This is a genomic window from Humiphilus diazotrophicus (genome assembly GCF_059726315.1).
On sequence record NZ_AP040870.1, the window covers coordinates 6,902,370 to 6,960,040 of the forward strand.

The 57,671-nt window shown below is 53.2% G+C and carries 47 protein-coding genes (1 of these 47 only partly in view); 31 read left to right on the forward strand and 16 right to left on the reverse strand.

Going from position 1 to position 57,671, the window contains the following annotated elements; genetic code table 11:
- The 3 genes from AC6I7T_RS27650 to AC6I7T_RS27660 all read left to right on the forward strand — a co-directional run.
- Positions 1-387, forward strand: the final stretch of a protein-coding gene (locus AC6I7T_RS27650) for a hypothetical protein (RefSeq protein WP_497791048.1). The gene continues 618 nt to the left of window position 1, outside the view; the window shows 387 of its 1,005 coding nt (coding positions 619-1,005); the start codon falls outside the window, past its left edge; the stop codon is at positions 385-387.
- A gap of 10 nt (positions 388-397) precedes the next feature.
- Positions 398-919 carry a hypothetical protein gene (locus AC6I7T_RS27655; RefSeq protein ID WP_497791049.1) on the forward strand — a complete coding sequence of 174 codons (522 nt, stop codon included), beginning with the start codon at positions 398-400 and terminating at the stop codon, positions 917-919.
- A gap of 319 nt (positions 920-1,238) precedes the next feature.
- Positions 1,239-1,802: a hypothetical protein gene (locus tag AC6I7T_RS27660; protein WP_497791050.1), complete on the forward strand. Its 564-nt coding sequence runs from the start codon at positions 1,239-1,241 to the stop codon at positions 1,800-1,802.
- An 851-nt stretch (positions 1,803-2,653) separates the two neighbouring features.
- Here the strand turns inward: AC6I7T_RS27660 and AC6I7T_RS27665 are convergent.
- Positions 2,654-5,089: an ABC transporter permease gene (locus tag AC6I7T_RS27665; protein WP_497791051.1), complete on the reverse strand. Its 2,436-nt coding sequence runs from the start codon at positions 5,087-5,089 to the stop codon at positions 2,654-2,656.
- A gap of 655 nt (positions 5,090-5,744) precedes the next feature.
- Positions 5,745-6,794 (reverse strand): YncE family protein, encoded by a 1,050-nt coding sequence (locus tag AC6I7T_RS27670; protein WP_497791052.1) that lies wholly within the window; start codon positions 6,792-6,794, stop codon positions 5,745-5,747.
- A gap of 623 nt (positions 6,795-7,417) precedes the next feature.
- Here AC6I7T_RS27670 and AC6I7T_RS27675 point away from each other — a divergent pair.
- Positions 7,418-8,602 (forward strand): acyltransferase family protein, encoded by a 1,185-nt coding sequence (locus AC6I7T_RS27675; protein ID WP_497791053.1) that lies wholly within the window; start codon positions 7,418-7,420, stop codon positions 8,600-8,602.
- 69 nt (positions 8,603-8,671) lie between these two features.
- Here AC6I7T_RS27675 and bla read toward each other — a convergent pair whose 3' ends face one another.
- From bla to AC6I7T_RS27690, 3 genes are all read right to left on the reverse strand, one after another.
- Positions 8,672-9,496 carry a class A beta-lactamase gene (gene bla / locus AC6I7T_RS27680; protein ID WP_497791054.1) on the reverse strand — a complete coding sequence of 275 codons (825 nt, stop codon included), beginning with the start codon at positions 9,494-9,496 and terminating at the stop codon, positions 8,672-8,674.
- Positions 9,497-9,944: 448 nt separating this feature from the next.
- Positions 9,945-11,213 (reverse strand): aspartate aminotransferase type Ic, encoded by a 1,269-nt coding sequence (locus AC6I7T_RS27685; protein ID WP_497791055.1) that lies wholly within the window; start codon positions 11,211-11,213, stop codon positions 9,945-9,947.
- A 1,451-nt stretch (positions 11,214-12,664) separates the two neighbouring features.
- The gene (locus AC6I7T_RS27690; protein WP_497791056.1) at positions 12,665-13,441 is read right to left on the reverse strand and encodes a hypothetical protein; all 777 of its coding nucleotides are present in this window, start codon (positions 13,439-13,441) and stop codon (positions 12,665-12,667) included.
- Between the two features lie 1,188 nt (positions 13,442-14,629).
- On the opposite strand from AC6I7T_RS27690, the gene AC6I7T_RS27695 reads away from it, so the two are divergent.
- Together AC6I7T_RS27695 and pulA are read left to right on the forward strand one after the other, a co-directional pair.
- Positions 14,630-15,622 carry an RDD family protein gene (locus AC6I7T_RS27695; protein ID WP_497791057.1) on the forward strand — a complete coding sequence of 331 codons (993 nt, stop codon included), beginning with the start codon at positions 14,630-14,632 and terminating at the stop codon, positions 15,620-15,622.
- A 787-nt stretch (positions 15,623-16,409) separates the two neighbouring features.
- On the forward strand, positions 16,410-20,195 hold the full coding sequence (gene pulA / locus AC6I7T_RS27700; RefSeq protein WP_497791058.1) for a pullulanase-type alpha-1,6-glucosidase: 3,786 nt from the start codon (positions 16,410-16,412) through the stop codon (positions 20,193-20,195).
- A 118-nt stretch (positions 20,196-20,313) separates the two neighbouring features.
- On the opposite strand, the gene AC6I7T_RS27705 is transcribed toward pulA, so the two are convergent.
- Positions 20,314-20,601: a YciI family protein gene (locus AC6I7T_RS27705; RefSeq protein ID WP_497791059.1), complete on the reverse strand. Its 288-nt coding sequence runs from the start codon at positions 20,599-20,601 to the stop codon at positions 20,314-20,316.
- A gap of 25 nt (positions 20,602-20,626) precedes the next feature.
- Here AC6I7T_RS27705 and AC6I7T_RS27710 point away from each other — a divergent pair, with 25 nt between their 5' ends.
- Positions 20,627-21,001, forward strand: coding sequence for a hypothetical protein (locus AC6I7T_RS27710; RefSeq protein ID WP_497791060.1), 375 nt, complete (start codon positions 20,627-20,629; stop codon positions 20,999-21,001).
- A gap of 20 nt (positions 21,002-21,021) precedes the next feature.
- Positions 21,022-21,225, forward strand: a complete 204-nt coding sequence (locus AC6I7T_RS27715) for a cold-shock protein (protein ID WP_497791061.1) — start codon at positions 21,022-21,024, stop codon at positions 21,223-21,225.
- A gap of 440 nt (positions 21,226-21,665) precedes the next feature.
- Here AC6I7T_RS27715 and AC6I7T_RS27720 read toward each other — a convergent pair whose 3' ends face one another.
- Positions 21,666-21,854: a hypothetical protein gene (locus AC6I7T_RS27720; RefSeq protein ID WP_497791062.1), complete on the reverse strand. Its 189-nt coding sequence runs from the start codon at positions 21,852-21,854 to the stop codon at positions 21,666-21,668.
- 477 nt (positions 21,855-22,331) lie between these two features.
- Between AC6I7T_RS27720 and AC6I7T_RS27725 the strand changes: the two genes are divergently transcribed.
- The gene (locus AC6I7T_RS27725) at positions 22,332-22,736 is read left to right on the forward strand and encodes a nuclear transport factor 2 family protein (RefSeq protein WP_497791063.1); all 405 of its coding nucleotides are present in this window, start codon (positions 22,332-22,334) and stop codon (positions 22,734-22,736) included.
- A 144-nt stretch (positions 22,737-22,880) separates the two neighbouring features.
- Here AC6I7T_RS27725 and AC6I7T_RS27730 read toward each other — a convergent pair whose 3' ends face one another.
- On the reverse strand, positions 22,881-24,014 hold the full coding sequence (locus AC6I7T_RS27730; RefSeq protein WP_497791064.1) for an acyltransferase family protein: 1,134 nt from the start codon (positions 24,012-24,014) through the stop codon (positions 22,881-22,883).
- A 360-nt stretch (positions 24,015-24,374) separates the two neighbouring features.
- On the opposite strand from AC6I7T_RS27730, the gene AC6I7T_RS27735 reads away from it, so the two are divergent.
- Positions 24,375-24,611 carry a hypothetical protein gene (locus AC6I7T_RS27735; protein WP_497791065.1) on the forward strand — a complete coding sequence of 79 codons (237 nt, stop codon included), beginning with the start codon at positions 24,375-24,377 and terminating at the stop codon, positions 24,609-24,611.
- Positions 24,612-25,429: 818 nt separating this feature from the next.
- Here AC6I7T_RS27735 and AC6I7T_RS27740 read toward each other — a convergent pair.
- From AC6I7T_RS27740 to AC6I7T_RS27755, 4 genes are all read right to left on the reverse strand, one after another.
- On the reverse strand, positions 25,430-25,675 hold the full coding sequence (locus AC6I7T_RS27740; RefSeq protein WP_497791066.1) for a hypothetical protein: 246 nt from the start codon (positions 25,673-25,675) through the stop codon (positions 25,430-25,432).
- Positions 25,676-26,598: 923 nt separating this feature from the next.
- On the reverse strand, positions 26,599-27,249 hold the full coding sequence (gene alkB, locus AC6I7T_RS27745; RefSeq protein WP_497791067.1) for a DNA oxidative demethylase AlkB: 651 nt from the start codon (positions 27,247-27,249) through the stop codon (positions 26,599-26,601).
- A gap of 53 nt (positions 27,250-27,302) precedes the next feature.
- The gene (locus AC6I7T_RS27750; protein ID WP_497791068.1) at positions 27,303-28,052 is read right to left on the reverse strand and encodes a 2OG-Fe(II) oxygenase; all 750 of its coding nucleotides are present in this window, start codon (positions 28,050-28,052) and stop codon (positions 27,303-27,305) included.
- Entirely contained in the window at positions 28,045-28,599 is a 555-nt protein-coding gene (locus AC6I7T_RS27755; RefSeq protein ID WP_497791069.1) for a methylated-DNA--[protein]-cysteine S-methyltransferase, read from the reverse strand. The genes AC6I7T_RS27750 and AC6I7T_RS27755 overlap by 8 nt, the downstream gene beginning before the upstream one ends.
- A 508-nt stretch (positions 28,600-29,107) precedes the next feature.
- Between AC6I7T_RS27755 and AC6I7T_RS27760 the strand changes: the two genes are divergently transcribed.
- Positions 29,108-30,406, forward strand: a complete 1,299-nt coding sequence (locus AC6I7T_RS27760; RefSeq protein ID WP_497791070.1) for an MFS transporter — start codon at positions 29,108-29,110, stop codon at positions 30,404-30,406.
- Between the two features lie 217 nt (positions 30,407-30,623).
- Here AC6I7T_RS27760 and AC6I7T_RS27765 read toward each other — a convergent pair whose 3' ends face one another.
- Together AC6I7T_RS27765 and AC6I7T_RS27770 are read right to left on the reverse strand one after the other, a co-directional pair.
- The gene (locus tag AC6I7T_RS27765; RefSeq protein WP_497791071.1) at positions 30,624-31,397 is read right to left on the reverse strand and encodes a DUF3307 domain-containing protein; all 774 of its coding nucleotides are present in this window, start codon (positions 31,395-31,397) and stop codon (positions 30,624-30,626) included.
- A 41-nt stretch (positions 31,398-31,438) separates the two neighbouring features.
- Positions 31,439-32,083 carry a SatD family protein gene (locus AC6I7T_RS27770; RefSeq protein ID WP_497791072.1) on the reverse strand — a complete coding sequence of 215 codons (645 nt, stop codon included), beginning with the start codon at positions 32,081-32,083 and terminating at the stop codon, positions 31,439-31,441.
- 361 nt (positions 32,084-32,444) lie between these two features.
- Between AC6I7T_RS27770 and AC6I7T_RS27775 the strand changes: the two genes are divergently transcribed.
- The 15 genes from AC6I7T_RS27775 to AC6I7T_RS27845 all read left to right on the forward strand — a co-directional run bounded on the left by AC6I7T_RS27775 (position 32,445) and on the right by AC6I7T_RS27845 (position 48,013).
- Positions 32,445-33,524 carry an oxidoreductase gene (locus AC6I7T_RS27775; RefSeq protein ID WP_497791073.1) on the forward strand — a complete coding sequence of 360 codons (1,080 nt, stop codon included), beginning with the start codon at positions 32,445-32,447 and terminating at the stop codon, positions 33,522-33,524.
- A complete protein-coding gene (locus tag AC6I7T_RS27780; RefSeq protein ID WP_497791074.1) occupies positions 33,511-34,014 on the forward strand; it encodes a heme-degrading domain-containing protein in 504 nt (167 codons plus the stop codon). The genes AC6I7T_RS27775 and AC6I7T_RS27780 overlap by 14 nt, the downstream gene beginning before the upstream one ends.
- A 29-nt stretch (positions 34,015-34,043) precedes the next feature.
- Positions 34,044-34,598 (forward strand): thioredoxin family protein, encoded by a 555-nt coding sequence (locus tag AC6I7T_RS27785; RefSeq protein WP_497791075.1) that lies wholly within the window; start codon positions 34,044-34,046, stop codon positions 34,596-34,598.
- A 395-nt stretch (positions 34,599-34,993) separates the two neighbouring features.
- The gene (locus AC6I7T_RS27790) at positions 34,994-35,440 is read left to right on the forward strand and encodes a MerR family transcriptional regulator (RefSeq protein WP_497794651.1); all 447 of its coding nucleotides are present in this window, start codon (positions 34,994-34,996) and stop codon (positions 35,438-35,440) included.
- Positions 35,415-36,404: an aldo/keto reductase gene (locus AC6I7T_RS27795; RefSeq protein ID WP_497791076.1), complete on the forward strand. Its 990-nt coding sequence runs from the start codon at positions 35,415-35,417 to the stop codon at positions 36,402-36,404. The genes AC6I7T_RS27790 and AC6I7T_RS27795 overlap by 26 nt, the downstream gene beginning before the upstream one ends.
- A 172-nt stretch (positions 36,405-36,576) precedes the next feature.
- On the forward strand, positions 36,577-37,434 hold the full coding sequence (locus AC6I7T_RS27800) for a hypothetical protein (protein WP_497791077.1): 858 nt from the start codon (positions 36,577-36,579) through the stop codon (positions 37,432-37,434).
- A gap of 1,240 nt (positions 37,435-38,674) precedes the next feature.
- A complete protein-coding gene (locus AC6I7T_RS27805; RefSeq protein ID WP_497791078.1) occupies positions 38,675-39,220 on the forward strand; it encodes an RNA polymerase sigma factor in 546 nt (181 codons plus the stop codon).
- Complete coding sequence (locus tag AC6I7T_RS27810) at positions 39,217-41,769, forward strand: FecR domain-containing protein (protein ID WP_497791079.1); 2,553 nt, start codon at positions 39,217-39,219, stop codon at positions 41,767-41,769. Before AC6I7T_RS27805 ends, AC6I7T_RS27810 begins: the two co-directional genes overlap by 4 nt.
- Before the next feature lie 129 nt (positions 41,770-41,898).
- The gene (locus AC6I7T_RS27815; RefSeq protein ID WP_497791080.1) at positions 41,899-42,840 is read left to right on the forward strand and encodes an ABC transporter ATP-binding protein; all 942 of its coding nucleotides are present in this window, start codon (positions 41,899-41,901) and stop codon (positions 42,838-42,840) included.
- Positions 42,827-43,705: a hypothetical protein gene (locus AC6I7T_RS27820; RefSeq protein WP_497791081.1), complete on the forward strand. Its 879-nt coding sequence runs from the start codon at positions 42,827-42,829 to the stop codon at positions 43,703-43,705. Before AC6I7T_RS27815 ends, AC6I7T_RS27820 begins: the two co-directional genes overlap by 14 nt.
- The gene (locus AC6I7T_RS27825; RefSeq protein WP_497791082.1) at positions 43,702-44,649 is read left to right on the forward strand and encodes an ABC transporter ATP-binding protein; all 948 of its coding nucleotides are present in this window, start codon (positions 43,702-43,704) and stop codon (positions 44,647-44,649) included. The genes AC6I7T_RS27820 and AC6I7T_RS27825 overlap by 4 nt, the downstream gene beginning before the upstream one ends.
- Positions 44,649-45,500 carry an ABC transporter permease gene (locus AC6I7T_RS27830; protein WP_497791083.1) on the forward strand — a complete coding sequence of 284 codons (852 nt, stop codon included), beginning with the start codon at positions 44,649-44,651 and terminating at the stop codon, positions 45,498-45,500. The genes AC6I7T_RS27825 and AC6I7T_RS27830 overlap by 1 nt, the downstream gene beginning before the upstream one ends.
- Before the next feature lie 784 nt (positions 45,501-46,284).
- Positions 46,285-47,124: a nuclear transport factor 2 family protein gene (locus AC6I7T_RS27835; protein ID WP_497791084.1), complete on the forward strand. Its 840-nt coding sequence runs from the start codon at positions 46,285-46,287 to the stop codon at positions 47,122-47,124.
- A complete protein-coding gene (locus AC6I7T_RS27840) occupies positions 47,121-47,573 on the forward strand; it encodes a pyridoxamine 5'-phosphate oxidase family protein (protein ID WP_497791086.1) in 453 nt (150 codons plus the stop codon). Before AC6I7T_RS27835 ends, AC6I7T_RS27840 begins: the two co-directional genes overlap by 4 nt.
- Positions 47,570-48,013: a MarR family winged helix-turn-helix transcriptional regulator gene (locus AC6I7T_RS27845; protein ID WP_497791087.1), complete on the forward strand. Its 444-nt coding sequence runs from the start codon at positions 47,570-47,572 to the stop codon at positions 48,011-48,013. Before AC6I7T_RS27840 ends, AC6I7T_RS27845 begins: the two co-directional genes overlap by 4 nt.
- A gap of 934 nt (positions 48,014-48,947) precedes the next feature.
- On the opposite strand, the gene AC6I7T_RS27850 is transcribed toward AC6I7T_RS27845, so the two are convergent.
- Together AC6I7T_RS27850 and AC6I7T_RS27855 are read right to left on the reverse strand one after the other, a co-directional pair.
- A complete protein-coding gene (locus tag AC6I7T_RS27850) occupies positions 48,948-50,693 on the reverse strand; it encodes a hypothetical protein (protein ID WP_497791088.1) in 1,746 nt (581 codons plus the stop codon).
- 31 nt (positions 50,694-50,724) lie between these two features.
- Positions 50,725-52,413, reverse strand: a complete 1,689-nt coding sequence (locus tag AC6I7T_RS27855; RefSeq protein ID WP_497791089.1) for a methyl-accepting chemotaxis protein — start codon at positions 52,411-52,413, stop codon at positions 50,725-50,727.
- A 576-nt stretch (positions 52,414-52,989) separates the two neighbouring features.
- Here AC6I7T_RS27855 and AC6I7T_RS27860 point away from each other — a divergent pair.
- From AC6I7T_RS27860 to AC6I7T_RS27880, 5 genes are all read left to right on the forward strand, one after another.
- Entirely contained in the window at positions 52,990-53,595 is a 606-nt protein-coding gene (locus AC6I7T_RS27860) for an RNA polymerase sigma factor (protein ID WP_497791090.1), read from the forward strand.
- The gene (locus tag AC6I7T_RS27865) at positions 53,595-54,191 is read left to right on the forward strand and encodes a hypothetical protein (protein ID WP_497791091.1); all 597 of its coding nucleotides are present in this window, start codon (positions 53,595-53,597) and stop codon (positions 54,189-54,191) included. The genes AC6I7T_RS27860 and AC6I7T_RS27865 overlap by 1 nt, the downstream gene beginning before the upstream one ends.
- 17 nt (positions 54,192-54,208) lie before the next feature.
- Positions 54,209-55,198 (forward strand): hypothetical protein, encoded by a 990-nt coding sequence (locus AC6I7T_RS27870; RefSeq protein WP_497791092.1) that lies wholly within the window; start codon positions 54,209-54,211, stop codon positions 55,196-55,198.
- Positions 55,199-55,696: 498 nt separating this feature from the next.
- Positions 55,697-56,848 carry an alkaline phosphatase gene (locus AC6I7T_RS27875; protein ID WP_497791093.1) on the forward strand — a complete coding sequence of 384 codons (1,152 nt, stop codon included), beginning with the start codon at positions 55,697-55,699 and terminating at the stop codon, positions 56,846-56,848.
- Between the two features lie 98 nt (positions 56,849-56,946).
- On the forward strand, positions 56,947-57,117 hold the full coding sequence (locus AC6I7T_RS27880; RefSeq protein ID WP_497791094.1) for a hypothetical protein: 171 nt from the start codon (positions 56,947-56,949) through the stop codon (positions 57,115-57,117).
- The last annotated feature ends 554 nt before the right edge of the window (positions 57,118-57,671 follow it).

Sequence of the window (57,671 nt, forward strand, 5' to 3'; positions counted from 1 at the left end):
GCGCATCCCAGGAGTCGTCTGCGAAAGCTGCGCCGGAATGAGGTGCGGCCGGTGCAGCGATCGGCTGTGCTGAATGCAATGCGCGATGAGATGCAGGCTGCTTCCTGCTCAGAGCTTCAGGCTTTGCAGCGGATTCTGGAAGCAGTGCGGGCGCTGGCCGAGAAGGTTCCGAAAGCGGAGTGGCGTTTCATGAAGGATGTTCCGGAGTTCTTTGGCAATCACGATTATCGAATGGCTCCGGAAGCGTTTGTGAGGAGAACGGAGAGGGAAGCAGGCAATGGAGGAATCAAGAGCAATCGAGCAGATGCGGCGGTCGACAGCATCTTTGCAGGCACTCGCGCCGCGCTCGCCAGAATATCAGGCTTGGATCGTAACTCGCCTGGGTGAACTGGCAGCGATGATGGGTGAGCCCATGGATAGCCGCGGAGTAAGGCAATCGCTGATGGCTCGCGAGCTTTCGGACTTGCCGTCGGAGAGCCTGGATTTTGCGCTTGACGCATGGCTTCGTGGAGATAAAAGCCATCTCTCCAGCTACGAGCAGGACCGCACGCGAGTCGGCGTCTTCTTCCCGAAGCCTGCCGAGTTGCGGGAGATCGCCGAGCTGCATGCCCGCGAGCAACGCAAGGCCCGGCGCGAGCAGGAGCGCCAGAAAAAGGAAGCGAGCGAACGTCGCGATCGCGAGGAACATCCGGAGAACTACGTCTACTGGAATCCGGCAGAGGCTCTGCAGCAGTTGATAGAGAAGCGCGATATGTCCGCCGAGCCGGAGATTCTGTCTCCGAAGACGTCGCCTATCTGCTGTCCGCATTGCAGACGTCCGCTGCCGTTTACCGCCGAAGGGCTTTCGATGTTGAGCCCGAAGGATTTGCGCGATATGGCGGATGCTCTGGAACGCCAGGAAGAATCGGGAAAGCGATGAGTGCAGGAGAGGAGAAAGCGGGGATCTTCCCCAATGGTGCATATTCGAGATTACCGAAGACGGAGAAAGAAATAGCTCCCAGGAGTGGCGGGTAATACATTCCTGTGTTACTTCCAACTCATTGGTAATGATGACTTTAAAATTCTTGATCGGTTACAACGGGGATGATATTGCTTCCTATGCACACATAGACCCTTGCCACTGCTGATTGAAAGAATGCCGAGGCGATTCCGGTTTCGACGCAAGTATTTCCAGCGTTGAAATGGCTCAAAAGGGCTTGTTTGTAGATAGACGGTTCGAGCCGTTTTACGAGCTGCGCATGTTTCGTTTGTATTCTCTGCAGTCTGCTTTGGTTGGGGTTCTAGGAAAGGTTCGGCAGTCGCTTGGGTATGCTGCTCATAGCCGTACTTTGCCGGACGATCATGTTATTAGCTGTGCCGCGTTGATTGGACGTTTGAAGCCCCTCAGCCGGACCGGAATTACAAAGGTCGCCAAAGCTTTTCTGGTTCCTTCTCCATGCCACATGGACCCTCGTTGTGAAGATCGTCTGACGCCGGTTGACATCTGGGAGATGTCGGGCGGCATCAGCGGTGTTTTCGTGATGGAGCGGAATGTGGAGGTCTTTCTCAAGCTGGCCAGGGCCGCACAAGAGTGGAATTCCGAAGCCGAGCTTGTGTATGAACGAATGCGTATGGACTCGAAGACCTTCCGCTATCACGTACGTTGTATGCACTTCGCAGAATTCGGTCCCTCGTCTGAAATCCGCGTGCCCTTCTATCTGCAGTCAGCCGTGAGTGTGTATTACCTGATGGCAAAACGCTTGCTGGCGCTGTACGAAGTAAGCCATGCCGGATTGTATCCCCGGCTGAAGCACGCGCTGTAGAGCCGTCTGCAGGTGTTCAGAAAGCATTCTGGTAGGGATGCCAAGGCCACGGGTAGGGCGTAGCGAAACCGGGAGAGATGCGAATACGACCTCTGCACTGAAGGGGAAAGATGTCGTCCCGCCACCTCCGGGGCGGGCAATGTTTGGGGTAAGCTAACCCAGCGCTCCCGTCCGCAAAGCGGCCTCCGCACTGGGCTATGCTCGATTCGCCCCGCTGGGGCGAGGTACTGCGCGGGATCTTAGGCGGGATGAGAAAAGGCATCAGTATCGGTAACCGAATGATGCTTAGTTCGGCTGCCGAAATTAGAATTTCTGTGTGCGTTCCTAGAGTTCTTACTTCTTTCCATGTTAGCTGTCAGGGGATATTTCTGAAGACGAGCAAAATTTCGATAGTTCATGAAAGTTTGCTCGTTCAAAGGGCATCCCGCTAGGGAATGTCACTGGATTTTCTACATTCTTCGAATTAGACCATCAGGGAATAGGTCTGCAATAGAAAAAGTTACGGTAGGTCATCGAAGTTTGCTGGGGCATGTAAAAGGCATCCCAGCGGGATGCCACGAGAATAGCCACGGGTGAAGCGTAGCGAAACCCGTGGTACCAATGCCAATAAGACCTCCGCCCCGTATGGGCGGAACGAATCTTTCTTCGCTGGATCGGGAAAGATTTGGTCCTGCCGCCTTGTGGGGGCAATAATTGGTGTGCGTTACCCCGGGTTTCGCTACGCGTCATCCGGGACTAAGTTAGTAGCATTCCTCCAGGGGGCTTTGGCGAAAGATAGGTTCCCCGGTTGCTGCTTTGGGAGTTGCTTTCTTCGGTTGCACAACTCGGATATCTGTAATCGAAACAGATCCTTATTCTTCCCGCAACGCTTCGATTGGATCGATCCTCAAGGCACGCCGTCCCGGGGCGAGCAAGGCTAGCAGAGCAATCATGAGCAGAATTCCGGCGCTGAGGAAGAACACCGCGGGGTCCGTCGCCTTGGTTCCGTAAAGCATGTTCTGTAAGAAGTGAGAGAGTCCGAAAGACAGAACCGAGCCAAGAAGGATTCCGCCTAAAATCATCGGCACGCCCTCATGCAGTACAGCCTGGAGAATCTTCTTTCGGTCCGCACCAAGAGCAATGCGGATTCCCAGATCGTGCGTCCTTCTGGTTACGATGTAGGAGACTACCCCGAAGAGTCCGACTGCTGTCAGCAAGAGAGCGAGTCCTCCCAGCGTCATCACGAGATAGGCAGCCATTCGATTGGGATACGTCACATGATCCATGTGATCCTTAAAAGTTTGTTCCGATTCGACCACAATGGAGGAGTCCACTTGACGAAGAGCCTTCTTGGCAATCAAGAGCATCTGATGCGGATCCTGTGAGGTAGCTATCGTCAGCGTTATCTCGCCCCAGGGCCATTGTGTTCGGGGCATAAACAGGTAAGGCTGTGGATCTTCGGTCAGGTCGCTGTATTGTCCGTCCTGCGTGACTCCTACGATCTCCAGGTTGACGACCGGATCCCGATTGAGCCGGAGATACTCTCCGACAACATTGACTCGACCGAAGAAGCGTTTGGCCAGGGTCTGATTCACGATTGCCACACGGCCGCTTTCTGCCGAGTCCTGGCTCCCGAAGCCTCTTCCCTGAAGCAGTGGAATGCCCATCAGGTGAAGATAGTCGGGATCGATCAGGTTGTAATGGATCCTGGCTCCCGCAGTTTTCGTGACCGGTTCATTCGGAGCAAGAACAATGTTGGTTGCTCCTCCTCCCGTTTCCGGGAAGGGCGCGACGCGAGAGATTGTAGCTCCCGTAACACCGGGAAGTGCTTGCATCGCTTTCTGTACGGCGTCGTATTTGGCATTCTGTTCTTTGTTATTGCACACCACATAGAATTGCAGCATTGCGGCATTCTGCTGGCGATTGAAGCCGATATCCATTTTTTCGAGATGAATCAGCGTGCGCACCAGGAGTCCCGCACCGACTAGCAGAGTGAGTGAGAGTGCTACTTGTACCGCTACTGTGACTTTCCTGATTGGCAGACGGAAGGTTTTGCCAATTGCGCTTTGTGTCCTGAGTGCATCGAGTGGAGTGCTTCTGGTCGTCAACAGCGTGGGGCCAAAGCCAAAGAGCAAAACAGAGACGACGCCCAGGCAGAGAGCAAAGAGCATGACCCGTTGATCGATACGGAAATCGAAGATCTCGGGAAAGGCTGATTTCGGCAGCAGTGCGGGAATAACGGCAATCACCTGCCGGGCAAATAACACTGCCAGCACTACTCCTGCTACGGCTAACGAGATGTATTCCGTGAGTAGTTGGCGTATCAGCCGCAGACGCGTGGCTCCGATTGCCATGCGCATGGCAATTTCTTTCCGGCGGGATTCGTTGAGCGCAAGAAGCAGATTGGCCACATTGGAGCAGCAGATGAGAAGTACCGCAATGGTGAGTGCCAGAAGCAAGCTCGAGAATAATCTGATCTGAGGATCGCCCGTGCTTTGCCGTTGGACCGTGAGGCTACGTCCGGCATTGCTTGCGGGATAGGTTGCGGCCAGCGTTTTGCTGGCTGCATCCAACTGCGCCCGTGCCTGATCGATGGTTGCTCCTGGAGCGAGGCGTGCATAGACTTCATGTCCGCGCATATTGCGGCTCTGATGGCGATCCGATGGAACCCAGAACAGCCATGTGCTGAACGGTACATAGAGCTCCGGGTCTGAGGTGCGATCAAAGCCATGGAAATTCGCGGGCATGACGCCGAGGACTGTTGTTGCCGTGCCGTCGAGATTGATTGCCTTCCCGACAATCGTCGGATCTCCGCCGAAGAGCTGCTTCCATGCTCTGAAGCCGAGGACGACAACCGGAGTCTTCAGGTCGCGCAATTCTTCTTCGGTAGGAAGTCTGCCGATCTCCGCATGCAGTCCCATCCCGGTGAAGTAGTTGTCGCTTTCGATGTTGGCCTCAAGGCTCTGTTGCGTATCGGCGGTTTTCAGCGTGGCTCCGCGTCTGTCCGTTGACATCAAGATCGAGAAGGCAGGAACCATCTTTCTGAGATCCGAGTATTCGGGATAGGAGAAGTCGGTATTTGCCCGTTCTGCATTGGTTGTTGCTGTTTTCTTGATGCTCTGTAACAGAAGCAGATGTGCTGGATCGGAGATATCGAGTGGACGTAGCCAGAGTCCGTCAATGATGCTGAAGATCGCTGTGTTTACTCCGATTCCCAAAGAGAGCGTGAGAATGGCGGCCAGGATTAGGCCTGGGTTCTTCTGAAATTTTCGAACAGCAAACAGCAGATCTTGAAGCAACTGGCGCATAAGTCCTCGCTGGAATCCCTGCTTTTTTGGGATGCACGTCAGATTCCATCTTGTGTATGGCGGGAAAGAGCGATTATCGCGCAGAAGCTGTAGCAGCGGTTGTGATACGAAGAGAACGTGTGTCCGGAAATGAAAATTTTGTTCGGTCGTGAACGGTGAAAATTAGGTTGATGTGATTCGAATCACGATTGCGGATTGCCCTTTTCTAGCGGTGTGAAAGGCATCCGGTAGGGCATGCCAAGAGAATAGCCCCGGGTGAAGCGTAGCGGAACCCGGGGTACCGATGCCCCCCAAAAGATGTCCGCCCCGTATGGGGCGGAACGAACCGAACTTTGCTAGATAGAGAAAGATTTCGTCCCGCCACCTACCGGGGCGGGAATTACGTGTATGTAAGCTAACCCAGCGCTCCCGTCCGCAAAGCGGACTCCGCACTGGGCTGCTCTCGATTCGCCCCGCTGGGGCGAAGTGCCAAGTTGAATCTTAGGTGTGGTGAAAAGGTATCAGTAGCGGTAACCGAACGATGTTTTCCTCCGGTTACCGATACTGAAAATTCTGTTTGTCCCACCTTAACTCGCTTCGCTCGTGAAGATGGGGCACCCCTTGCTGCTTTTGGATTTGCTTCCTCTGGTTACCGATACCGCAAGATAGACAGCTTTTATCGTCCGGCGACCAGAATAGAAAAGCTTCCTGGCGCTATCCTCGGACGTGGCTTCGGATTCTCCGGTGTCGGCTTCGGTCTCGGTCCCAATTCGGCTGCTGCCAGATAGAGGCGTCCGGTTGCCGGATCGATCGTCATCGTGCGGGCGCTCTTTTGTGTTTGCAGCGTCTGCAGGACTGGATATCCCTGCGTGGGATCGGCATTGATTACCGTCAGCGTGCCGTCGCCATTCGAACTGAAGACTAGATTCTTCTCCGCGTCGAACTTTGCGGCGTCAGGCATTGCGCCAATCGCCGGTGTTGCGACCGTGGCTCCGGTATCGGAGTCGGTGACGATCATCTTCTTGTTTTCGCACACAGAAAAGAGCCGCTTGTGTGCTACGTCAAAGGCAAGGCCGGTGGGAGCTTCGCAAGAGGTCAGATTCCAGATCGCCGTGACCTTGCGTGTTTTGGCGTCGATGCGGACGAGCTGATTCGTATCTTCGATGTTGACGAAGATCGTGCCTTGACCGTCGGCTTCGGCAAACTCCGGCTTCCCGGGAAGAGCTATCGTGTCGATGACCTTATGGTTTGCGGCATCGATCACCGTTGCATTTTTGCTGCGCCCATTAAAGGCATAGACGCTGCGCGTTGACGCTTCGAAGAGGATCGCATCGGGATTCATGCCCGCCGGAATGGTTGCGACAATCTTCCGCGTATTGCGGTCGAAGACCAGAACCTTGCCTGCCGCTCCATCGCTGATGTATCCAAACTTGCCCTGGGGATCGAGTGCGACTCCGTGAATGGCTTGCAAGCCTACGATCTCTCCCGTCAGCTTGCCCGTGTTGGTATCGACGATCATGACGCGATTTGCGCGTGCAATGTAAAGGCGATGTGCCGGGCTATCGATGGTCAGATAATCCCATCCTCCCTCGCCTCCTAACTTCCATGTCTGCTGAATGCTGTAAGCGCCAACTTGCGCTGCTGCTGTTCCCATTCCAAGGCCGAGAATGATGCTTGAAAAAACTCCAATCCAACATCTTGCCGATCTTTTATGCGCGCCGTGCATTTATGCCTGCCCTCCAATCGCTTGGCTGTGGCTCGTTTGAAATCAAGCCTTTGCGCTGTTCTTATATGACTGACTGCGTAAATGGTAAACCCTCCTGCACCGTGAAAGTGCCGACCATCTGCTTCGATAACCAGCAAGGTACACTCGGTTGATCAATCGGGGGTGAAAAAGTATATTGTTGACAGATGTTAATTAAATGGTAACTAATATCACAAGGAAAAACTGGAAGTGGAAGTAGGGTGTTCTTGTTGCTTTTTGCGTAGTGCTTTATTTCCCCCGGCTTGATTGCTCATCACTTCGATTTATCTGTCTTTCACATAGCTGCATATAGGAAAAGCTCCTTTGAGGCTTCGTTCTTTAAGGCGCAACGCGGTGTGCGTAGGGTTCTTGCCTCCGGCTGCTTCCGGTTGTCTGTTTTTGCGGGTTGTATTACAGGCGTAAATAGTCTGTGAGATGAGTTACAGCGAATAGGGGCCCAGCTTTGCTGTGCCAAAGCAACGAAAACGAAAAAGTAACGAGAACGAAGAGGTAGGGGCTTTCGCTTCCAAAGCCGCGCCCTTTCCTGCGGGTTTCGTTACTCACAGCTGAAGCTTGTATCGTCGGCTTGTCTCGAAGGAGAAGAGATGAACCAAGTTACGCTCGATCTTCCTTTGGCCACAGAGGTAGAGCGCAGCATTGGGGTGCCAGCTTATTCTGTTCATTTGGACGCGGTGCGCGGATGTGCGGCACTGGTTGTCTTTCTAACTCATCTTCGCTACATCTTTCTCGGCGCTTCCGGTCCTTCGGCTGCCGCAACTGCTTTGGCGAGTGGTGCTGTTCACCCACTGCAGCATCATCCAGGCAATATGGACATGGGCCACAAGGCCGTGATGATCTTCTTCGTTCTTAGCGGATATTTTGTTGGCGGAAGCGTTATGCGTTTGTTTCGCGAGGGGCAATGGTCGTGGATGCATTATCTGATGAGCCGCTTGACCCGGCTCTGGATTGTGCTGTTGCCTGCGCTGCTCCTGGGCCTGCTCTTGGATACGGCGGGCAGCAGACTCTTTCCGCATAGTATTTACGAGGGGCCGAGCGGGCAGTTCATTCTTACTCCCGAGCTCTCGACGCGAATGGGGTTGGAGACCTTCTTCGGAAATCTCTTCTTCTTGCAGACGATTGTGGTGAAGCAGTTCGGTACGAATGTTGCGTTGTGGAGTCTTGCCAACGAGTTCTGGTATTACCTGGCATTTCCTCTGTTGGTGTTGTCCGTGCTAGCGGAGCGGAGAATCGGACAGCGTGTGCTTTCGGCGGTGTTGTTTATCGCACTCTTCGTTTTCGTCGGAGCAAAGATTGCTCCCTATTTCCTGATCTGGCTGCTTGGAGCCGCCGTCGGACTCATGCCTCTTCGTGTTCCGACAAAGTTGCAGCCCGTGCTTCTCTGCTGTGCCCTGGTTCTGCTCGGTGTTGCCTGCTTTACCCTTCGCTACCGGGAGGATGCGAGTCCCTTTTTTGTGGATCTGGCTATCGGGGTGCTCTTCTGCGGAGTGCTGTATTGTCTGCTGCATCGCCGCGACGCGGCGGAACCGACCCCTTATCGGAAGGGGGCACACCTTCTCTCCAAGATGTCCTACAGCCTTTATCTTGTGAATCTGCCCTTGCTTTTCTTTGTGAGTGGATTACTGATGCGCCCCTGGCATCGCTGGACGAACAGCTCCTTCCATCTCCTGCTTGCTGTGGGAGTGGCTGGCGCTGTCTTTGCTGGGGCTTATTTCTTTTATCTCGGATTCGAGGCGCACACGGACAAGGTTCGGCGGTGGCTCTTGGAGTAGAGGCGAAGCGCCCCATGCGTTTCGCAAAAGCTGCGGGTCAAATGGGGCCTCGGCTTATTTCTTGCTGGTTTATTTCTTACTCTGGGCCGCTTCGTCGTAGGCGGCTTTAGCAATTCTTGCGATTACGGAATCCCGCATTTCATCGTCGGCCTTTGAGTCGGTTACAAAGACGGCGACGGCCAGACGCTTCCCATCGGGAAGGGTAATCAAGCCGATATCGTTCGTAGCGTTGGCTATGCCGTCGTTGACTCCCGAGGAGCCGGACTTATGCATCACCTTGGTTCCTGGGGGCATTGCTGCGGCCATGCGTGTGTTTTTCACGCTGCCGTCCATCCATTGGAGCAGCAACTCCGTGTGTTCCGGTGTGAGTGGCGAATGTCCGTCGATCAACAAGAGAAGCTGGACGGCTCCGGCAGGCTCGAACCAGTTGCGGTATTGTGCCTTGATGTCGCGATGGAGGCCGTGTTCTCCGTCTTCCAGGTGAAAGCCCTTGATGCCCAGCGAAGCGATGTAGGTATCTACCGTCTTAGGGCCGCCGATGACGCGAAGCAGCATGTCTGCTGGGACGTTATCGCTCAGCGAGACTGCAAGGCGAAGGAGCTCTCGCACCGGGACATCGACACCGGCATCGGGATATTTCGATTGCAATGGGCTATAGACCTTGGGCAGGATGCGGTCTTCCGGTAGGAAGTGAACCTGCTGGTCGAGCGAAAGCGATCCTGTTTCGATGGCGTGCAGAACCGTCACGGCTAGCGGGAACTTGAAGACGGACTGCATCGGCGGATGTCCGTGTGGATTGAGATCGCAGTTGAGGTTGGCATTCCCCGGCAGGGCGCAGGCCACAGAGACGGTGCCCTTGGCATCGGCGGCAATCGTCTGGATCTTCTGTTGCAAGGCTGTCTGGGCGAGAGCAGTGTTTGAGGCGAAGGCGAGTATGAATCCGCAGAAGGGAAGAGTTAGAGCATTTTTCGCATATGTATAGACTTGCTGACGACAGCGAAGAGCGGCTTTCTTTAACGGAAAGCCGCATAAGCTGTTGTGACTTGGTCTACGTCTTTGCGAAAAAAGCTCTATGCGTCTACTTATAGACTGACCGAACATGTTTTCGATCTTATGTGTCTTTTTTGTCTTTGATGGGGGGCTGAACCATAGTTGCTAACTGATAGCAGCAAGTGGCTTCATCGATTTCAATAACCGGACAATGCTTTGAATTTAACTTGGGCTCGGGTACCGATTCCGAAGCCCTGGCGACCCCCATCTTAACTCGCTTTGCTCGTGAAGGTGGGGCACCCGGAGGCTCGCTGTAACGACAGGTCCTCCGGTTACCGATACTGCTAGCTAACTACTTTTCTGCGGCAGCCAATTGAACGCAGATAGCTACGCCTTCCGCTGCCTGTGCAACTTCGGCCAAGGCCGGGAAGGTGGGAGCGATGCGGATGGTTCTGTCCTCGGGGTCTTTGCCTAACGGATGTGTCGCTCCGGCGGGAGTCAGTTCGACACCGGCCTCCTTGGCCAGCGCAACTACGCGTGAGGCGCAGCCCTTCGGCACTTCCAGGCTGATGAAGTATCCGCCCTTGGGATTCGTCCAGGAGACCCCGGGAATCTGCGGGAGCTGTTCTTCGAAGATCTCGATTACCTTCTTGAACTTAGGAGCAATCAGCGAACGGTGCTTCTCCATGAGGGCCGCGATTCCGGCTTCGTCTTTCAGAAAACGGGCGTGACGCAGCTGGTTGAGCTTGTCCGGGCCGATGGTGCGGGGAGTGATTCTCTTCAGGAACCACTGAATGTTTTCCTTTGACGATGCAAAGAACGCCAGTCCCGCTCCCGGGAAGATGACCTTCGAGGTTGAGGCAAAGACGAAGGGGCGATTCGGATTTCCATGCTTGGCGCAGAGTTCGATGATGTTGGCGATCTCAATGCGCTCATCCGTAAGGTGATGGATCGTGTAGGCGTTATCCCAGAAGAGCCGGAAGTCGGGGGCGGCGGTCTTCATCTTGGCAAAGCGCTCGATAACGGCATCGGAGTAGACGGTACCGGTCGGGTTGCTGTACTTGGGAACGCACCAGATGCCCTTGATGGAAGCGTCCTGCGCGACGAGCCGTTCGATCTCGTCCATATCCGGGCCGTCTTCCTTGAGTGCTACCGGGATCATGCGGATGCCGTAGTCTTCGCAGATCTTGAAGTGACGGTCGTAGCCGGGCACGGGGCAGAGGAAGCTGATCTCGCCTTGCTGTGACCAGGGCTTAGCACCGTCGCAGGTGCCTTTCAGCAGGGAATAGACGATGCTGTCATGCATCAGGGCCAGACTGGAGTTGTTGGCGGCGAGGATCTGTTCGGCGGGTGCTCCCATGATTCCGGAGAAGAGCTTGCGTACCTCGGGCAGTCCTTGCAGTCCGCCGTAGTTGCGGCAGTCGGTCTTGTCTTCGGCTTTGTAGTCGGAGAGGCCGGGGAGGGCCAGCATCTCGTTGCTGAAGTCCAACTGGGCTGACGCCGGTTTGCCTCGCGTCAGATTGAGCTTGAGGCCTCGGGCTTTAAAGGCGTCGTAGCTGGCCTGGATTTGTTGCCTGGTTTGGGGAATGGCCTGGGGACTGGTCTGCGCAACATCTGTCATTTTCTCGAATACCGACTTTCGAAAGATTTCTGGCGAGCCGGAGCGAGCTTGAGGGCCTGACTCGCCCTTCTATTCTAATGTCTCGGCATGGACCAAGGACAAGATCCGGTCTCGGTATCTGGTGGAAGGTTTTGAGCGTATCCCAGAACGAAAGGCTCAGGTACACCGTCCCTCTGATTGTGGTGGCGCCATCGGTTAGCTTCCGTAGTAATCTTCTCTTTCCTGCTCCTTAGAATGTCGTTCTTTAAGTGAAACTTTAAGGGTGCCTGCAATTGCACGCAGGTTGTGCTTCTCTGCCATGTTCCCAATGACAAATGTAAAAGCTTCAAAAGGGCATCCTGGAGGGATGCCAAGACAATAGCCGCGGGTGAAGCGTAGCGAAACCCGGGGACTCAGTATAGACAAGACCATCCGCCCCGTATGGGGCGGAACGAATTACTTTGCTGGACGAGGAAAGATTTCGTCCCGGCCCTCCGGGGCGGGCAATATTGGGTGGTACCTTGCAGCATCCCTCCGGGATGCGGTCTGGAGTTTCTACATTCTTCGAATTGAAATTGCAGGAAATCTTTGGACATAACCAGAGTCCCCAAAGCGAAGTGGCTTTGGTCATGTGTCAGGGATGGCCTTCAGGCCATCCCTAGAGTTTCTACATTTTCTTAGTCGATGACAGCCGAAAATCGTGTACAAAATCAGAATCTTAGAGGCGAATTGGCTTTTGCTGTGTGTCAGGGCTGGCCTTTAGGCCTGCCGAAAACAGTCTTCTTTGAAAAAGGAGACATTTTCGGTAACACATGTGACGGGAAAAACAAAAGCATTGAACCTATACCAGTGTGCGCGTTTGGGTCACTGCTTCCAAGTCGAGGATACTCTCAAACTGAACCTTGCAACTATTCGGCCTTCTCAATTCCACGCTGCATCTGTTACCGAGAATGTCTGTCAAACTCCTCAAAAATTGCGGCGGATGGACTGAAGTCCATCCCTGACACAATGCCACGACTCAAGTTGAGCCACACGTCTTACCCTCTCACTTCTCTTAATTTTCTTTCTCTAAATGTAGAAACTCTAGGGATGGCCTTCAGGCCATCCGAAAGCCGTCTTCCTAAGAGTGGCTTAACATTCTCGGTAACGAATACTACGGGAAATTGAGCAGGCCGAATAGCTGCAAGGTACTGTTTGAGAGTATCTTCGCTTGTGGAAGCAATGACCAAAACGCTCAAACTGGTATAGGTTTAGTGCCTCTGTTCTTCCCGGTGCAGATGTTACCGAAAGTGTTTCTGCTCTCTTAACGAAGACTGTTTTCGGATGGCCTGAAGGCCATCCCTGACACACAATTTGGCCAATGGTTGGAACGACCGAAATTGCTGTTATATTCGTTGTTCTTTGTTGCTATCCTTCGCGAAAAATGTAGAAACTCTAGGGGGGCTCCGAAAGGAGCCCGGCGGTACAGGTCTTTAGTGGATGTGAGTTGGTGCGTTGACGTATTGGGGGATCATACGGATTTCGATCCTCCTTTTAAAGGGCGCCATGTCTGGTGTGAGCAGAAAGAGGTTGCTTGGTAACGGCATCTCAGACAGATCTGTCACTTCGGCTTTTCCCCGCCACTTCTTGGTTTCCATCGTGATGGCTCGCGCAACGGAGCGGTTCTGAAATTCTTCTATATTGGAGAAAACGGCGTTACCAGGCTTCCTGCTGTGAATCTCTCGCAGAACCTCTTTCCCAGGCTCGAAGCAGTAAGTCGCGGGTTGCATTGAATTCTTCATAGATGAGCTGTATTCCTCAATACAGTCGAGTGAGGATGTTTCGGATTTCTTGTTGTCAGAACGGAAAGTCACGCTCTCGAAGAGGTCCACTGGTTGAACGATCATTTTTTCAAGATCGAGGATTCCGAAAGGAACAAAGTCTGTTCCTTTGGTTTGGAAGTACCCCTTCTCGTTCTGAATGATCGTGGTCTTATAGTTGGTCGTTTCGATTTGGATTTTTGAATGATCGAAGTCGGCCCACCATTCTTCTAGCGTGCCTTTGTTCTTCATATTGCCCTTGGTATCGTATAACTCAATGTTGAACTTTAGATGCCATGGACTCATGTCCACATCCCTGATGGCTGTCGAGTGTGTAGCCTTGAAGATACGGTAGTTCAGCGTATGCTTATCCTCTGCGCTAGCCAATCCAATGCATAAGGTCGCTATTGACACAATAGCCCCAATGCCCAAAACACGGTGACGCTTCATTAGCCCCCCCCCATTTGCCTTTCAGTTTTGCATAAAGGTTGTACCGTCATGGTATCAGGTTGGGCAGAGTTGTTATTTACCCTGGTTGTAGTACTTCCCCGCAGGTTTCTCCTTTAAGGTTCTGGTTATCTACCATCTACTAACCGTTAACTTCGGGGTAATGTTTGTAGTTAAGAATAATAAGTAAAGCTTAGGCTCTGGACAAGAGCAATAGCCGCGGGTGTAGCTAGCGAAACCCGTGGTAAGGTCCCAAAACATTTTCCGCCCCGGAAGGTGGCGGGACGAAATCTCATCCAAGCCAGCAAAGTTAAGATTCGGTCCGCCCCATACGGGGCGGAGGTCCTGTTTGCATCGGGGACCCCGGGTTTCGCTACGCTACACCTGGGGCTACTCTGGTAGCATCCCTCCAGGATGCTTTCTCCCAGTACTTATCTCTTCGGACTCGATATGTAGATACAGAGCATCTTACTCAAGCCAAAAGCAGGCTTGGACATCGAATTGTCGCGTTTTATGTTACGAACTATTGCTGCAACATATCGCATACAGCGATAGCTCCAAAGATGAAAATCAACGCTTGGTCGCAGTCTCAGTTAGCCGAAGGAGCCTCGACATGATCGATGACGAGAATGTTTACCGGGCCGGTAGCTGATTTCAGCTTCAAGCCTGACTGTCACGCAAAGGGCATCCTGGAGGGATGCCAAGATAATAGCCGCGGGTGAAGCGTAGCGAAACCCGGGGACCCAGTTCCAACAAGAACATCCGCCCCGGATGGGGCGGAACGAATTACGTTGGTGGACGAAGAAAGATTTCGTCCCGGCCCTCCGGGACGGGCAATATTCGGTGGTGCCTTTACCCCGGGTTTCGCTACGCTACATCCGGGGCTACTCTAGTAGCATCCCTCCGGGATGCTTTCCATGGCACTTGCCTCTTGGGATTCGATGCGTAGACACAGATCATCTCTCTCAAGCCAAAGAAGGCTTGATGAGTCACCAATCTGCTAACCATTAACTTCGGAGTAATGTTTGTAATCAAGAGTAATAGGAAAAACTTAGGACCTGGACTGCAATGTATTCAGGGAGGAATCTTCTTCACGTATACTATTTCTGCCAAAATCTATCTTCAAATTGAGCCGGCTTGATGACAGTGCAAACTCATATTGCATTGTGATTACGAGCAAGAGCGGAGATCATGAATACGAACGACCCGCAGTCAGCATCAGAGTCCCTTCTTCCTTCAGATACACCTTTAGCGCACTCTATCATCGCCGGGTTTTGGCGAAGGTTTTTTGCCTTTTGTCTGGATGGTATTTTCCTTGGAGTCATTGGTTCGATCTTGGGGGCAATACTCTTTGATTCGTTCTCTCATATGGGAGCAATGGCGCGTATTGTGGGCTTCCTGATCGCAGCGTGTTATTTCGTTCTTTTTGATAGCCCGGTAGGCAATGGTCAGACTCTTGGAAAGCGCTTATTGCGATTGAAACTCGTAAATCCTCAGGGTGGAACGTTGATATTCGAAGAAGCGCTGTTGCGATTTGTCATTCTCGCCGTGCCTTACTTTGTCAATGGATTGCCACTACCCATTTCGAGGACTCCGCAAGCGATCACGGTTCTACTGTCCCTGATAGTGTTCGGCGTCGGCGGTTCAAATCTTTATCTGCTTATTTTCAACCGTGGGACTCGGCAAGGGCTGCATGATATCGCGGTGAAAAGCTATGTCGTTATGGCTGAATCCGAAGGCCCTGTGACAACCGGAAGGTTGTGGGCTAAGCACTGGGTTGTCCTCGGTTCGATTCTTGGAGTGGTCATTCTCGTTTCTTCGATCTTTGTTTCACGGGTAGCAAAACGAGGTCCATTCCCTCAGCTGCTGCAGGATGTAGCACAGGTTGAACAGATCGAAGGAGTAGTTACCGCAGGCGTAATCGAAACAAAGGTTTTTCATTTAGGCCAGCGCGAGTCGGCCAAACTTCTTACGGTAAATGTTCTATGGTCGGGTGCAGAGGAAAGTGAAGATGCTGCGATACGCCAGATCGCACGGACAATCTTGGAGTATGACCACAATATCCAGGATTATTCGGAAATGAAGATCGTACTAAACCGTGGATATGACATGGGAATTGCCTCTCATTGGACTTCACGATGGTTTACCTACTCGCCGGATGAATGGCGTAAACAAGTGCAATAGGAAGGCAGCTAAGGTGCGGGAAATAGGCTAAATCATCCTGGCCTAGAATCTGGGACTCAAGAAGTGCCGAGCGGCTGTCACGGAGGAGATTCCAGACACTCTCGACAGAGACAGGCGCACAGTTCGCGATTGTTTCTGCCTGAGTTGCAATCTTTTCCTACTTCTTTACAACCAACTTCCACTCGCACGCGAGACTTTCAGTTCTGAACATGGAAGTTTGCAGATGTCACGCAAAAGGCATCCTGGAAGGATGCCAAGATAATAGCCGCGGGTGAAGCGTAGCGAAACCCGGGGACCCAGTTCCAACAAGAACATCCGCCCCGTATGGGGCGGAACGAATCACGTTGGTGGACGAGGAAAGATTTCGTCCCGGCCCTCCGGGACGGGCAATATGCGGTGGTGCCTTTACCCCGGGTTCCGCTACGCTACACCTGGGGCTACTCTAGTAGCATCCCTCCAGGATGCTTTATCGAGTTTCTACGTCTGTCATTGGGGCTTGGCAAAGAGGAGCACGGCGCGAAGGGGCGGCGGTCGGAAACCGCTACCTTTCCGTCTTCAGAGAAGGCTTGAAATGCCGCAACGATGATGACTCAACGTCATCGCTCCTTGGAAACTGGAGCTATCCCACGAGGTACTGTGATTAACCTCTCTGCGGATCATTCTGAAAATACGGCCTCTACCTGTTAAGGAAGATTTGAAGAGGAAATGATGCTCCAGCGGTTGCGCGGAGTATCTTCCATTTGTCTTAATCCTCCCCGCTTCAAAGAATCGATGCGAGAGGATTTCGATGCGATTTTCTACCCCCAACCGCCTACCTCTTTGTCTTGTTGTCTTTCTTACGTTTTTACTAACTTGCCAGTTCGCAATCAGTCAGACACCTCCGCCTATTCCCGATGGGCATATCCGCATTCACTACTTTCGTCCTGACGGAAACTACATCGGCTGGACCGTTTACGCCTTCGGAGATACCACCGAAAACCAGAGCGGCTACTCCACTGGCCCGGTTGCCGTTACCGGCAGAGATAACTTCGGAGCCTACTTCGATGTAGGCGTAACCACTAATGCTACAAATGTCGGGATTATCGTTCATCGGGGCAACACCAAGGACCCGGGACCGAACGAGTCTGTCAACCCTTCGACCCAGGGCAAGGAGTTCTGGCAGCTCTCGGGCAGCAACATTCTGCAAACGATGCAACCTCCGACGATTCAATCGCAGGATCCTCCTATTCCGGCCAACAAGGTCAGAATTCACTACTTCCGTCCCGATAACAACTACGGAGGCTGGAGTCTCTATCCCTTCGGAGCGACCGGCGATCCTAATGGAAACTGGTGCAGCAGCGAAGATTACGTCTCCGGGTACGACACTTACGGGGCTTACTACGACGTCGGCATAGACGCGACGATCAATGGCGGCCAGCTGGGCTTCATCCTGCACAACTGCCAGACTGGAGTAAAAGATCCGGGACCGGACCAGCATCTGCAGGTTACGCAAAACCAGCAGGGCTGGGTGATCTCCGGGAATACGAATGTCTTTCTCTCGCAGCCGGTTACCGAGTATCCGACCGATCCGGCGATTCCGGCCGGACATGCCCGCATCCACTACTATCGTCCCGATGGCAATTACGGAGGCTGGAGCCTCTATCCCTTTGGAGCAACTAGCGATCCGACAGGGAACTGGTGTACTTCGGAGGACTATGTCTCCGGTTATGACGCTTACGGTGCCTTCTATGACGTTGGCATCGATCCTTCGCAAAATGGCGGGCAGTTGGGCTTTATCCTTCATAACTGCTCGACCGGAGTAAAAGATCCCGGGCCGGACCAGCATCTTCAGATCACGCAATTTACCGAGGCCTGGATTGTCTCAGGCAATGCGACGGTATTTACCACCCAGCCTACGGCGGAACAGCTGTTGAGCGGACTCTTCGGAGAGCTGCAAGCCTACTGGATCGATGCCCGAACCATTGCTATTCAATCCCAGTACTACCAGGCTGGCTGGACCTATGCCTTGAATACGAGTCCTAAGGCAAGTCTTAAGCTGACTTTGAGCGGCATTACCGGAGGGACAGCGATTCCGCTGACTTTATCCCCCGGAACCCTAACCGCCGACGAACTTACCCGCTATCCCCAGTTGGGCAGCTACGGACTGTTGAAGCTGCCCGATAACATTGACTCCTCCGTCGTGGCTCAGGCACTCAAGGGGCAACTGGCTATTTCGGCACTCGGCGGCGATGGCGCTCTGAAGTATGCGACCGGGGTGCAGTCCTTCGGCGTGCTGGACGATCTTTTTTATTACTCGGGCAAGCTGGGCGTCGTCTTCCGTCATGGACGCGGCAACGGATGGTACGACTTCGACGACGACGATTCCGTTCCGGTGAAGATCAAGGTATGGGCACCGACGGCTCAAGCCGTATCGCTGTTGCTCTTCGAACATGACACGGACACAGCTCCGATGAAGACCGTTGCCATGCACGAACATCACGGCGTTTGGGTGGCACGCGGGGATTACGGCTGGAAGGGAGCTTATTATCAGCTTCAAACGAAGGTCTATGTGCCGGTCGATCAGGCAATCGACACGAATGTTACGACCGATCCTTATTCTGTCGATCTTGGTCTGAACGGAGTCAAGAGCCGCATCACGGACCTGAATGACGAGTCGACAAAGCCCTTCGGCTGGGACTTCCTGCCTTCACCCTGGCTTGCCAGCACGAATGACCTGAGCATCTATGAACTGCACGTTCGCGACTTCAGCATCGGGGATAGCACGGTTCCCGCCTATCTTCACGGAACCTATCTGGCCTTCCTCGACTGGAATAGCAATGGTATGCGGCATCTTCGCGAGCTGTCTCGTGCCGGATTGAAGGCGGTTCATCTTATGCCTACCTTCCGCATTGCCAGCCTGAATGAAGATAAGTCGACGTGGAAGACTACGGGCGATCTTTCGCAGTATCCGCCTGACGGAACCGAGCAGCAGGAGGCCGTAGCTAAAATTCAAAACAGCGATGGCTACAATTGGGGCTACGATCCGCTCCACTATATGGCTCCCGAGGGCTCCTATGCCGTCGATCCCTATCATCGGGTGCGCGAATACCGAACGATGGTGCAGAGCCTGCATCTTGCCGGGCTGCGCGTTATTCAGGATGTGGTCTTTAACCACACCAGCGCCAGCGGTCAGACTCCGTTGGCGAATCTCGATGAGATTGTCCCCAGTTACTACCACCGTCTGGATGCAAATGGCTCACTCCTGACCGGTTCCTGCTGCGCAGATACGGCCAGCGAGCACCGCATGATGGAGAAGCTGATGATCGATACGCTCGTTCTCAATGCGAAGCAGTACAAGATCGACGGTTTCCGCTTTGACGAGATGAGCATGCACTTCACATACAATCTTTCGAATATTCAAAAGTCCTTGCAAGCTCTGACTTTTGAGAGAGATGGGGTGGATGGCAGCAAGATCTACCTCTATGGAGAGGGTTTCCAGATTGGAGAGGCTGCAAACAACGCCATCGGACCCAATGCCAGCCAGATGAATCTCTATGGCTACGGGATTGGGACCTTCAATGACCGCATCCGCGATGCCGTGCGAGGTGGCGGGCCCTTCAGCGATCCTCGTGGGCAGGGCTTTGCCTCCGGACTGGCAACCGATCCGAGCGACTACACGAACCAGAACGGGGATCAGTCGAGCCAGACGAGCACGCTTCTGCATCAGTCGGACTGGATTCGTATCGGGCTTACCGGAAACCTGAAGAACTATAGCTTCGTAAACTCGCAGGGGCAGACGGTTACCGGGGCTGAGGTCGATTACGGTGGACAGCCTGCCGGATACACGGCGTCACCGGTCGAGGCCGTGAACTACTGCTCGGTCCACGACAATCAGACACTCTTCGATGCTCTCCAGATCAAGTCTGCGGCAGGGGACTCGGCTACAGTTCGCGCGCGGCGGCAGGTTCTGGCGATGAGCGTAATGACTCTTGGCCAGGGAGTTCCACTTTTCCTAGCCGGAGACGATCTGCTTCGCTCGAAGGACATGGACAACAATAGCTATGATTCCGGCGATTGGTTTAACAGGATCGATTTCAGTAAGCAGGGCAATAACTGGGGAATCGGCCTGCCTATCGCAAGCCAGAATCAATCGCAATGGTCGCTGATGCAGCCGTTGTTGGCGAATCCGGCGCTGAAACCGAGCTCCGGGAACATCGTATGGACGACTGAAGCTTTCCAGGAGTTTCTGCGGATTCGCTATAGCTCAAGACTCTTCCGGATGCCGACCTTCAACGAGATTCAGGCGAATTTGAGCTTCCTGAATACAGGACAGAATCAGATTCCCGGACTCATCGTAATGAAGCTCGACAGTAATGGAGGGCATTATGGTCCGTTCCGCCGCATTGTCGTCTTCTTTAATGCCGCGAATACCCAGGTGAGCTTTACAAATGTAAGCCTGGCCGGGATGCACTTCCATCTGCATCCGGTGCAGCTGCATTCGAGCGATTCGGCGGTAAGAACGGCAACATTTGATCCGTCTTCGGGTACGGCTACTATTCCTGCACTTACGACCGCTGTATTTGTCGAGGAGTAGAGCGAGTGCCAGAGGTGTGACAACTCGGGATTCACTAACAATTAACAGAGGAGAAGGGCACGGTTTTTCGGCTGACCGTGCCTTTCCTCTTTGATTGGGTGGTCACAAATTCATTGAACTAAACCGATTTCAGTTGAATTCGCTTGGAACTTTTCACCGGAGTGAACTGGATGGGCTGATATTCGGCGGCACCGGCTTTGACAAAGGGATCGTTTTCGATAAACGCCTTCAACTCGGCTTCATTGTCGAATTCACCGATAACGATGCCGCCCGTACGTGGTATTTGCGGGCCTGAGGCTATCAGCTTATCCTTCTCGTAGTAGGTGCCGAGGTAGGCGCGATGTGCTTCAAGATGAGCTTCGATTTCAGCAATTGGCTTCTTGTAGTGAAGAACTAGAACGTACATCCACAATTCCCTCCATGGGAATTGTATGTCGCTTTCTTTTCCGAAGATGCAATTTGCAGGCAGCTTTTCTGGAACAACTCGCATCTCTCTCGACACGCGTATCTGCGGGGAAGAAAGATTTTGGGTTGGGCCAGTGTTGGAAGCAAATTTATTTTTTGATTGGGACGAAGAGATTTGGTCACAAATGCCTCAGGGCAAATGTAAAAGTCTTGTAATCCCTGACCGTCTGGCAAGAAAGCCGCAATTTTCTCGGGTGACAGTAATAAAGAAGAAAACAGTTGGCAAGGGACATGATGTATACTCTGATCACGCTCAGAAATCGAGTGGGTTAGATCCGCATTTGTTGCTCCAAAGCACCGCTTGCCGTTTCGCCTTCCTCAATGTAACAGCGAATTTTTAACTTCTAAGGAAAACATCTCCATGGAACAAGGAACCGTCAAGTGGTTTAACGATGCCAAGGGTTTTGGATTTATTACTCGCGAGAGCAACAACGAGGACGTCTTCGTTCATTTCTCCGCTATCAATGCGAACGGCTTCCGCAGCCTTCAGGAAGGTCAGCGCGTTCAGTTCACAGTCACCAAGGGCCCCAAGGGCTGGCAGGCTGAGAACGTCCAGGCCGTCTAGTTTTAACCAGGCTTTATAAAAACGGTCAGCAGGAGATTCTCCTGCTGACCGTTTTGTGTTTTACGGCGGCTTTAAGAACATTCCTTCCGTAGGGGGCTGACTTTATCGCCATTGCTGGTTTTGGCAACGGCCAGAGTATCCCGGCGGGATGCTACGAAAGTAGCCATGGGTAAAGCTAGCGAAACCCGTGGTAATTTTCCCCCTCCAATATTGCCCTCCCTGGAAGGCGGCGGGGCGAAATCTTCTTTGCGAAGGGGATCAATCAAAGAAGAGCGAGATATAACGGTATTTTCGGTCGTTCTAGCCATAGGTTAGGCACTGTGTCAGGGCATGACTTCAGTCATGCCGATGGAGATTCTACATTTCTTGCGAAAGCGATCAACAAAAAGGATCCAATAGAACTGTATCTCGGCCGTTTAATCCATTGGTCAGGCTGTGTGTCAGGGCATGACTTTAGTCATGCCGATAACAGAGTCCTTAAGTGTTTTGGGCTTTAGCCCCTGTGCCTTTCTCTTCGCCAAATAGGTAAAGAAATAGGGGTATTTCTCCGCAGAATCGACCAGTCCTGCCTTTACGGGGTTTGGGGCAATATATTCTTGAACTCGCTGGAAGTTCTTCTCATCTTTCATTCTCGTCGGAAAAGCCAGGTTGCCACACTGCTTCGTATGTCCAACAGCGTTTTAGTTAGGTCTTGCCAGAACAGGGGCTAAAGCCCAAACCTCTTTTCGCGGCCTTTGCGGCAGGGCTAAAGCCCATGCCCTGACACAAACCGATATCACCTCTTCAATTCAATTTCCCCATGTCACGCCCTTGATCGGTTCATCAAAGGTGGAAGTAATGTCTCCCCATATTGCCCGCCCCGGAAGGCGGCGGGGCGAAATCTTGTCTGATCCAGCGAAGTAAGGTTCGTTCCGCCCCATACGGGGCGGAGTTCTTGTTGGCATTGCTAACCCCGCGTTTCGCTACGCTACACAGGGGGCTACTCTAGCGGCATCCCTCCGGGATGCCCTTTATGTATCCTGCAAATTGTTCTTTCCTGTCTTGGTCCTGACGCCACGGCTGCTTAGATGTATCCTTCCTCGGTGTTTCTTTCCGGCAGGTACATCATGGAAAAGACTGCAAAGGATGTTGCACTGGACTTTGTCGCCCGTATTAATTCCCACGATGCTGAAAGTATCTCGACTCTGATGACAGAGGATCATCGCTTTATCGATGGTCTGGGACAGAAAACTGAGGGGCGGGAAAAGATGAAGGAATGCTGGACCTCCTACTTCACATCGTTCCCGGACTATACCCTGAGCATAGAACACGCCTTGGTCGATGGCGAAATCGCTGCACTATTCGGAACTGCTCAAGGTACCTATTCGGCAAAGGAAGATATCCCGGGAAAGGCTCAATGGCTGATTCCCTTGGCACTGAAGGCGGTAGTACGCGGAGGCCAGATAGCCGAGTGGCAGGTCTACACAGACAGCGATCCGGTCTTGAGGGCCATGGGCATGAAGCGGGGATGAAAGGCGATGAGCTTTTCTGCTTGATACTCTGCAAAGAGAGAGGACAGCCAAGAGCGATGCACTTATCGTCTTTAGCTGCCCGCTTCTTAGCTGTCCGGATTTGAGCTGCCCGCCTTACCAGCTGCCCGGACCTTAGCTGCTTTTCTATATCTTCACGAAGATCTTCTTGCAGTGCATCCACCAGACAGGCAAGAAGCAAACTGCGACAAAGGCGATGGAGTAGGCGACGGACCCTATATAAGGGTTCGGGATATGGGCAAAGGTATGTGTATAGAGCCAGGCCCGGAAGGAAGTATTGCCCACCCGGATGATATCGAGCGTCGGAGCCAGCAATTCGGAGAACATATAGACCGTGATGGCGTTCTCTCCGAAGATCTTCCAGATATTGCGAATTTTTCCCTGCGTCTGTTTCGCATCGATCCACCAATAGCAGATGGCCAGCAGCAGAGTAGAGACGCCGAAGGCTATCAGGACGAAGGAACTGGTCCATAGTCTCTTATTGGCAGGGAAGACGCGGCCCCATAGCTCTCCTATCAGAAGTCCTGCTGCTCCGGCGACAAATAACCCAATCGTCTTGGCCTTGGCGCTTTTTGCAGAGCGCAGCCACTCTCCGGTAAGGATTCCGAGTAAGGCGGTTGCAATGGCCGGCAGGGTAGAGATGAGGCCCTCGGGATCGTAGACGTCTTTTACATATAAGTGGCTGGACATGATCCAGCGATCGACGACCGAGACGATGTTCCACATAGGATCGAGAAGTGGGATATCTCGTCCTGGAATGCCGTGTCCCGGCACCGGTACGAGGCGCATGAGTGCCCAATAGCCTCCCAGAAGGGCGATAACCGACGCGATTCTGGTCTTGGTATTGGTCCATAACATAAAGAGGCTGGCAAAGAAGAAGCAGAGGCCAATGCGCTGCAGGACTCCATAGATACGAATAGAGCCCAGGTGCAGGAAGGGATACGTGTTGACGATCAAACCTAATACAAAAAGGATGATTGCGCGTCTAACGATATGGGGCAGAAGGGCGCGCTTGGGTTCTTCCGATGCAACCCTCTTGGAGAAGGAGAAAGTCATGGCAACGCCAACCATGAAGAGAAACGAAGGGAAGACCATATCGGTCGGAGTCCATCCATTCCAATCCGCGTGCATGAGCGGCCAATAGGTGTGTCTCCAGTCGCCACTATTGTTCACCAGAATCATGCAGGCTATGGTTAGACCACGCATGACATCGAGGGATTGCAGGCGATTGGATACAGTCTTCGGGGCAGTTTCAGTCATTACAAATTCTCTCTCTGGAAGAGCTTCCCTTATAGAGTCAAGGCCATCTTGGATCTAAAAAACGATGACCCTCCAGTATAGGGAGAATTGCGGAAAAGGCACGAGGCAATCGACGGAAAAAGGAATCAGCGTCAAAACCTCTGCTCTTGGGAAGGGAGTGGTATCGGGAATGGATCTTTGTTCCCTGGACGAGGAAGAGATCCTGGGATGTGTACTCGTCATTGAGATAAATACGAGTTACCAAAGACGCGGACAAGGTGACCGGGAATGTTTCTCGATCGGATACATTAACGAGCAGCAAGAGAGATTTGAAAAGTTGTCTATACCGCTGGAAGGCTTCACCTGCTACACTGTCCTCATATGGACTTACAAGTAATACTTACCCAGATTGATAACGAGATCGCCCGTTTACAGCAGGCCAAAGCCGTGCTGACGGGAAGCAAGAGCGGTAGCATCAAGCTGCCGGCAACCAGCGGTTCGGCAAGCAGTGGCGCGGCTAAGAAGCCGGTTAAGCGTCAGCTCAGCCCCGAAGCGATTGCACGCATCCGTGCGGCACAGAAGAGGCGTTGGGCCAAGTTCAAGAAGGCTGCGAAGTAGCTAATCCGGCCTCTCGCCGGATTAGCTAAGACATATTCCTTATAGCATCTTCTCTCTTTCTTCCCCGTTAGTTCTTGTTCCTTCCCAGAAAAAGTAATCGAAATGGTATCCGATTGAAGGATCCCCTTCCCCTTGCTGCCTGCAGCAGTAGAAAGGGCCAGATTCCTACTGGGAAGCGGAAGAAGCATAATCGCGGGAAATCTTTCTTGCAGATGGGATATCGGTTTGTGTCAGTCCTGCACCGGGGTAGCCGACCCGCGATAAATGAAACGGGAGGTCGGATTTTGATGTTTCTTATTAGTGCAGGAAGGTGGCGGTTTCTGACCGCCACCCTCTTCGTAGGCTGTTCCTCTTTGCCATACCACAATGACAAATTGGGAGCTGAAACATTCTCGGTAACTAATGTTGAAGAAAGGTGTAAAAACCTTGAACCTATATCAATTCACGCGTACTGTCATTGCTTCCTCACCTCCAAAGACTACATGGGTGGCATCGCTGACTGTTAGTGGCATGGAAGATCCTGTTCCTCTGCTTTTCCTTATAGGCCAGCGGGGAATCGTTGATGATCCTAAGCTAATTGCATTGATGCAATTTCAAAGATGCCATCATGCTGGAATAGAAGCATGAGGAGTGAGCTGTATATCGTGAATGTTCGGAAAGTAAGTGATATGGAGCTTGTGCAGATTATGAGAAGACGAAAGACAGATTGTTACCAAAATAACCAGAAGGTGGAAGGCTCTTAGTTCTTCTGTGGTGAATCTGCTTGATGGATTCACCACAGAAGAAATATAGGCTAGATATCGCAGTTTCTGGCTAAATTAAGCCTGAGATGACTTCTTAGCCTTAGCTACTTTCGCCCAGCGCTTTTTCTGTGCGGCTCTGATGCGCTCGATTGCTTCAGGCGACAAGATGCGCTTACGTGGTTTACCGGCAGACTTCGCTGCACGTGCTGACGAAGTTGTCCGCTGTACCGCCTTAGAAGGTGAAACCTCAAGCAGATCCTTTACCTTCTCTAAGCGGCTAATCTCTGCATCAATTGCTTCTACTATGTTCTCAATAGCCATAACGGTACTATTCTCCCTAGAAATTCTACTATGTTCTTTCCTGTTTGTAGCAAAGATACTGAACCCGATAATCAAATAAGTAAAGAATTTTTTCAATAATACATTTCATTGATAAAAATGATCTGAATTATTAATCACTTCCATTTAGTCGTAACGCTTAATAACAGACGAGAATCGGGGCTAATTGGTAGACAAATTGCTTCACTTTTACTCTCGGGAGGTACATTTCTTGTGAATAGAGCCTTTTCTCAACCGAAAACCTGCATAAATAATCGGGATACACTCGCGCTGGAATTGCTCTAGGTAGGACGTCTAAGACCTGGCAATTAGCCGCAGATGGCATGAGTCCTGTGGGATTACCAATATGGGTTTGAAGTATTACAGGGACCATTGACAGTAATGGAACAACACCCTTCCGGAGGGAGCGCACGGAAATAGCCCCGTGTGGAGCGTAGCGGAACACTGGGTTAGTAACCCTATTTAATTCATCCGCCCTGGCAGGGTGGAACAAAATCTTATTTCATCCCGTGGAGTAAGATCGTTCCGCCCCATACGGGGCGGAGGTTTTGGAGGGCGAGCTAATCCAGCGCTCTCGTCCGCAAAGCGGACTCCGCGCTGGGCTATTGTCGATTCGCCCCGCTGGGGCGAAGTGCTGCGTCCGATCTTGGAAGCCCTATCCCGTACTTTCACAAATACAACTTGTGGGGAGTTGATAGATCCAGGACAGGGTCACTCTGCAATGGCCTTTACTTTTGGCATTTGTATACCTATGCAAGAAATGCTCTAAATCGCTACAGCTGGTGACGCGGATGTATTAAGCCGTCTTCTTTATAGATGAACGAGTTTTGCTGTAGAAGGACCGCAGGAAACGGTAAGAGGAAAGGTGATGTTAGAACATTTGGGGCTCAAGCCTGGCCTATCGTTTACAGAGCTTTTCGAAAAGTGAGATTGATGCGGCATTCTCCTAGTAAGGGATGATTACCGGCTGTCAAGGGATCGATTCCGTGATATATCAGGCGAGCTTCACCGCCCCAGACCACTACATCTCCATGTTCCACGCGTATGCGGCGGACCTTATCGTTCCGGTGCTTCCCTCCCCAGAGAAAGGTTGCGTTCAATCCGAGTGAAACGGAGACGATAGGTTGAGTGAAGTCCTTCTCATCCTTGTCCTGGTGTAAGGAAAGCTTCGCCCCAGGCTCATAACGATTTATGAGGCAGGCATCGGGCTTGAATTTGGAGTATCCCGCTGCGTTAGCGGCGCGAGTGGCTATCTTCGCAAAGAGAGGCGGTATGGGCGGCCATGGCTTACCGCTTAGTGGATCTACCGGATCGTAGCGATATCCTCGGCGATCGGTAACCCATCCCGCTTGACCACAGTTTGTCATGCTAACTGACATCAGATACCCACCGGGGCTGACCATTTTCCTAAAAGGGGATTCGGTGGTAATCCGATGGATTGTCTTAAGAATTTCTTCTCCTTCCCGAATAAGGAATCTACCAAGGACAACGGCTCCCTCTTGCAGCTTTGTACTCGTAGGCTGCTCCGAGAGCGCGTCGTCATTGTTCCATAGCATGTAGTTATCCGGCATGGGAGCGGGCCTTGGGTAGAAAAAGATTCTTTAGATTTTTATAAGGCATCATGAAAGATGATTCCTAAGGTGTACCTGTTTCCGGCGCGCAGGCGACTTACTCCATGCCGCATGGTTACCTGGTAGAAACCCTTTTTCCCCTCTGCGGGCCGGTGATTTACGGCGAAGATAACAGCTTCTCCCTGGCGCAGTGAGACTACTTCTACACGAGATTGCATCCTTGGACGCTGTTCGGTAAGGACTAATTCGCCACCCTGAAAGTCTTCGCCCGGACGGCTAAGCAGGATAGCTACTTGCAACGGGAAGAAAATCTCTCCGTAAAGATCCTGGTGAAGACAATTGTAATCATCCTCGGTGTACTTCAGCAGCAGGGGTGTGGGCTTCTTTTGTCCTTGCCGATGACAAAGAGAGAGAAAAGATGCATGATCTTTCGGAAAGGGAACCGACTTATGAAGCTCCTGCTGCCATTGGTTGGCAATCGGAGCCAGAAATGGATAGAAGCCTGTCCTTAGGCTTGCCACAAGCTCAGGAAGCGGGGCTGCATAGTACTTGTATTCCCCTTGTCCGAAGCCATGACGAGCCATAAGAACATGACTTCGGAAAGCGCTGGTGTCGTTATAACCAGCGACGATCTTGCGGCATTCGTCCCGTGAGAGTAATGGTCCGGTTGTTGCATATCCCCATCGATGAAGATTGGCAGTTAGCGCGGACCACTCCAGCGAGTCGATGCGTTGCGACAAGGAGGACTCTATCTTTGGATATTCGAGACTGAATGCATGTTCAGCCATTCTGCCGCTCCATGCTGAGTAGTGTCCGCTTACGTTCCAATCCCCACCTATAACCGGTCAAGCTTCCGTTTCCTCCTATGACGCGATGGCAGGGAACTACTACTGCTAAAGGATTCGATGCACAAGCGGTGGCAACGGCTCGTACTGCATTCGGATTTCCAATTCTCAGGGCTAGTTCCGCATAGCTGATTGTTTCGCCGCAAGGTATCTTGCGCAGCTCACTCCAGACTCGTTGCTGAAAGTCTGTCCCTTGTATGTCGAGCACCAGCTGAGTTGAGGAGATCTCTTTCGGCTCGTCGAGAATACGTGTGATCGCACTTAGGTGCTGTTTGAGCTCGTCTCCTGCTTCAGAGATTTCAGCTTGCGGGAAACGGGGTCTTAGATCTTCGAGCAACTCTTTCGGATTGTCTCCGAGCAGGATGGCACACACTCCGCGTACCGTTGCCGCAACCAATACTGAGCCGAAGCGGCAGGGAGCAATCGCATAGTAGATATCTTCTTTTTGGTTTTGTGCGTGCCGGGTGGTTTCTCTTTGCAGCGTAGGCATGATGATGTCTCCTGAATATCGAGAGGTATCTGACAATCTCTACGCTAGTTCCGTGGCGTGATAACGACACTCCGATTCTTGCTGTCAGAGCAATTGGATAGGAAGGAACGACTTCGTAACCTACGGAGTTCCTTGTACTGCATATTTATGGAAGAATGTAGGGCCGCTTCTGTGGTTTATCTGCCACGGTGGTCTGGGCTATAATGGATACAAATCTCCACAAATACGAGCATTTGGCATGTTTTACGGCGCCGATTGCTTTGTTGCTGGATTCTATAGCACTTGGTACGTTGCCACCTTGGCGGACATCACAATAGGCCACTCTCATGCAAGAGGAGCTGTAAGTGATTGGTGATGTTGGTTGTACCGAATATTGAAGTGTCGTAGCCAAGATAGATAGCTTCCACCTGGGAGGGCGATTGCCTCCTAACCTGGGTTGAGAAGGAATTTCTTTTTTTGTGTCACAGGGAAAGAGTAAGCCGAAGAGCTTCGGAGATCGGGTTCGCACATGAGTGAATTTGTTGCGCTACTTCGCAACAATCGGAATTACCGTTTTACCTGGTTAGGCCAGATCGTCAGCGAGATTGGAGATCACTTCAATAACATCGCGGTCTTTGCGATGGCGATGGCGCTTACCCATTCGGGAATGGTGGTTACCGGCATCATGTTGTCCAGGGCTGTCCCTGCGATTTTGATGGGGCCTCTGGCCGGAGTTCTGCTCGATCGCTTTGACCGTAAGCGGATCATGATTGCCAGCGATCTTGTCCGCGCCCTGGTAGCTTTAGGGTTCATCCTGGTCGTTACAGAGCAAGATCATAAGACCTGGTTGCTCTATCTGTTTAGTGCACTTCTGATGGTTGCTTCTCCTTTCTTCAGTGCCGGTCGCTCGGCGATTCTGCCAACGATTGCCAGCAAGGAAGAGATTCATACCGCCAACTCGCTGACCCAGACCACGCAATGGACCAATCTGACGATTGGAACCTTCCTCGGTGCCACGATCATCGCGGTTGGGTATAAGTGGGCCTTCATCTTTAATGCTCTATCTTTCGTCTTCTCGGCATGGTCGATCTGGAATCTGCGTGCACCGGAAGGGCAGAGCTTTCGTGTTGAGCGTAAGGACAAGGTTGCGGCGGAAGTTATACGGCCCTGGCAGGAGTATCGCGAGGGATTGCGCTATATGCGCTCGGTTCCCCTGGTGATGGCGATTGCTCTGCTTTCCGTCGGCTGGGCAACGGGTGGCGGCGCTGCGCAGATTCTCTTTACCCTCTTCGGCGAAGATGTTTTTAAACGCGGTGCGGCTGGCATCGGAATTATCTGGGGCTGTGCGGGGCTGGGGCTGCTCGCTGGTGGTGCGTTCGCTAACTGGATGGGGAAGCGGCTCTCCTTCGAGAACTATAAGCTTGTCGTATTTATCGATTACATTGTGCACGGTGCGGCTTACGTGATCTTTAGCGTGATGCCTCACTTCGGCTGGGCTCTGGTCTTTATTACGCTTTCCCGTATCGGTATGTCGGTAAATACGGTGCTGAATTACTCGTATTTGCTGCGTACGGTCTCCAATCAGTATCGTGGTCGCGTCTTTGCCACGATGGAGACGCTGACCTGGACGATGATGATGGTCTCTATGATGCTGGCCGGTATTGCTTCGACTCACTATAGCCCGCGCGCAATCGGCGTTGTGGCTGGCCTCCTGAGCTCTACCACGGCTATCTTTTGGGGCTGGGCTAACTGGACGGGAAGACTTCCTCTCCCGGAGAGCGTGGTAGTGGAAGAAGATGAGATCGAAGTTCACGAACGCGCCGTGTAGCTGCGCAATTTGTTTTGTACAGCCGGCGTCCTCGCCGGCTGTCGTGGAGGGTCTCCAGGCCCTCCACCAGGGAAGCCGGATATTAATACGAAGTTTCAAGTTCTCATGCTGCATCGCCTGTGTGGGCGAGGACACCCACACGACAGCCGATCCTCCACCCCAGCACGCGAAAACCGCGCGTGCCGGGGACCCCGGCCTGGAGACCGGCGGTACCTTCTTACCTCAACGAAACTGTTCCATAGAGAATCTTTGCCAAGACCAAGCCACCGACGAGGGCAATCGCTATGCTGAATAGAGTGCCTATCAGAAAGTACTCGGCGAAACGGGCTTCTTTTAGTTCGGGAAAGCGGGCGATGGATTTGCCGGTGAGAATCAGCCCGACGAGTGCGGGCGACTGAATCGCTATGGCCGTGATTACTAGAAATCTCTCCAACCACCCGATATAGAGGCCCGCATTGCGAAGCTGCCCGGTTGATTCGGTGCCGATTCCTGCCGACAATCCTTTGGTGAAGTAGCGGATGCAATAGCCTCCACCGAAGATCCCTCCAACATAGACAATCGCTCCGATCAGGAGTTTGCCTCGGAACACATCGGAGAGGTGGATGAATTGCATCAGGTCGGCATAACTGGTTGCGCTGATCAGCATGGCCAGAATTGCGGCTGTGGCGATATGTGCCAGCTGATCGGCGAGGAAGCTGGTAGCGTTGGTGGGTATCTTTCTTTGGGCGAGGAGCCAGCATTTGAGCGTATCGATAGTCAGGTGCGTAAGCACATATACCAGCAGTGCTATCCATAGCCAGGGAGTGAAGGAGAGTCCGGGGACAAAGAACTGAAGACAGGCCCAGGCTACGGCCAGATGAATAGCTCCGTGTGCGATTGTTGGCTCCAGCCTTCCGCCTTTTCTTCTGGCGATCCATTCTGTCTGCAAAGGGAAGTCGCTCAGGAGATGCGCTAACAGCAATGCGAGAAAGGTCTTCAGTAGCATTTGCATAAAAATGTCCAATTTTTAAAAATTGTACGAATTCGTACAAGTCAAAAATAAGAAGGGATGATTGCTTCCATCGCCTTCCGCGTCTCTTCGAACTGCCAATAGCTGCTGCGTTTGAGGCTTCTCGAAACCGTCGAGATATCCAAGGATAGCTTGCGGGCAGTAACCTCTTGTCTTCCTGTTTCGGTTTGCATGTTGATGACAGCCCATTGTTTTTCTGTTGTGCGTTGCAGCAGTGTGTCGTGCAGGTGATACAGGGTGTTGGCAATGGAATCGAAGGCTTCATTGCCGGATTCGAATGAGGTCAGGACAGGGAACTTAGGATTGCCTTCCTTCAGACGGTCTGCGGCAACGCGGGCGCGTTCGAAGGCCGGACCTCCGGCATAGACGTTTGTGGGGCGGCGGTGGGCTTCGGTGACCTCTCCCATACCGACGGCGATCCAGAGGCTGTGCGGACGGAAGAGCCGGCGGAGATCCCAGATGATCTGCGGCAGATATTCCGGCTTGCGCAGAATGGCCTGGAACTCATCCCATGCCGTGACTGCATAGGGGGAGAGGATAAGCTGCTTCTTCATGTGCAGCCTGGAAACGGTTCGCAACTTGGCATCTCGCTTAGCCCGGAATGCCGGAATCTTTCGGGAGCCCACGATATCGGCGGTGACGACTGCATATCGCTGTGCCTTAGCCATCTTCTTCTCTCCTGCTTACTTGTACGAAATTGTACAACTTTTACAAATTGCATGAAAACGTACAATTTCTAGCCGATGATAGCCGAAACAGAAACCTTAAGGTACCGCCGGTTTCCAGGCCCTCCACCTGGGAAGCCAGATATCAATACGCAATTTCAAGTTCCAACGCTGCATCGCCTGTGTGGGCGAGGACGCCCACACGACAGCCGGCCTGGAGACCGGTGGTACCCTGCCGCGCCACCTTCCTCCGCTGCTTTCTTCTTCTTCATCATTTGCTGTAAAGCATTTGCCTTATTGGTGCATTCCCTCTCCTCCGGGTAAACTTCCGTATCGGTTATTTCGTTTAGGGGAGAGTCCACTGATGTCGATTTCGGCTGATCCGATACGCGTTGCGCTGATCGGATACGGATATGTTGGTAAGACCTTTCATGCTCCATTGATACGATCCGTTCCCGGGCTTCAGCTGGAAATCGTCAGCTCCAGCAAGCCGGAAAAGGTCCTGAACGACATTCCGGATATAAAGGTTGCATCCACACCTGAGGACGCGATTCTGCATCCCGGCATAGATCTGGTTGTGATTGCCAGTCCGAATGAGTCACATGTGCCGCTCTCGATTGCCGCTTTGAATGCCGGGAAGCATCTGGTGGTCGACAAGCCTTTCACCATTACCCTGGCGGAAGCGCGAGAGGTTGCCTCCCTGGCCGAAAAACAGCAGCGAATGCTTTCGGTCTTCCAGAACCGCCGTTGGGATTCCGAGGCCTTAGGGGCGAAGGAGATTGTGAAGAGCGGGCGCCTGGGGGAGATTCTTCATTTTGAGGTGCACATCGACCGTTTCCGTCCTAATGTGCGCCAGCGTTGGCGTGAACAGCAGGGACCGGGAGCGGGGCTCTGGTACGACCTTGGGCCGCATCTGGCGGATGAAGCGATACAGCTCTTCGGCCTGCCTCAGCGAATCCACGCAAGCTTGGTGAATCAGCGGGAGGGTGCGGAGGTGGACGACTGGTTTCATGTGCAGTTCGACTACGGGAGGCTGCGAGTCATTTTGCATGCATCGAATGTAGCTGCCGGAGGTGTGCCGCACGTCATTATGCATGGAACTGAGGGGAGTTGGGGAAAGTACAGCGCCGATGTTCAGGAGAGCCAGCTTCGCAGCGGAATGCGCCCGGGAGATGCGGGATGGGGTGTCGATCCTCTGCCTGCGGTCTTATACAACGGTGCCGATGGCAGTTCCGTCGAGGTCCCGCTGCCGCAGGGAGACCAAAGACAGTATTATGCTGGCATCCGGGATGCGCTATGGGGATGCGGTCCGAATCCGGTTCCTCCCGTGCAGGCGGTGGCGGTGATGGCGGTCTTGGAAGCGGCAATAGAATCTTCTACCTCGGGGCAATGGGTTCCGTTGCCTTTGACAGAGCAGGAGCGCGCAGCTTATGGCACTAAGTGAAGATTTGACGATTCTGGCGATGCAGCAGCGTGAGCTGCAGTTTCCCAGCTTCAACGAAGAGACGGCCTGGCGTCTGGGAAAGCTGCTGCACGAACTGGCCCTGCATCGCAGTCTGGCGGTGGTGATCGATATCCGCCGCTTCGGACAACAGCTGTTCTATATCGCGCTTCCCGGGACAACTCCGGATAATGCCGAGTGGGTTCGCCGCAAGAGCAATGTAGTTGCCCGCTTCCATAAGCCTTCGTATCTTGTGGGTCTGGAGCTCAAGCAGAATCAGACCACGCTGCTGGAGCGGAATGGGCTGCCTGTAGACGAGTACATTGCCCATGGAGGATCCTTCCCGATCACGATTGCTGGCACTGGAGTGGTCGGATCGATTACAGTTTCAGGATTACCGCAGAGAGAAGACCACGAGTTAGTGGTCGAGGCACTTTGCGCCGAACTAGGGAAAGAACATAGAAAGCTGGCGCTGCCAGGCTCTGCCGGATGACCTGCTGAATTCAATCAGGAGATTATGCAGTGGCGAGAACCGAATCCGCAATGATTCCTCTGGGGACCTCTGCCCCGGACTTCGAGTTAACGGATGTTGTAAGCGGCAAGCTTTATTCGCTGGATAACCTGCGCGGCGATGCCGGTTTGCTGGTTATGTTCCTATGCCGTCATTGTCCCTTTGTAAAGCATCTGGAGCAGGGAATTGCTCTCTTTGCCAAGGATTATTACAAGAAAGGCATCGGCATTGTGGCCATCAGCAGTAACGACGCGGTTGCCTATCCTGACGATGGTCCCGAAGGTTTAAAGGAGCAGGCGCGCGAGATGAGCTTTGTCTTTCCTTATCTCTACGATGAGGCGCAGGACGTAGCTCGCGCCTACGATGCTACCTGTACTCCGGATTTCTTCCTCTTCGACAGAGAGTTGAAGTTGGTCTATCGCGGACAGTTCGATGACAGTCGCCCGGGAAACGCAATTCCCGTGACCGGCTCCGATCTGCGCCTTGCGCTGGATGCGGTGTTAACCGGTAAGCCCGTCCCAAAAATCCAGAAGCCAAGCCTGGGCTGCAACATCAAATGGAAATGAGCTGCAGGTTTGCTCCGTTGCAATGAAGAGAAGTGTTCCTCGTTTGCATCGGGCTAGAAGGCCTGTGGTAGAGAGGAACTGGGTGTCCCATCTTCACGGGCGCGAAGCGCCCAAGTTAAGGTTGGACGAGCGAAGGCTTCCATATCGGTGACCGAGTGATCCTTGCAGCATTAGCTCGGCTACCGATGTGAAAACTTATGTGCGCCCCACCTTAACTCGCTTCGCTCGTGAAAATGGGGCACCCGCGCATTGTTGGTAGGATCAATTCTTTCGGATACCGAATTCAGCAATATTTCTATATACCTTCGCAAACTCCTTTGACTCCGAGGCAATTCGTTCTTTGTTTCAACCGCTCTTGACTTAGAGCGCACTCAAAGTTGTACGGTGGAATTGTGATGAACGCAGAAATGACGATTCAATCGATGGCCGAGCATTGTGGGCTTACGGCGCACACGTTGCGCTACTACGAGCGCATCGGCCTGATTCGGCCGATTCTTCGTGCCGGGAACGGACATCGCCGTTACTCCACAGAAGATGCGGCTTGGATTGGTTTCCTTAACCACCTTCGTGCGACGGGCATGCCGCTTCGTCAGATGCAGCGCTATGCGGAGCTTCGTGCACAAGGTGATGCAACCGCCGCTGAACGTCGCAAGATCCTTGAAGATCATCGTGACGATATCAAAGCGAAGATCAAGGACCTGCAGGAATGCTACGACCTGCTGAATTACAAGATCGCCAATTATTGCGAGTTGGAAAAGTTGTTATCAAAATCGTTAGCCGTTCCTGCTCGGATGCAGGAACAGGGAGATTTCGAGAATGAAGAAGCGTCGATTAGGCAATAATGGTCCTGCCGTTTCAGCCATTGGACTGGGATGCATGGGCATGAGCGAGTTTTACTCCGGCCGCGATGAGGCCGAATCTATTGCGACCATTCATCGTGCGTTGGATCTGGGCATCGACTTTCTCGATACAGCCGATGTCTATGGACCGCATACAAATGAAGAGCTTGTAGGGAAGGCGATCAAAGGGAAACGCGAGCAGATATTTCTTGCGACAAAATTTGGTATCGTTCGCGATCCTGCCGATCGTACGAGCCGGGGTGTAGACGGAAGTCCAGCCTATGTTCGCAAGGCGATTGACGGAAGTTTGAAGCGCCTGGGGCTTGAATATGTGGATCTCTACTACCAGCACCGTGTCGATCCCAAGACTCCGATTGAAGAAACTGTTGGAGCACTTGCGGATCTGGTAAAGGAAGGCAAGATTCGCTATATCGGATTATCCGAGGCGTCGGCTAAGACTCTGGAACGTGCTTATAAGGTGCATCCCATCACGGCGCTGCAATCGGAGTACTCCTTGTGGACACGTGATCCCGAGCCGGAGGTCCTGCCAATGTGCCGCAAGCTCGGAGTCGGTTTCGTGCCGTACAGCCCCTTAGGCCGTGGATTTCTGACCGGAGCCTTCAAGAGTCCGGACGATTTTCCTGAAGATGACTACCGCAGGTTTAGTCCGCGTTTTCAGGGAGAGAACTTCTATAAGAATCTTGAGCTTGTCAATAAGGTGAAGGAGTTCGCCGCGGATATGGGTCACACTCCCAGCCAGATAGCTCTGGCCTGGGTGCTTGTTCAGGGAGAGGATCTTGTTCCGATCCCGGGCACCAAGCGGCGGAAGTATCTGGAAGAGAATGCCGGAGCCGTAGACATAACCCTGACAGCGGATCAACTGAAGCAGCTGAATGAGCTTTTCCCTGCGGAAGCTGTCTCAGGAGAGCGTTATGTTCCGAACATGATGGCTCTGTTGAATGGCTAGTCTGGTGCAGACTTAGCCATCGCGAAGCGGGTGGCGGTTTCTGGCCGCCACCTTCCTGCGCCGATTCCTTCTCCTTCGTCATGAAGTGAGACGATGCCAACCCTTCATTGGAAATCCGCTACACTGGATAATTCAGTTAGGGAATGCCCGAAGGGGAAAGGTATCGTCATATATGGGTTTTAGCTTTGTTTCGGTGCCGTTATTAGCGTTACTCTGCGCGCCTCCATTGGTGCAGGGAATGGCTGCTGCCGCAGACCAGCCGATTCCCGATGTTCCGACACTCATTAATCAAGTAAGAGAGCACCAGAAGAAGATCGATAAAATCCGTGAGGACTACACCTATCACGGGTATGAACAGACTGACACTCTAGACGGCAAAGGCCGTGTAAAGAAGACTGAGACGGAGGAGTCCGAGGTCTTCTATGTCAATGGACACGAGATTAGCCGCACCGTAAAGAAGAATGGCAAGGATCTCAGCCCGGGCGATCAGAAGAAGGAACAGGAGCGTGTTAATAAGCAGGTAGAGAAGGCTCTGAAGACGCCTAAGCATAAATCGATCGATGATGAAGAGATCAATGTCAGCAAGATTCTGCAGGTGATGAAGGTGTCGAACCCTCGCCGGGAGGTGTTAAATGGGCGCCCAACGCTCAGTTTCGATTTCGATGGCGATCCCAAGGCCAAGGCTCACGGCACGGTGATGGAAGCGGCTAAGAAGATGTCCGGAACCCTCTGGATCGATGAGGCAGATCGTCAGGTTGCGCGCATCCAGGTGCGCTTCGACGATAACTTTCGTATCGGTGCCGGACTACTTGCGACCATCCAGAAGGGAACTACCTTTGTTTTTGATCAGGCATTGATTAATCACGAGCTATGGTTGCCTGTCGGCGGCGAGGCGCATCTCGGCGCCCGTGTCCTTCTCTTTAAGGGCTATAACCAGAACATTCATATGAAATATAGCAACTACCAGAAGTTCCATGCCGATGCCGTAACGCAGCCGGGAGCCAAGGTTATTTCCGCACCTGCGCACTAACTGGATGGGCTCTGACGGTTCTGCTATCAGCCACAGGTGGTGTGAGATATATGCGATTGCCAATATGGTTTGAGGCATTGCAGTGGCTATTAACAGTCATGGAGCAATACCTCCCGGAGGGAGCGAACGAGAATAGCCCCGTGTGGAGCGTAGCGGAACGCGGGGTCATTCATCCCATTCAATTGATCCGCCCGGTAGGGGCGGAACGAAATCCTAATTTCAGGGAAATTTCAATAGCGTGATTCCGTGATGTAGCGGAGCCAAATCAATATTGGAGAAAGCGGTTTTATCGGCCTGGCGTGCCGATGACTAAACGTCAGCCCAGTTCGTCAGAACTGGGTTCTAGAGTTTCTACATTTTTCGCGAAGGATAGCAACAAAGAACAACGAATATAACAGCAATTTCGGTCGTTCCAACCATTGGCCAGGTTGTGTGTCAGGGATGGCCTTCAGGCCATCCGAAAACAGTCTTCGTTAAGAGAGCAGAAACACTTTCGGTAACATCTGCACCGGGAAGAACAGAGGCACTAAACCTATACCAGTTTGAGCGTTTTGGTCATTGCTTCCACAAGCGAAGATACTCTCAAACAGTACCTTGCAGCTATTCGCCTGCTCAATTTCCCGTAGTATTCGTTACCGAGAATGTTAAGCCACTCTGAGGAAGACGGCTTTCGGATGGCCTGAAGGCCATCCCTGACACATGACCAAAGCCACTTCTCTTTGGGGACTCTGGTTATGTCCAAAGATTTCCTGCAATTTCAATTCGAAGAATGTAGAAACTCGAAAGCGCAGTTCGTCAGAACTGGGTTGACAGATAACAACGTATTTGAGCGCCAGCGGCGCGATACCCGATTTCGAATCTATCGAGTGCGTGTCGCGCCTCCATCGCTCGGATATTGTTTTGTATTCCGACCCAGTCCTGACGGACTGGGCTGACGTTTGGTACCGGCCCTTTGGGCCTATTCTGTTGCCGATGGCTTCTGCCGGGTGAGGGCCTGGAGACCCTCACGACAGCCGGTCCTCCACCCCAGCACGCGAAAACCGCGCGTGCCGGGGACCCCGGCCTGGAGTCCGGCGGTACCTTAATATCCCGCTTTTTGCCATCGTAAATACCTTTGGATTGTGACCTTACTCACCTCCTGGAACAAATTTCTTGTCCGCTACGTAAATTTCTCCTCAGAATCATTAAGAATCCTCAAAATGCAACGTCATCGTTATGAAGGAATTGCAAAGGGGAGTTCATGGCGGTCGCACATCAACCTATGGCGGAGATAGAACAAGCCGAAAACCTGCGGCAGTTATTCGCAGAGCATCATCGACGAATCCTCATGGCTGCGTATCGGATTACCGGCAGCGTTGCGGATGCGGAAGATGTTGCCCAGATGGTGTATCTGCGTCTGGCAAACCATTCCGGAGAGGGAGAGATGTCGAATCCCGGAAGCTATCTCTATCGTGCGGCTATCAATGGAGCGTTGGATCTGCTGCGGCGCCGGCAAGCAGACAACGCGGTCTCCCTGGACGAAGCGCTGGAGGTGCCCTCGACGGACACAGCCAGTGCTCCCGACCATGCAGTCTCTTCACACGAGCTTCGCACCTTGCTTCGTGCTGCCATCGCACAACTCAATCCGCGAGCGGCAGAGATGTTTATCCTCCGCTACATAGAGGAGCGCAGTAATCCGGAGATCGCCTCGCTTATGGGAACCTCCCAGGCCGTGGTCGCCGTAACGCTGCACCAGGCACGAACCAAGGTGAAGAAGCAGCTTAAGCATTTGAGAGGTGAGCAATGAAAGAGCATAAGCCAATCGATCTCGATCAGGCGCTGGCTGCGATGAAGGAAGACCGGCTGGATGGCGCGCAATTGCAGGCAGCTTCTGAACGGCTGGCTGCGCGGCTTGGGCTGGAGTCCGGCGCTGTGGCGAAAGTAGAAACCATCCGCGGCTGTGACGATATCCGTACTCTGCTTCCCGCTTACATGGACGGCGGTTTGAGCCACGAGCGCCGTTTGCTGGTTAAGGCACATCTGCAGGAGTGTCTGCACTGCCGTCATGTTGTCGATGGGAAGGCGGGGACATCCAAAGTCAACTGGACGCGTCCGCAGATGGATCAGCGGCCCTTTTCCTGGCAGCGCCTTGGCTGGACGATGGCTGCTTGTCTGGCAGTTGCTATCTGCAGCTTCAGTGTTTATCAGATGTTCTGGAAAGTTCCGGGCGGTCCACGCGGCAGCATCGCCAGCGTGAGTGGACGCGTCGAACGCCTCTCCGCCGGACACGATTCGCGTCTTTATCCCGGTGCCGATCTGCAAGATGGAGAGTTAGTGCGGACCTCCGGCGATGCTCATGCCTTTGTGAAACTGACCGATGGATCGATTGTCGAGGTTGCCGGACGTAGTGAGTTTCGTCTGAAGGCCCGGGGCCGCGATACTACGATCGATCTCGATCAGGGATCGGTAATCGTACAGGCGGCGCATCGCAAGAGCGGACATCTATATGTGAAGACTCCGGATTGCCGCGTTGCCGTGACCGGAACCATCTTCTCTGTCGATGCCGGACTCAAGGGCTCGCGCGTAGGTGTGATTGCCGGGGCTGTGCAGGTCGCCTTTGCCGGGCAGGAAAAGATGTTGCACGTTGGCGATGCCGTAACAACCAGCGACAACATCGCGCCGCAGCCGGTAGCTTCGCAGATCTCCTGGAGCCAGAATCGCGATAAGTATCTGCCGCTGCTCGCTCAGTTCTCTCAATTGCAGAGCCGTTTTGAAGCGATTCCTCTTCCGGCATCGCGTTACACAAGCGATCTGCTGGGACGCATGCCTGCCAACACGGTTCTCTACATCAGCATCCCGAATCTGGGGGATGTGCTGAGCGAAGCCAACACGATCTTTCACGAGCAGTTGCAGAAGAGCGATGCTTTGAATGAGTGGTGGCAGCAAGCCAATCAAGGCCACGACAACGAGTTTACCTCGATGATCGAGCGCTTCCATGCGATGAGCCGTTATCTGGGCAGTGAGGTAGTTCTGGCCGGGCTCGATCAGCCAGGCAGGGAAAACCTCGCTCTGGTTGCCGATGTAACTCGCGACGGGCTGGCAGATTTTCTGCGGCAAAACTTCCCCTCTTCCGATCCGAAGCATGGCTTGACCGTTGTCGAACCTGCCGACTTGAACTCGTCCATGGATACGGCGAAGGATGCCCTCTATGTGCTGGTTCGTCCGCATGAGGTTGTCGTTGCCAGGAACTTCCGCGTACTGCGGCAGATGAATGTGCAGTTGAGCGCAGGTGTCAGCGGCTTCTCCTCCAGCGGTTTCGGGCAGCAGATCTCAGCAGCCTATACTCGCGGCTTGGGAATGATTCTGGCTGCGGATCTTGAGCACATGTTGCATAAGGTGAATGCCAGCGGGCCGAGTGCAAAGGCTATTTTCGAGCAGACGGTTGAAGGACTGCGCTATCTGATTGCAGAACATCGCGAGACGGCGGGGATACCGGAGAACCATCTGAACCTGCAATTCAGTGGAGAGCGGCAAGGTGTTGCGTCGTGGCTTGCTGCTCCCGCTCCCATCGGATCGCTGGAGTATCTCTCTCCGAATACGGCACTGGCTGCAGCCTTCCTCTCCAAGGAGCCGAAGAGTATCTTCGACGATCTGATGAAGATTGCAGAGAAGAATCCTGAGAACCAGCGTGCCTGGGCGGAGGTGGACGAGCAGCTTCAAATGCGGTTGCGTGACGATATCGCTGCGCACTTTGGCGGAGATGTTGCCCTGGCTCTCGATGGTCCGGTGCTACCGACTCCGGCATGGAAGATGGTCATCGAGGTTCACGACTCCGATCAGTTGCAGTCCTCTCTGGAACGCCTGGCGCAGGCCCTGAATGACGTGGCCCGGCGTAAGAGCGGCAAAGGCGTTACGCTCCAGGGCGAGCAGGTCGATGGACATACGTATTACGTCGTACAGCGTCAGGACAATGGTGCTCCTATCCTGCGCTATACCTTCGACAATGGCTACATGATTGTGGCGATGGACAGAGCGGTATTGATGGCGGCTCAACAGATCCACGAGAGCGGACAATCGCTGGCTCGCTCGGAGACCTTCAAGAGCCTGTTGCCTAAGGACCAGAATCAGAACTACTCGGCTGTTGCTTATCAGAATCTTGGCCCGGTATTGCAGCCTCTAGGGGAGCAACTGCAAGGACAAAAGCTGGATGTACTCCGGCAGATCGCTGCGGATGCTCGTCCTTCGGTGATCTGTGCCTGGGGCGAGTCGAATCGGATTGAGGCGGGAAGCAATAGCCGGTTGTTTGGCTTTGACCTCTTCGCCTTAGGTGCAATGTTACCGAAGCACAATAGATAGATAACGATGTGCCGGTTTCAGAAAACAAGTGTGCCCCATTCTTGGACGATAGTGTATCGTCGGCCAAGGGTGGGGCGGACTCTTTACTGGTAAAGGGAACAAAGACGAGTAGGAAGGCGTAACTAAAGCATGGGCCTGATTCAACTAGACGATCTTTATGTACGGCTCGGGAAGCGGATGGTGCTCAACGGACTCACTTGTGAGCTGCGAGGGCGGGCCATCGGTCTTCTCGGGCCGAATGGTGCAGGGAAGTCCACCCTGATCCAAACGCTGCTTGGTTTCTATTTACCGGAAAAAGGCACCGCCCGCATCTTCGATATGGACATTCACAGCCAGGAGGAAGCGATTCGTTCGCACATCGGCTACATGCCGGAGAACGATTCGTTTATCGGCAATATGAGCGGACTCCGCTACGTTCGCTATATGGCCGAACTCTCAGGCATCCCTGCGAATAAGGCTCTGGAGCGTGCTCACGAGGCGATGTTCTTCGTCGGACTCGGTGAGGTCCGCTACCGCAAGATCACCACCTATTCGTTAGGTATGAAGCAATTAGTCAAGCTGGCGCAGGCCCTGGCCCCTGGTCCGCGACTGCTGATCCTCGATGAGCCTACGAATGGACTCGATCCCATCGCAAGGCAGCGCATGGTGCAGTTGATTCGCGATATTCGCGATGCGGGAGAAGTGAGCCTGCTTATCTCCTCTCACCTGCTGCGCGATATCGACGATACCTGCGACGAAGTTCTGATCCTGAAAGAGGGACGTGTTGCCGCTCATAGCGATCTGGCTGCCGAGCGCAGCGCCAACCGAAGCTTTATCGAGTTAGAAACTGTAGGAGTTACCGAACCCTTTGCCGTGGCCGTACGTAGTCTTGGCTGCGAGTGCGCCGAGTACGAGGGCGGGCGGCTGAAGATGGTAATTCCCGAGCAGGTAAAGATTCAGCATCTCTATGCCGCTGCCGCGCAAGCCGGAGTACAGATCCGGAGGATGAACCAGCGGCGCGACTCCCTGGAAGATATCTTCCTGAAGGCAATGTACGGCGAGTGGGAGGCTCCAACAAATGTCAGTCTATAAACGCAAGTATCAAGCCTACACCGGAGCCCTTACTTCGAAGCGTACGCGCCTGCTGGTTCTGATACGTTATGGCTTCTCCGAGGTGTGGGCTTCGAAGATTACAGCAATTCTTCTCGTAGTTTGTATGCTCCCCTTTCTCGGCTCCGTGCTTACGATCTATCTGGCGAATAATCCTTTGGTCAGGCTTATGATCAGTGGCAGAGGGTCAATGAACTTGGAGATTGGTTCGACTTACTTTGTGCATATTATGGCCGTGCACTGTGTATTCTCCATTGCCTTGGCCTCCTGGATCGCGCCGCGGCTGATCGGTTTCGATATGGCCGACAATGGCTTGGCCTCCATCCTGAGCCATGCGATTTCCCGCCGCGACTATATCGTTGCCAAATTGATCGTGCTGATGGGCTTTCTCTCTGTTGTTACGTGGATTCCGCTGCTGCTGCTCTTCTGCTTGCAGTCCTATTACGCAACAAATGCCTGGGCCTCACAAAACTGGTTCCTCTTCGGAGGTCTCTTCCTGGGCTCTTTCCTTTGGATTCTGCTGCTGTCGCTGATAGGGCTTGCTACCTCCGCATGGGTGAAGTGGCGCATGGCAGCGATCGGTTCTATCTTCGCGATTTATACAGTCTCCGGCGGTCTCGGAGAACTGATGAGAGATATTCTCGATTCCAACTGGGGCGGCATTATCAGCTTGCAGTATCTTTATACGACTTGGTGGGAGTGGCTGATGCGAGCAGGTACCTTCGATACCCGGCATGGAGCGCGTTTGGCGATTCCTGTCGTATTACTGGCCATCGGAGTCTTCTGTGCGATTTGCGTCCTCGCCTTGAATTCGCGCGTTCGCGCTCGTGAGGTGGTTCGGGGATGACGACGAGCGATTGCATTGTTTTCGAAAACGTTTCGAAGTTCTACGGCGAAGTTCTGGGAGTGAACCGGATCTCGCTTTCGCTGCCGCCGGGTATCAGTACCTTGGTCGGGCCGAATGGCTCGGGCAAGACAACACTGATGAATCTGATGACGGCTCTCGTACAGCCCACACGTGGTGAGATTCATGTGCTGGGCATCGGCATGGATAATCCCGAGGAGCTCTTTCGCATCATTGGCTACTGCACGCAATTCGATTCCTTCCCGCAAGGGATTACCGGCTGGCAGCTGATTTACGACGGATTGCTGATGCATGGACTCAGCCGCAAGCAGGCGCACGATCTAACCGAGGAGGCTCTGGATCGCGTATCGCTCGACGAGGCTGCTTTCCGCAAGATTGCCGGATACAGCAAAGGTATGCGGCAGAAAGTCCGGTTAGCGCAGGCTCTTGCGCACCGTCCCCGTGTGCTGATTCTCGATGAGCCGTTGAATGGATTGGACCCGATGGCCCGGGCGGAATCGATGGCGCTCTTTCAAGAACTTGGCGAGCAGGGAATGCACGTCATCATCTCCAGCCACGTGATGGAGGAGGTGGATCGTATCTCCGACCGCGTTGTGTTGATGACCGGAGGCTATCTGCTGGCCGAAGGCGATATTCATCAGGTCCGGCAGGAGGTGCGGGAGAAGCCGATGCAGATGTTGATTCGCTGTCAGAGGCCGGAGATTCTGGCCTCGAAAATGTTCGAGCGTAATCACTGTGTCGAAGCGAAGCTTCATGCAGATGGAAACGGTCTCCTGCTGCGAACAGGCGATATCGATCAGTTCTATACGCTTTTGAATGGCATTGTTGCTGAAGGAGCGGTGCAGATCGAGTCCATCACTCCTGCCGACGACAATACGGTTGCCATCTACCAATACCTGATCGGCTCGGATGGGGAGGAGTCCTGATGACAAATGTAGGGGAAAGGATCTCACATTATCCTTGGGCCGTGTGGTTCCGGCAGATATTGCGTATTGCCGCCATCGATCTCAAGAGAAACATGTTTGCGCGGCGTGCCAGTTGGATTTACTTTCTGGCCTTTATTCCTGCGCTTCCGTTTCTTCTGACTCTACTCCTTCGCAGCCATGAGCATCTGGATCTCGATTTCCATGCTGAACTGATGGCCGGAGTGATGCAGTTCTATTACGTCCGCCTGGGGATCTTCTTCGGCTGCCTGGGAATCTTTCTGCGATTGATTCGCGGCGAGATGGTAGAGCGCAGCTTGCATTTCTACCTGCTTACTCCAGTGCGGCGGGAGGTTTTGCTGCTAGGAAAGTTTCTCTCCGGCGCGGTAAGCGCTATCGTGCTCTTTAGCGTGGCGGTTACGCTGCAGTACTTTTTGACCTACGCCCGCTTTGGTTCGGCCGGTATGTACTATATCTTCCATGGACCTGGGCTGAATCATCTTGCGCACTATCTCTTGATTACCTTTCTGGCGTGCCTGGGGTACGGATCGGTTTTCCTTCTACTGAGTATGCTTTTCCGCAATCCGCTGCCGATGGCGATGATCGTGATGGGCTGGGAAGCCATTAATCCGATTATGCCCTCCTTGTTGCAGCGGATCAGCATTGCTTCCTATCTGAACCATATGATGCCGGTTTATGTATCAGGTAAGGGCATCTTCGCCTTGCTGACCGTGAATACCGAGCCTGTGCCTATCGCCCTGGCAACGCTGGGCGTACTGGTAATTGTCGCAGCCGTGCTTACGTATTCCTGCTTCCGCATGCGCAAGCTTCAGATTCACTATTTGAGCGAGTAGCCGCAGAAGGACGTCTCGTAGGGTGGTGTTTCGGCATGTTTTGTACCGCCGAACTCCAGGCCGGGGTCCCCGGCACGCGCGGTTTTCGCGTGCTGGGGTGGAGGACCGGCTGTCGTCTGGGCGTCCTCGCCCACACAGGCGAAGAATCGTGAACTTTGCATTGATATATGGACTTCTCAGGTGTAGGGCCTGGAGACCCTTCCACGACCGCCGGTGAGGACGCCGGCGGTACAAAACAAGCTGAACCACGAGTATTGCCAGGTCATCTTTCTTACTTCTTCCTCCTCTAGATGTAGAAGCTCCAGTGGCATCCTGGCGGGATGCCAAGAGAGTAGCCACGGGTGAAGCGTAGCGAAACCCGTGGTCTCGATGCCAACAAGACCTCCACCCCGTATGGGGCGGAACGAATTTGCTTCATCGGATGAGGGAAGATTTCGGCCCGCCACCTGCCGGGGCGGGGAATATTCGGTGGTCCGATACCCCAGGTTTCGCTACGCTACACCCGGGGCTAGTACAGTAGCATCCCTCCGGGATGCTTTGGAGCCTGTACATTTTTCTGAACCGAAGGAAGTAGAAATCTTTTGATTCTCTGGATGCTTTCCAGAGCGTTTTTGCAAGCAGCAAACGAAGAAGAAGGAATGAACGAAGGTAGGTGGCGGTTTCTGACCGCCACCGGCTCCAGGGATGCTTCACCTCTTTCAATTCACTTCTTGACAATAGTTCGATCCCGAACTATTGTTTCCGATAGTTCGGGATCGAACTAATTCTCGGACTTGGAGATTCTATGTCGTCACTGAAAGTTGTGATGCTTACTGCGGTTGCGTTCTTGTGCCTGCCGCCCGCGATTCTGCGTGCTCAGAGCAAGGAAGAGGATGTTTCTGCCACCATTCTTGCGATGGAGCGCGATGCTCTGGACCATTCCGATAAAGGAGATGTAAGCAAGTTCCTGGAGATCAGCGCACCGGACGTTGTCTACATCGATCCCTTTCTGGAGAAGCCGATCTACGGTTTGGAGGCCTTGCGTACGTACTACAAAGGCTTTCCTTCCGGAAATCCGATAGAGGGTAAGATGGCCAATGCGAAGGTTCAGCTGGCGAGCGATGAGGTAGCCGTTCTCACCTACAACTACATTGAAAAGGAACTGAAATGGAACTGCACGGAGGTCTTCAATAAAACTCCGGCAGGATGGCGCATCTTTCATACGCATTGGTCTCCTATCAAATGGGAATCGCCAACCAGTGCACATCCAAAGGCCAAAGACATCTCGACCAATCTGATCAATATTGAGAAGGCTGCGCTCGACAGTGACGATGCGGAGCGGTTTCTGCACATCTCGGAACCTACTGTTGCTTACATTGATCCGGTGCTGGAGAAGCCCATCTATAGCCGGGATGAATTACGTGCCCACTACTTTCAGGGACAGACGCCAAGCTCCGGAAAATGCCAGGCGCAGATGCTGAATCCGAAGGTGCAGGTTGTCGGCGATGCGGCTGTTCTATCCTTTAACTATCGCAGTGGGGGCTGTGTGGACTGGAATGCTACCGAGGTCTACCATAATACGAAGAAAGGCTGGCGGATACTTCAGACTCACTGGTCCTACGTGCACGCACAACCTGCTCAATGATCGATAAGAAATCTATTCTGGAAATTGTCAATAACTCCGAGGCCGTTTATCTGGGAACGGTAGATGGCCTAAGTCCGCGCATTCGCGCCTTAGTCAATCTTCGCCGGGCCGATTTGTATCCGAAGCAAAGTGCCTTTTGCAGGAGAGAGGATTTCGTCTTCTATCTTGCGACCTCGCGGGCGTCGAGCAAGGTTCAGGAGATTGAACGCAACCCGGAGGTCTCCTTCTATTACTGCCAGCCGTGCAGCTTTCATGGAGTAATGTTCGCTGGTCGTGCAGAGATCGTTAGCGATCAGGAGCTGAAGGACACGCTTTGGGATGATTCCTGGAGCATCTACTGGCCTGCAGGTCAGACGGATAACGATTATGTCGTTCTGCGTCTGTCGCCGAAACAGGCTTCAGGGTGGTGGGGCAGCAAGCCGTTTGAGGTCGAGCTGGATACCCTATGAGTCGTCCTCCAAGCCAAGGCGGATTTCTTATCTCAAAGATTCACCAGACCGGTGGCCGCGTCTTTGCGCGGATGCTGCGAGCGCACAATCTTGAGATTAACCCGGCACAGGGGCGCGTGTTGTATGTCCTCTGGGACCAGGGCCCGATGACCATTCATGAGTTGGCCAAACGGGTTTCGCTGGGGAAGTCCACTTTGACCAGTACTTTGGATCGTCTGGAAGAAGCAGGGCAAGTTCAACGTGTCGCTTGCGAGGATGATAAGCGCAAGACGATGGTTGAACTGACCCCGAAGAATAAGGCGATGCATAAGTTGTACGAGAAAGTTTCCGCCGAGATGACTGAGATTTATTTCCGCGGCTTCAAGGCCGAGGAAATAGCGAAGGTTGAAGCGGCGCTGAATCGCATTCTGAAAAATCTGCTGGATGCCGAAGCTGAGTAAGTGTCCTCGTAGCTTGCAATAGAAAATGAGCGCGGGTGCCCCATCTTCGCGGTGCGAAACGAAGTGAAGCACCAGCTAAGGTGGGACGAGAGAATGTGTAAGTATCGGTAACCGGGCTAATGTTTTCGATAGGCATGCGTTCGGTTACCGATATTGATACTTTCGCGCGTCCCACCTTAACTCGCTTTGCTCGTGAAGATGGGGCACCCCTGGCACTGATTGGTCAACGAAGTTTGCGGATGCTATGCAAAGGGTGTCCCGGAGGGGTGCCGAGAGAATAGCCACGGGTGAAGCGTAGCGAAACCCGTGGTCCCAATGCCCATACGGCCTCCGCCCCGTATGGGGCGGAACAAATTTGCTTCACAGGGCGGGGAATATTCGGTGGTCTGTTACCCCGGGTTTCGCTACGCTACACCCGGGGCTAGTACAGTAGCATCCCTCCGGGATGCTTTGCTGCAACTTCGACACCTTGAGGGAACAATCAACGAAATAACATGGGGGAAACAGTTTTGAAGTGGTGATATGGGTTTGTGTCAGGGCATGGGCTTTAGCCCTGCCGCAGAGATAGCGAGAAGTGATTTGGGCTTTAGCCCCTGCTATGGCAAGAGCTAACTGAAATGCTGATGGTAAAAGCTACCAACGAGTTCTGGGACATATTTTCCAAAGACCTGTAAAAACAGGACTGGTCGATTTGGGCGAAGAAAGAAGCACAGGGGCTAAAGCCCAAAAGACTCAAGGACTCTACTATCGGCAGGACTAAAGTCCATGCCCTGACACAATGCCTGACGAATGGTTGCAATGGCCGAAATTGCTGCTATAGTTGGCTCTTCTTTATCATCCCTTCTCAAGGATGTAGAAACTTCAGCGGCAAGTCTAAAAGAGAAAGGGAGTGGATTCATCCACTCCCCTTTCTCTTTCTGGCGATATGGGAGAACTACGGCAGAACGTAACGAATGCTTGTAAAGCCCATGAAGGTATGTGCATTCTTTGGGCTTCCCGGAGCCACGTACCAGGGAGCGCGCGTGGCATAAGAGAACTGCGTGATGAACTGCAATGCTCCGCAATTCGTGTCTTTCCACAGGATGGTGTTGGTTGCGAAGGAGCCTTCCTGCAGGGCCCGGTTCTGTGTGTTGGGGCTGCCCGGATAGCCGTAACCAACATAAGTTGGTGTCTTCACGGTTGGATCCAGAGCGTATCTCCGCTGATAGTAAGCGCCGCCGTAATAAGCCGAGACGGAGTTCCGTGCATTGAGCTGCCATTCGAAGCCGCCAATGCCGGAACCGGAATGAATCACAGCGGTAGAGAAGGGCGCTGTCGCTGCATTTTTCTGCAGTACGACGAAATTCGGCCCCAAGCCTCCGATATAACGTCCGCCGCCATCGCTCCAATAGCTCAAACCAATCAGGTGGAAGCCCTTGAAGAGCTCGAGATTGATATTTCCCATGATGGCGCCGCCCTCGCGGCCATCTCGCGCATCCTTGCCCTTCGTAACTGAAGCGGGAGTATAGGTGCGAGCCGAGGTCAATAAACCTGCTACACCGGCATGCCAGACCAAGCCTTTGATCTTACGATCGAGAGTTGTTTTGAAGACGACATCGGGATGAAGGTTCGGAGTGTTGGTTCCACCACCACTGCCGGTGCTGGAATTGACGTCAACCTGAGTAGTGCTGTAGAGCGAGGGAAATGTAACAGCACTTCCTGCATATTGTTCCGCGTTCTCGATCGAGAGACCCATTGCCCAGGTAGGCGTCGGATGGAAGATGGTACGGAACTGAGCCTGACGGGCATAGACCAGGCCCACCTGATAGTTCGTATCGAGGTGGAAGGTGTTGAAGATATCGGCCAGGAAGGGCGAGAGTGCCTTGCGGTTTGGGGTCAGCAGTGACCAGCCTTGTCCACCGAGAATCTCCCACTTGCCGCGTGCGAGGTTCAGATAATAGACACGCATGCGGAGGGTATTGCTGTTCGTACTGACGTAAGCATTGCCAGGAAGATATCCGTTGAAGTCAGCTTCCGCGTAGCCGTAGACGCTGGTTTTCCGAATCCTCTCATCGACACGAATCGAGAGTCGGGATGCCTGAGCGGTAATGCGGGCCTCACTCGATCCTGCCTGTACGGTGTTCTTGAAAGGGATCGAGGCGAAAGAGGTTCCCAGCCCGCTGCCAACATTGGTACTGCGGTAATAGCCTGTGAAGTCAACATAGCCGCCCGGCGTGAACGTAGCATTGCCGATGCGGAAGAAGAGCTCCGCCGGTGTCTGATTGTTTACCGGAGAAGAAGGCCGTGCAGCAGTCTTCGGCGTAGCAACAATGGCGGAGGTTATGGCAGGAGCAGGCTTCAGCGCTGTAGCGGCCGATTGCAGCTGAGAAGCTTCGGCTGTCGGCGAGACTCCGAGGTGCCGCAACTCATCGATTTCTTTGCCTTGCTTCTCGACTTCTTTGTGCAGCATCTGGATTGCGTCGGCCTGCTGCTGGAGGATCTGTTGCGCACGATCCAGTGCCTGCTTCAACTCGTTGGCAGTTGGTGCAGTCTTCGTCTCGGTGCCGCTTGGTTCGGAGGCGGAGGCCTCTGTACTCACAGGGGAAGAGGGAGCATCGCTCTCCTCGATAGAGCTTGCCTGGGCTGTCTGGATAAATCCAGGACAGGCCAGACAAGCCAAAATCAAAATTGCCAATTTCATTCGTACGATCTCCAAAGGTGAGGGCTCTTTGTTATGCCGAAATAAGGCCGGAAACTCCACTGCGGGAGAGTGCGCGGTTCGGCCTCTCGTTGTTGAGCCGGTAGTCCTTGATGGAGAGATCCAAATCATAGGCAAGCTTGGCCAGATCCTTGCTCGCTTGGGAAGTCTCTTCGGCAGCGGCGGAGGATTCTGCAGCGTTTTGGCTGACGCCTGAGAGTGTCTTACTGATCTCTCCGCTGGCTGCAGCCTGTTGCGTTGACGCTGTTGCGATCAGTGCGATCTGGCTCTCGGAGTGCTGCGCCAAAGCGATGATGGATTCGAGCATGTGACGTGCGGTCTCCGTCTCTTTGAGTCCCTGGGCAACGCTCGTCTGACCGTTTTCGATGAGCTTCAAGGTGTCGTGAGTCTCGGATTGGATGGTGCTGATGGTGCTCGAAATCTCTTCGGTTGCATTCTTTGTTCGTTCGGCAAGGCGGCGAACCTCTGCGGCGACGACTCCGAAGCCGCGTCCATGTTCTCCGGCGCGTTGTGCTTCGATAGCGGCGTTCAATGCCAACAAGTTTGTCTGCTCGGAGATTTCGCGAATCGTTGTGACAATATTTCCAATCTGCTCTGACCGCTTGTTGAGCAGCGCCATCTTCTCAACGGTCTGAGCGGTAAAGTCGTTGATGCCGCGCATCCGTTCGACTGTTTTGCCGATGACGTCTCCACCTTCGGAGGCGGCATTTGCGGCATCACGGCTGGCGGTACTTGCGGCCGATGCGTTATGCGAGACCTCGGCTATGGTGCTGGCCATCTCCTGTGTTGCCGCTGCGATCTGGCTTGTCTGGTCGTTCTGGTGCTTCGAGTTGCCAAGGCTCTGCTCGGCGCGGATGGAAAGCTCCTGCGAGGCGGAGCCCAGAGTCTCGACACCCTGGCGGACTGCCTGCAACAGTGAGCGCATTGAGCTGACAGCGGTATTTAGCGCGGAAGCCATGCGTCCAATTTCGTCCTGACTCTCGACATCGATTGTCGAGGTCAGGTCTTTGGAGGCGACTTTTTCCAGAACCTCGGTTGCTTGTACGAGTGGTGGCGCAATCATCTTCGTGAGCAGGTAACCGACGAAGGCGCTCAGGAGAATAGTAATCAGGATGACGATGCCTACTACAATACGGATAGTGCGGAAGGTATTAACCGCATCGGCGCAGAGATCGGCGCTGTGCTTTGTATTGATGGTAAGCGCCTTGTCCATGTTGCCCTCTGCATTGCGATACGTCGGAGCATTGCCGCCGACAACTTTGTCGCTTGCTCCAGCCTTATCTCCGCCTACCAGTAGAGCAACGGTGCGATCGCTCATGCCCAAATAATTGTCGAAGTCTCTTCTTGCCGCTTCGACCGGCTCGCGTTCATCGGTTGTCGGATTCGACGCCAGATAGGCATCGAGGGTCTCGTGAAAGGTTTTGCTAGTCCGTGTCCTTTGATTGATGTAGTACTTAACGCAAGCGTCGTCGTCGCAGAGCAGAATGCCCATGTCTGCCCGGCGATAGAGCTGCATGGCAGAGCGCATCTTGGTCAGATTTTGTATGGATGGCAGAGAGATCTGCGCAATATCTTCCGTCGAGCTGTTGATCTTGTGCAGTCCGAAAAAGGCGACTGCTCCCAATAGTCCACAAAACACACATACAAGCCCGAAGGCCACTAGAAACTTACGTGCGACTGGAAGATTGCGGAAAGCAAACATCGATTAGGTCTCGTCATTGCGTTCTCTCCATCCTTTGTGATCAAGAGGATTCCGCAGACAAGTCTTCCTGCCTGTGTGAAAGCGGGGTGACCACACAGATGAACAGAGCACAATCTTTCATGTGATCTTTAATAGGAATCATCGGATTATTGAACCAAATCTTTATGCCGATATCCCATGGATGACTTAAGTGTTAGGTAAATCGTACGGGTGATATTTACAAATGTAATCGAAGCAAGAGCAAATTAAGTCAAATAGATAATCGGCTCTGAAATCAAGATGTTCTTCTGCGTCTTATCTACGCAGCAAATTACCTTAGTGTATTTTTCCCAAAACAGTGCTCGCAATTGGCGTATTGCATCCGGACAAAACGAAAGTGTTATATGGTTTGTGACGTTGATCACCATGTAAGCGGTAAAAGAAGAAGGAATCAGTGCAGGAAGGTGGCGGTCAGAAACCGCCACCCCCTTTAGCTGGTTGCTAAAAGGTAGACCAATCCTGACCTTTTTCTCTCCTGCAAGAAAAATTTATTTCCTTAGGGAACTTTTTCGCTGTCCCGCGTAATCATGAATGACGATGTTTGAACGCTTCAGACGCGAACGGCTCTCCGATCCTGACTCCGATGAGGGGCTTCTGCACTCTGCTCGGCGGGGAAGTGAGGAGGCGATGGCCTCGCTCTACAGGCGCCACGGATCGTTGGTCTACAGATTCTCGTTGCGGCTTGCGCAGGATGTCTCAATTGCTGAAGAGGTTACGCAGGATGTCTTCCTCGCGCTTTTGAAGCAGGGCGAGCGTTTCGATGCAAAGCGGGCGGCGCTTTCGACCTGGCTTTGCGGAATCGCCCGACGGCAGGTCTGGAAGCATCTGGAGCAGAGGCAACGCCACCTCTCCATCGACTCGGACGAGGAATGGACAGAGCCGGAATCGCCTGATGACGATCCCGGACTAGTTTTGACGCGCAAGGAGGCGGTTGAGGCGGTTCGACAAGGGATTGACGAACTGCCGCTGCCGTTAAAGGAAGTGCTCGTGTTGTGTGAGTTCGAAGAGATGCGCTACGAAGACGCAGCCCTGATTCTCGACATGCCAGTGGGAACCGTGCGTTCGCGTCTGCATCGTGCAAAGGCTCGGCTGGGACGGCGGCTGCAGGCGCTCTCTGCAGGCGCAGTCAAGGAGGTTAAATAATGACAAAGCGGATTGAGGAAGAACTGAATAAAACGCTGGCCGAGCTTCGTCAGGAGCACCGGCAGACGGAAGCCCCACTATTTCTCGAAACGCGTCTGCGTGCCTCCGTAAGAGATCGCAGGTCCGAGCCGTCGTTGCTTCCTCTGGTATGGCGTTGGGCGTTGGCGACCTTGGCCATCGTTGTGATTGGAATGCTCTTCTGGCGGATCAATCGTCCTAAGCCGGAGATCGTTCTTGAGGCACAGCAGGAACAGCAGGCAGTGCCTGCTCCGAAAGCGGCTCCCGAGGTTTCGTCCAAGGTCCCGCCTGTGCCCAACGTAAAGGACTCGCAGAATGCGGCACAGCAAGGGGCAGGATTGCATAGTGCAAAGACTACGAATCGTCCCGTTGAACGTGTAACCGCTTTTGTTGCTCTTCCGGAGAGTGAAGTTTTGCCGGAACCTGCGGAAGAGAGTGTTTATCGCACGAGTGTGCGCGGCAGCGAATTACGCCGTTACGGATTCGATGTTTCTCCGGCGATGTCTGCTCAGCTTGTACGTGCCGACTTCCTGGTGGGGGAAGACGGCTTGGCTCGGGCGGTTCGCCTAGTTCAATAGGTTTCTAGCGGAAAGGAATGGAATTACTTATGCTTCAAAAGCGCATAGTGCCCCTTATGCTTGCGGCGCTCCCCATGACGATTACGATGTCTCTGCTGTTTACTTGTCCGACGGCCGTTTATGGCCAGGATAAACAGGCAGAGACACTGAGCACGGGCGAGCTTGAAAAGTCAGTGAAAGATCTTCAGCAGCGCTCTTCCGAACTTTCCAGGAATATGGGCAGGATGCATAAGGATCTAAGAGATCATGCCTTCTCCTTCCTTGGCGGCATGGGAAAGGTTGTTAAGGATAAGCCCTACACTGGCACCGCTGTGACGGAGACGGTACAAACCCTGTCGGATGGCAACCGGATTGTCCGCACCAATCGTACGACGCTTTATCGCGACAGCGCAGGCCGTACGCGCCGGGAGCAGAGCATCGGCACGCTGGGAGCGACAAGTCCTGAGATTTCCAAGCAGTCGATTGTGATCAGTGATCCGATTGCCAACGCCGAGTACGTCCTGGATACGAAGGACAAGGTTGCTCGCAAGACTTTTCGCTATGGGATGGGACATTTCACCGTCAGCGATGATTTGCAGGTGCTGCCCACGGTACATATGGAGGACTTGTCCGGCCAGCACGAAAATGTAGCCAAGGAAGATCTTGGCAAGCAGACGATTGCAGGTCTGCAGTGCACCGGAACGCGCACGACGAAGACCATCCCCGCCGGGGAGATCGGGAATGACAAGCCTATCGTTTCGACAAAGGAGATTTGGTATTCAAGTGAAATCGACGGAACCGTACTCTCGAAGAGCACCGATCCTCGCTTTGGTAGCACGACCTATACGTTGAGCAACGTAAAACTGGGCGAGCAGCCGCAGCAGTTGTTTGCTCCTCCGTCCGACTACAAGGTTGAGTCGATGGCAACTCCTCGTCTTCCCAGGATGCCTCGCGGGCCAAAAATGCCGCCAATGCCTCCAGCAGCACCAGCACTACCGGCACCACCAGCACCACCAGCGGAACAATAATAGTAGATTCTGACAACGTTAGGCAGGTAAAGCAGAAGGGGACACGACAGGGCATCGTGTCCCTCAGACTGCTGACAAACCTAGCTCCACTGCGGGGGAAGGGGGTGTGTCAGGGCAGGGCTTCCAGCCCTGCCGGAATCGCTTCAAAAAAAATCAGGGACATTCTCGGTAACAAATGTTCGATCATGCCGTTCTGTGTAGGTATTCAATAGACTTCTCAAAATCCACTGCTCCTTTGACATTACTTACCGAGAATGCCAAAGGAAAAAATGAGGCTGTCTTTCGGCCGGACTGAAGTCCGGCCCTGACACAATACTTTCTTCTGTCTTCTGTCCAACTCCTACCTTTGTCAGCAGTCTGAGGGACACGACAGTGCATCGTGTCCCTTCTTTTTTTGATAGCGGAGATGCTTTGGGCACTACAAGGTGGCCCTTCCAGGCCGTGCAACAACGCTCCTCTTTACACGCTTCTTCTCCATGGTGATTACAATAGCTTTCCATGAGACGACTTGTTCTTTTTGTGCTTTTGATTTCATTCTTGCCTCTGAATGCGGAGACGGCTCGTAAGACAGCGAAAGCTCCAGCACATGCCAAGAATGTAATCGTATTTCTGGCAGATGCAGGGGGAATTCCTGTTCTGAATGCTGCCAGCATTCTGGGCTACAACGCTCCGCAGAAGCTCTATGTGCAGAGCTGGCCTACGATGGGCCTGAGCGATACCTCTCCTGCCGGGAACTGGGTTACCGATTCTGCTGCCGGGATGTCCGCAATCGTTACCGGAGTAAAGACCCGGAATGGAGTCCTGAGTGAAGCTCCCGATGCCATTCGCGGGCAGAAGGACGGCACTCCGGTCAAGACGATCCTCGAGTATGCCGAAGAGCATGGTCTTTCGACCGGTGTTGTGACCAACATGGAGATTACCGATGCGACTCCGGCGGCCTGCTATTCGCATGTGGACGATCGCAAGAAGTGGGGCGACATCTATCTGCAGATCTTCTCTCCGCGCTTCGGCGATGGAGTGGACGTAGCCTTCGGTGCCGGTCGCAAACAGGTCTATGAGCAGGTCAGGGCTCAAGGCAAGGATCTCGACGCCATCGCCAAAGAACATGGACGCACGGTCTATTCCTCCGTCGATCAGGTTCCGGCCGATGCCCGCCGCGCGCTGGTCATCACCGAGGGAGAGCCGAATGTCCCTGAGGAAGCCAAGCGGGCGCTTCGTATCCTGTCGCAGAATCCTAAGGGCTATTTTCTGATGGTCGAGTGGGACGCTCACACGGCGAATCCCGAGAAAGGTCTGACCAGTGTTGTGGGCTTTGACAAGCTGATTCGAGAGATTGCCTCAACCGTCGATCTGAAGGACACGCTGCTGATCTTTACCGCGGACCACTCTTTTGACTTCCGTCTGCATGGCGGCACCCCGGACAAGTCGATTCTCACCGGCTGGAAGGAGTGGCAGGCTGCGAATGCAGGTTCGCACGGAAAGCCCATCGATCTTCCGGCGATCCGGGTCAACGATTCTCATGCCGGAGAAGAGGTATTAGCGACGGCTCAGGGACCGGGATCTCAAGAGATTCACGGCTTCTTCCCGAACACTCATCTTTTTGAAGTCATGATGGATGCCTACGGCTGGAAGGCCGACGCAAAGAAGTAAATCTGCTGCGGAGGTCCCAGGAAGATGGGGCCTCTGCGCCTCCCGCCTCGCCCGCCAATTCCCGTACGACCGCTCTTATGTAAAATAGAAGTGTCCCCATGCGCCTCTTAATCTGGTTTTCCCGAGCCTTTATCGACGCCTTCGGAATTACCCACCCTGCACCGGAGCAGGAACGTAAGGTCGCCATCTTCATTACCTCTCTGCTGGGCTTCTTCGTGTTGGTTATCCTGAGCATCATGATTGCCATGTTTACTTATTCGCACCATTAGAGCATTTTTCGCAAAGAAGTAGACCAAGTCACAAAAGTTTATGCGGCTTTCCGCTAAAGAAAGCCGCTCTTCGCTGTCGTCAGCAAGTCTATACATATGCGAAAAATGCTCTAGTGAGCCTTTCCCTAAAAGCTGCAGATCGAAGCAATAGCAGTTGGTACGGCTTCCAATCCCGTAGGGATGCTACGAGAGTAGCCCCGGGTGAAGCGAAGCGAAACCCGGGGTAACATACAAGATAGATATTGCCCGCCCCGGTAGGCGGCGGGACGAATGCTTGCTCAATCCGTGAAGTAAGATTCGTTCCGCCCCATACGGGGCGGAGATTTTTTGGGGGGTAAGCTATCCCGCGCTCCCGTCCGCAAATCGGCCGCTGGAGTTTCTACATTCTCCGAGCTGGAATTGCAGGAAATCTTTGAACATAACAGAGTCCCAAAGGCGAAGTGGCTTTGGTCGTGTGTCAGGGATGGCCTTCAGGCCATCCGAAAGCTGTCTTCCTAAGAGTGGCTTAACATTCTCGGTAACAAATTCTGCAGGAAATTGAGCAGGCCGAATAG

What these genes read in the sequence shown, in the direction of transcription:
- AC6I7T_RS27720 (WP_497791062.1), bottom strand. Translation starts at nt 21,854, where the DNA reads ATGAAAGATGAGAAGAACTTCCAGCGAGTTCAAGAATATATTGCCCCA.
- pulA (WP_497791058.1), top strand. Translation starts at nt 16,410, where the DNA reads ATGCGATTTTCTACCCCCAACCGCCTACCTCTTTGTCTTGTTGTCTTT.
- AC6I7T_RS27835 (WP_497791084.1), top strand. Translation starts at nt 46,285, where the DNA reads ATGTCGTCACTGAAAGTTGTGATGCTTACTGCGGTTGCGTTCTTGTGC.
- AC6I7T_RS27765 (WP_497791071.1), bottom strand. Translation starts at nt 31,397, where the DNA reads ATGCAAATGCTACTGAAGACCTTTCTCGCATTGCTGTTAGCGCATCTC.
- AC6I7T_RS27715 (WP_497791061.1), top strand. Translation starts at nt 21,022, where the DNA reads ATGGAACAAGGAACCGTCAAGTGGTTTAACGATGCCAAGGGTTTTGGA.
- AC6I7T_RS27675 (WP_497791053.1), top strand. Translation starts at nt 7,418, where the DNA reads ATGAACCAAGTTACGCTCGATCTTCCTTTGGCCACAGAGGTAGAGCGC.
- AC6I7T_RS27865 (WP_497791091.1), top strand. Translation starts at nt 53,595, where the DNA reads ATGACAAAGCGGATTGAGGAAGAACTGAATAAAACGCTGGCCGAGCTT.
- AC6I7T_RS27735 (WP_497791065.1), top strand. Translation starts at nt 24,375, where the DNA reads ATGGACTTACAAGTAATACTTACCCAGATTGATAACGAGATCGCCCGT.
- AC6I7T_RS27755 (WP_497791069.1), bottom strand. Translation starts at nt 28,599, where the DNA reads ATGCCTACGCTGCAAAGAGAAACCACCCGGCACGCACAAAACCAAAAA.
- AC6I7T_RS27710 (WP_497791060.1), top strand. Translation starts at nt 20,627, where the DNA reads ATGTCGCTTTCTTTTCCGAAGATGCAATTTGCAGGCAGCTTTTCTGGA.
- AC6I7T_RS27800 (WP_497791077.1), top strand. Translation starts at nt 36,577, where the DNA reads ATGGGTTTTAGCTTTGTTTCGGTGCCGTTATTAGCGTTACTCTGCGCG.
- AC6I7T_RS27705 (WP_497791059.1), bottom strand. Translation starts at nt 20,601, where the DNA reads ATGTACGTTCTAGTTCTTCACTACAAGAAGCCAATTGCTGAAATCGAA.
- AC6I7T_RS27795 (WP_497791076.1), top strand. Translation starts at nt 35,415, where the DNA reads ATGAAGAAGCGTCGATTAGGCAATAATGGTCCTGCCGTTTCAGCCATT.
- AC6I7T_RS27655 (WP_497791049.1), top strand. Translation starts at nt 398, where the DNA reads ATGATGGGTGAGCCCATGGATAGCCGCGGAGTAAGGCAATCGCTGATG.
- AC6I7T_RS27825 (WP_497791082.1), top strand. Translation starts at nt 43,702, where the DNA reads ATGACGACGAGCGATTGCATTGTTTTCGAAAACGTTTCGAAGTTCTAC.
- AC6I7T_RS27665 (WP_497791051.1), bottom strand. Translation starts at nt 5,089, where the DNA reads ATGCGCCAGTTGCTTCAAGATCTGCTGTTTGCTGTTCGAAAATTTCAG.
- AC6I7T_RS27860 (WP_497791090.1), top strand. Translation starts at nt 52,990, where the DNA reads ATGTTTGAACGCTTCAGACGCGAACGGCTCTCCGATCCTGACTCCGAT.
- alkB (WP_497791067.1), bottom strand. Translation starts at nt 27,249, where the DNA reads ATGCTATGGAACAATGACGACGCGCTCTCGGAGCAGCCTACGAGTACA.
- AC6I7T_RS27875 (WP_497791093.1), top strand. Translation starts at nt 55,697, where the DNA reads ATGAGACGACTTGTTCTTTTTGTGCTTTTGATTTCATTCTTGCCTCTG.
- AC6I7T_RS27880 (WP_497791094.1), top strand. Translation starts at nt 56,947, where the DNA reads ATGCGCCTCTTAATCTGGTTTTCCCGAGCCTTTATCGACGCCTTCGGA.
- AC6I7T_RS27830 (WP_497791083.1), top strand. Translation starts at nt 44,649, where the DNA reads ATGACAAATGTAGGGGAAAGGATCTCACATTATCCTTGGGCCGTGTGG.
- AC6I7T_RS27855 (WP_497791089.1), bottom strand. Translation starts at nt 52,413, where the DNA reads ATGTTTGCTTTCCGCAATCTTCCAGTCGCACGTAAGTTTCTAGTGGCC.
- AC6I7T_RS27660 (WP_497791050.1), top strand. Translation starts at nt 1,239, where the DNA reads ATGTTTCGTTTGTATTCTCTGCAGTCTGCTTTGGTTGGGGTTCTAGGA.
- AC6I7T_RS27815 (WP_497791080.1), top strand. Translation starts at nt 41,899, where the DNA reads ATGGGCCTGATTCAACTAGACGATCTTTATGTACGGCTCGGGAAGCGG.
- AC6I7T_RS27690 (WP_497791056.1), bottom strand. Translation starts at nt 13,441, where the DNA reads ATGAAGCGTCACCGTGTTTTGGGCATTGGGGCTATTGTGTCAATAGCG.
- AC6I7T_RS27790 (WP_497794651.1), top strand. Translation starts at nt 34,994, where the DNA reads ATGAACGCAGAAATGACGATTCAATCGATGGCCGAGCATTGTGGGCTT.
- AC6I7T_RS27750 (WP_497791068.1), bottom strand. Translation starts at nt 28,052, where the DNA reads ATGGCTGAACATGCATTCAGTCTCGAATATCCAAAGATAGAGTCCTCC.
- AC6I7T_RS27840 (WP_497791086.1), top strand. Translation starts at nt 47,121, where the DNA reads ATGATCGATAAGAAATCTATTCTGGAAATTGTCAATAACTCCGAGGCC.
- AC6I7T_RS27670 (WP_497791052.1), bottom strand. Translation starts at nt 6,794, where the DNA reads ATGCACGGCGCGCATAAAAGATCGGCAAGATGTTGGATTGGAGTTTTT.
- AC6I7T_RS27725 (WP_497791063.1), top strand. Translation starts at nt 22,332, where the DNA reads ATGGAAAAGACTGCAAAGGATGTTGCACTGGACTTTGTCGCCCGTATT.
- AC6I7T_RS27820 (WP_497791081.1), top strand. Translation starts at nt 42,827, where the DNA reads ATGTCAGTCTATAAACGCAAGTATCAAGCCTACACCGGAGCCCTTACT.
- AC6I7T_RS27845 (WP_497791087.1), top strand. Translation starts at nt 47,570, where the DNA reads ATGAGTCGTCCTCCAAGCCAAGGCGGATTTCTTATCTCAAAGATTCAC.
- AC6I7T_RS27870 (WP_497791092.1), top strand. Translation starts at nt 54,209, where the DNA reads ATGGAATTACTTATGCTTCAAAAGCGCATAGTGCCCCTTATGCTTGCG.
- AC6I7T_RS27805 (WP_497791078.1), top strand. Translation starts at nt 38,675, where the DNA reads ATGGCGGTCGCACATCAACCTATGGCGGAGATAGAACAAGCCGAAAAC.
- AC6I7T_RS27780 (WP_497791074.1), top strand. Translation starts at nt 33,511, where the DNA reads ATGGCACTAAGTGAAGATTTGACGATTCTGGCGATGCAGCAGCGTGAG.
- AC6I7T_RS27810 (WP_497791079.1), top strand. Translation starts at nt 39,217, where the DNA reads ATGAAAGAGCATAAGCCAATCGATCTCGATCAGGCGCTGGCTGCGATG.
- AC6I7T_RS27730 (WP_497791064.1), bottom strand. Translation starts at nt 24,014, where the DNA reads ATGACTGAAACTGCCCCGAAGACTGTATCCAATCGCCTGCAATCCCTC.
- AC6I7T_RS27740 (WP_497791066.1), bottom strand. Translation starts at nt 25,675, where the DNA reads ATGGCTATTGAGAACATAGTAGAAGCAATTGATGCAGAGATTAGCCGC.
- AC6I7T_RS27770 (WP_497791072.1), bottom strand. Translation starts at nt 32,083, where the DNA reads ATGGCTAAGGCACAGCGATATGCAGTCGTCACCGCCGATATCGTGGGC.
- AC6I7T_RS27850 (WP_497791088.1), bottom strand. Translation starts at nt 50,693, where the DNA reads ATGAAATTGGCAATTTTGATTTTGGCTTGTCTGGCCTGTCCTGGATTT.
- AC6I7T_RS27775 (WP_497791073.1), top strand. Translation starts at nt 32,445, where the DNA reads ATGTCGATTTCGGCTGATCCGATACGCGTTGCGCTGATCGGATACGGA.
- AC6I7T_RS27695 (WP_497791057.1), top strand. Translation starts at nt 14,630, where the DNA reads ATGAATACGAACGACCCGCAGTCAGCATCAGAGTCCCTTCTTCCTTCA.
- AC6I7T_RS27760 (WP_497791070.1), top strand. Translation starts at nt 29,108, where the DNA reads ATGAGTGAATTTGTTGCGCTACTTCGCAACAATCGGAATTACCGTTTT.
- AC6I7T_RS27685 (WP_497791055.1), bottom strand. Translation starts at nt 11,213, where the DNA reads ATGACAGATGTTGCGCAGACCAGTCCCCAGGCCATTCCCCAAACCAGG.